This window comes from Kribbella sp. NBC_01505 (assembly GCF_045040285.1).
GTDB lineage: Bacteria > Actinomycetota > Actinomycetes > Propionibacteriales > Kribbellaceae > Kribbella.
In genome coordinates this window covers 9,226,271-9,283,563 of the sequence record NZ_CP109425.1, presented here as the reverse complement: position 1 = coordinate 9,283,563, position 57,293 = coordinate 9,226,271, and the positions used below count along the sequence as shown (strand labels likewise).

Sequence of the window (57,293 nt, the reverse complement as noted above, 5' to 3'; positions counted from 1 at the left end):
GCGACGTACGGGAGATGTTCGGCACCCAGCTCGGGGCACCCGCCGGTGACCGGGAGCCAGTCCGGGCCGAGCGTCTCGGTGAACTCGGTGACGAGCCGGGACTTGCCGATGCCGGCCTCACCGGCGATCAGGACCCGCGCCGAACCACCGGCCTCGACCTGCGCGGCCGCGGTTCGTAACGCCTCGAGTTCGTCGCGTCGCCCGACGTACGGGGAGCCGTCACCGGACATGGAAATACCGCATTCCACGGATTCGCCGGATGCGGTCTGCCAGCACGCTGTGATCGTAGACCGGCCGGGGGCTCGAGGCAGCCGGTATCACCAAGCTCATCAGGAGATGACAGTGAACACTCCGAACAGCGCGCCGCGGGATACTGCGGACGACAGCATCCGGCCGTTGCGGATCGAAGTTCCCCAGTCACAGCTGGATGATCTCGCCGACCGGTTGCAGCGGGTCCGCTGGGCCAACGAGCTGCCGCGCGACCAGGTCACCGACGGGGTCCAGCGTGGTCCGGTCGTGCCGGGCTGGGAGTACGGCGTACCGCTGGAGTATGTGAAGCGGCTCGTCGAGACCTGGCGGGACAGCTACGACTGGCGCAAGTGGGAGGCGCGGCTGAACGAGTACCCGAACTTCACCACTGAGATCGACGGGCAGAACATCCACTTCCTGCACGTCCGTTCGCCCGAGCCGGACGCCACGCCGCTGATCCTCACGCACGGTTGGCCGAACAGCGTGGTCGAGTTCCTGGACGTGATCGGCCCGCTGACCGATCCGCGCGCGTACGGCGGTGATCCGGCGGATGCGTTCCATGTCGTGGTGCCGTCGCTGCCGGGCTTCGGGTTCTCCGGGCCGACGTACGAGAAGGGCTGGAACCGGCACCGGACGGCGCGCGCCTGGGCCGAGCTGATGCGCCGGCTGGGATACTCGAAGTTCGGTGCTCATGGCAACGATGTCGGATCGTTCGTGTCGCCCGAGCTGGGCCGGATCGCGCCGGATCAGGTGATCGGCGTACATGTCACCCAGCTCTTCTCGTTCCCGTCGGGGGACCCGGCCGAGTTCGAGGGGATGAGCGAGAAGGACATCGAGTACCTCGGGTTCCTGCAGACGTTCAACGAGGAGATGTCGGCGTACGCGAAACTGCAGGAGACCGCGCCGCAGAACCTCGCTCACGCGCTCGCCGACTCGCCGAGCGGGCAGCTCGCCTGGATCGCGCAGCTGCTTTCGGCCTGCGAGGACGAGCACGTGCTGACGAACGCGACGATCTACTGGCTGACCAACACGGCCGCGTCCTCGGCCCGGTTCTACTACGAGGACCACCACGCGGAGCACCCGACCGAGGCGACCAAGACGCCGACCGGGCTGGCCAGTTTCGCGAACGACTTCACGCCGCTGCGCCGGTTCGCCGAGCGCGACCACGCGAACATCGTGAGCTGGAACGAGTACGACCGCGGCGGCCACTGGGCCACCCAGGACGCCCCCGACCTCCTCGTCGAAGACATCCGGAAGTTCTTCCGCACCTTCCAGTAGGCATCGGGAACCCAGTTGGCTCAGCGGCCGTCAGATGTGGCGCTGGACGGTCTTTTGCAGAAGGCCGTCCAGCGTTGCCTTAGTTTGGCGTCGCGGAATGGTGTGCGGTGGCGATCGAGATGCGGCGCATGGTGATCGCGAACGACTGCCAGTCGGGCTCGCTGTAGCCGGTGCCGATCGGGAACCACAGGGCGCTGTCCCGACCGATCGCCTTTGCGGCACCCGCGGCGATCGCCTTCGCGGCTCCGGGCCCCATCGCCGCACGTCCCTCGGCGCCGAGCACCAGCGCGATCGGGTCCGGTACGCCGGTGAAGCGGGGAACCGTACAGGTGTCGGCCGCCGCGCCGCTGCCGAGCACGAACAGCGACACCAGCTCGAACTTGTCCGCCAGTGCAGCGATCGCCGGAAAGATTGCCTCCGGCAACGGTGCGTCCAGACCCGGTTGACCGATCGCGAGCGTGACCGTCTCCTCGAGGCCGGCCGGGCGGACGCCGATCTCGACGATTCCGTTGGCCGGACGGGTCGTCGTACCGGGTGCCGGACCGGTCACGGTGAGCATGGTCCGGCGCGGGGACCAGCGGCGGCAGAAGCGGGTGAGCTCTCGGGGATTCCAGTGCTGGGTGACCGGCTCCTCGGTACCCCAACCGGCCGGCGGGCCGCCCGCGAGATCGCGCAGCAGGAATTCGGTCGCGCGGCCGACGACGGTCGATTCGGCTGCTGGGTAGCGCACCCGGGCGACGAGCTGGAGGGACGCGTGGATCGCGTCGGGCCTGGTGAGCCACGCGCGGGTGGGCCTCGGGTTGTCCGGGTCCCCGGCGGAGACGAACTGCTCGCCGTTCCACGTCAGCGGTTCGCCGTTCAGGCCGTCGTACGGCTGGTCGTCGTCGGAGATCACCCAGCGGGCGACCGCGCCGGGCGCGAGGAGTTGGGTGCGGAGCGCGTGCGTGACGCGGGTGGTCGGCGGGGTGACGAGTTGCAGTTGGCGGTCGGTTCGTTCGGCGGCGAGTGCTGCGTCGATCACCCAGCTCGACAGGCCGAGGACCTCGCGGTCCTGCATCATCACCAGCGCCTCGGCGGTGGTCTGGTCCGCGCCGGCGACTTCGATCATCGGAGGTCCTCCGGTGCTGCGTGGGTCCGATCGGCCCGGGCGGCCGCGATGGCCTCGTCCAGGCTGAGGTGGCTGGGCGGGAACGGGAAGACGGTGCCATCGGCAACCAGGTAGATCTGGTTCGCGTAGCCGGGTGGGACGATCACGATCCATTCGTCGACCGTCGACGTCTGCCAGGTGTCCAGGACCTCCGGCGTCCATGACGCGGGATCGATCGAGTGCTGCGCGAGCCAGCCCGCCAGGTGGGCGCGGGCTGCGAGCTCGTTCGGTGTCGGCATCAGTTGGTTCCTCTTCCGGTCGGCACGGCTACCACCTGGACTCCGGCTCGGCCGGCGAGCCGCCTTCCCAGTCGCCGTTCGGTTCGCGGACGGTGAACTCGAGGCGTTTGAGCTGCGACTTGTACGGATGCGGCCAGGGCGCGTCGATCCCCTTCGGCGACGGCTGCGGGTCGAGATGCCTGATGTTGCCGTGGGCATCGACGTACGCCGAGAACCAGTGCCCGCCGGCGCCCGCCCACTCGACGCAGATCGCGGCGACCGTGCCCGGCGGACGGCCGCGCAGTCCGGCCTCGACCTCTTGGTACGCCTTGCTGGTAAAGGCTTTCTGGTGGGCGGCCGGGTCCGGGTGATTCGGCGGGACGTGATGGTCGAGCCGGAAGCCGGGGCTGCGGACGCCCATCCACTCGTACGAGTCGTCGTAGTCACCGGGCGCGGGGCCGCGGTGCAGATCCTTGTTGAAGTCACCGTCGGCGAGACGCACCCGACGGCCCTGGATCGCGTCGACCGTGGCGCGCATGACCGCGGAGCAGTTCATCTTGAACTCGACGCCGAGGGCGAAGTTCGGGTTGAGGAGGTTGAGCCAGTTCCGGACGGTCAGCAGCGGATTCTTGCCGGCGGCAACTTCCAGCCGGTGCTGGCCGACGCCGCCGGGGTCGACCGGGTTGTAGCGCACCGGCGCGCGATCGCCGCGCGGAGTGCCAGGCTCGCCGTACGGCGGAGGTTCGGTGAGCCCGAGTTCGTCCGCGGCCTGGTACTCGCGCGGACCGAACTCGTCGAACAACCGATCACCCGGCTGCACCCGAACATGCGGCGGCCGCCCCCGCTCCTGCGGAACGTGCCAACTGACGTTCTGCGGATCGTGCAGGTCCTTCCAGTCCGGCGAGTTCCTTCCTACGTTGTGCGGGTCGGGCGCCTGACTCTGCCGGGCCGTCGGACGCACCGGCACGGCTCCAGTCCCGTCGACCTCGCCGGCATGCTTGGCGTAGATATCCGCAAGCCGCTCGTTCCAAGCATCCACACCCCCTTGGTCCCCAGCCCTCCACCGCCCAGCCTGCCCCGCCTGCTGAGCCGGCCGCCCACTGTGCCCAGGCTGTCCACTGTGCCCAGGCTGAGGCTGACCCGGCTGTCCGCCGTGCCCAGGACGCTCGGTGTCGGCGCGATGCTGCGCCCCACCGTCGCCGTGCGTCCGGTCGACGCGGATCCGCTCCGTACGATCCGACCCCGCATCATGCCAACGAGCCCCATCGTCCGACCCATCGACATCCTCCCGACGTACGGGCTGCGTGCTGTCCGAGTCGGGGTCGTGGCGTACCGGGTCTGTGTCACCGGATGTGTTGTGGGGCTGGGGTTCGGGGAGGCGGTGGGTGGGGTTGGGGGGTGCGAGGGTGCTGAGGGTTTCGGGGGAGAGGGAGTTGGGGGAGTTGGGGGTGTGGTGGTTTGGGAGCGTCGGGAGGTCGTCCACGTCGACGAGGTGGATGACTGTCTCGATTGCTTGGCGGGGTTTGCCGTCGGAGGTGTGGTAGCGGGTGTCGAAGGTGACGTTGTGGGTGACGCCGACGACGCGGTAGCGCTCGTTGCGGGGCTGGACGAGTTCGGCTTCGGAATCCTCGAGGCCGCTGAGCTTGCCGACCGGTGCGCCCTTGCGGGTCTTGATCTCGAGGACCACGCCGGTGCGCTTGTACGCATGGGCGAAGCCGGAGGCGACCGCCGGGTTCCGCGAGGTGTGCTGGAACGCCTTGAAGTCGACGTCCTCGCCGACCTTGAACGCCTCCTGCGCCCACTTCTGTACGTCGCCGTGCGGAAGATGCGCGGGCATCCGAACCCCGCGATACACCATCCGCGGCACCGGCGCCTTCGGAGCGTTGCGGACCACCTGATCGAGTTCGTGGGCGGCGCGGATCGAGCGATCGGTAAGACCGCTGCCGCCGTCGATCTCCATCAGCCGGCGGAAGTCCTTCAGATCGTGCCCGGCGTACAACGCCCGGTTGATCGCACCGAACGTGCTCTGCGTGATCAACCTGACCGACTCGTGGAACTCCGGCGGTACCTGCCGAGCGAACTCCTCCGCCTCCCGCGCAGTCCGAGCCAACACCTCCGCATCCGCAGTACGCCGTACCGCCGCCGACTCAAACCCATGCTCAGCCGCCGTCCGCGGCACCCCGTCGTCGTCCCCCGCATGGTTCCGATAAAGCTCCGCCAACCGATCATCCGAAGCACCCGCGTGATCATCCGATGCACCTGCGCGGTCGTCGGAGGTCGGTCGTGCGCCGTCGTCGTCGCCTGGGTGGTTGCGGTAGAGATCGGCCAGCTTGTCGTCGGAGCCGCGCGGGCTGTCCGCGTGGGTGGCTGGGTCGTGGGGGTTCGAGGGTTCGTGGTGGGCGGCGGGTTCGCGGGGTGGGGTGGGGTCGGCGGGGCGGGTCCTGGTGGGCTGATCGAGGCCGGGGCGGGTGAGACCTTCGCCTTCCAGACGGCGGCTGTCGATGCGGTCGCCGCCTACGCGATCTCCTTCGACGCGGCGGCCGCTGACGCGGTTCGGGTCGAGACGGTCGGCGATCGAGCGGCCGCCAGCCGGTTGCCCGTCGTGCACGTGCGTGCCGGTCGGTTGCCCACCGGACGTGTGAGCGGCGGGCGGTAGGTGGGTGGGCAGGTACGGCGGCACCGCGGCGTCGGACTCGTGCCGAACCGGCTGCGGGTCGCCCGGCCGGCCGGCTTCCGGGCTGCCCGGGCGGTCGCCGGGTTGGCGGTGGTCCGGGTCGGTAGGTGTCCCCGGTCGCGCGGGATTGCCCGGCGTACCGGCCGGGTGGCTGGTCGGTGGGGAGGCAGGCGATGGCTGGTGGGTGCCTGCCGGATTGTGGGAGCTGGGTATTCCCGGGATGCCGGGGGTGCCAACGGGGTTGTTGTGGAACGGGGGAGTGAGGGGCGGGGTGACGGGGTCGCCGGGTGGGCGGTGGTCTGGGTCGGTGGGTGTTCCCGGCCGGGTGGGGTTGCTCGACGTACCGGGCGGTGAGGTGGGGCCGCCTGGAGTCGGCGGGTGTCCGGGTGCTGGCGGGACCGGGCCGCCGGTGATGGGGTGGGTGGGGTACGGCAGACCACCTGGACCATCTGGACCGGCGTGGCCACTGGTGATGGGGGCGGCGGGGGTGTGGGTTAGGGGAGTGCCGGGGGTTAGGCGGACTGATTCGCCGAGGATGGGGATTCGGGAGTAGCCCTTGAGGACGTCGCCTACCAGGGGGACTTTGAGGCCGCCTTCGAGCAAGCCGGTGCGGACGGTGGACTTGAAGTCCAGGAACTTGTCGGCGGCGCCGGCGGCTACGCGGATGGGGGCGATCTTGCCGGCCAGGCCTAGTTTGCCGGCTTTGGAGGCGGCGCCGGCGAGTTTGGTCGGGCCGACCGGGATCAGGCCGAGGACGCCCATGACCGAGGCGGCCTGGTTGCCTTTCGACCAGTCGTCGCCGATCTGGTGCACGGTGTCGTTCCAGCGCTTGTCCAGGTCGGCGCTCATGCCGTCGGGGAGGAGGCCGCCGACGCCGGGCACCTTGTTCGCCAGCATCAGCATGTCGGCGCCCATCTCGGCCCAGGCGTCGAACATCTGGTGCATGTCGGCCGGCGGGTGACCGAAGGCCCACTCGACGACGTTGTCGTCCCATTCCCAGCCGGTGGACTGGATCGCCCACTGGAGGCCGATCAGGCTGGTGAGGCCGTCGAGCGCGCCGAGGGCGACGTGGCCGAGGTCGACGATCCACGGGGCGTCGTACTCCTCCGGCGTACCCCACGGTGGTGGCGGTCCGCTCGAGGCGTCACCGGACTGCAGGACGCGACCGCCGATGTTGCCGGGGCCCTTGCGGGTAAAGCTCTCGCCCCACCACTCGCGGCCGCCGATCAGCTTCTCGATCTTGTTCGCGTAGGTGACCTGGATGTCCATCATCTGCTTCATCAGCTGACTGGTCTCGACGTGGTAGCTCATCTCCTCGTCGGTCCACTCCCGCCAGCTCTTCCAGTCGTCGCCGCGGGCCTCGGCCTGCTGGACCTTGCCGACGAACGCGCGGGCCCGGACGAGCATCTTCTGCAGCTTGTCGTGCGGGCCCTGCATCTCGTGGGCGAACTCCTCGATCGCCGACCCCATCGACTCGACGTCGCTGCCGAAGTCGTAGGCGAGCACGTACGCCGGGCGCAGCGACAGGATCAGCGTCTCCGCCTCGGGTGCGTGGTAGCACCCGGACAGACCTTCGAACGCGCTGTTGACGTCGTATCCGGTGGACCGGATCGCGGCGCCGACCTTCTGCAGTTCGGCGCCGGTGTAGGCGAGCACCTCGGGGCTGGTCCCCGGGAAGAAGTCGGGGACACCGTCAGGATTGAACATGGGCCGGCCTCACTCGACCCGGCCGTGCCCCTGGCGGGCGGCGTTGTCGTTGTAGGCCTTGGTCTCGGCCGCCCGGCGCTTGGCCGGGGCATCGACGGCGGCGCGCTGCGCGTTGAGGGCCATCTCGTCCTGGCCCTGGATGTAGGCCATGGTGGCGTTCTTGGCGCCGGTGAGCGAGGCGTTGGTCTGCTCGATGATGTCCTGCCACGCGTTCTGATAATGAGTGAGTACGTCGGCGACCGCCTGCCCGACCAGCGTGGCCTGGGCCTGCCGGACCGCCCGCTCGGCGTAGTCGGCGTAGTTCTTCCCGACCGTCTCGAACCCGGCTGCCTTCTCCGCGGTGGTCTGGAGCGTCTTCGCGACCTGGTCGACGTTGATGTCCCACTTCATGGCTGGATCCTAGGGAGCACCAGGTGCGCCGACCCTGTCACGAACCTGTCAAAGAGTTCTGGCACGCTCGGAGCATGATGGGTCGTCGGAGGTTTCTCAGGGCCGCGGGATTCGGGGCGGTGGCTGCTGTCGGGTTGAGCGGGTGTGGACCGGAGGCTCCGCCAGCTGTCAGGGACGGGTTCTTGTTGCCGGCCGAGGGTGCACCGCACGAGGTGACCTGGATGGCGTACGGCGCGACGCCGGGTGTCTGGGGCGAGGAGCCGAGTACGGCGTACGGGCGGGATCTGACCAATGCCCGGATCGTGGCGCGGCAGGATCTGGTCCGGCTGGCGGCGCGCTGCACGGCGTGAACCTGAACTTCAACGGGTGGGGCCAAGTCCCGGTCGCGACCGGGCTGGAGGGCTGGCGGAAGGATCCGCGGAAGGCGGCCAACGGCGTCGTCGACCAGCCGGTCGATCAGGACCGGACTGTCGCGGCTGCGATCGCCGCGGACTCCGACGTGCCGGTCGTGAAGACCTGGCTGACGATGGAGGGCGGCGGGATCGAGGTCAACGGGCACGGCCTCGGCGTGGCCACCGAGAGCTGCATCCTCAACCCGAACCGGAACCCGGGTAAACAGAAGGAAGAGATCGAGGTCGAGCTACGCCGCCTGTTCGGCATCGAGCGGATGCTGTGGATGCCGGGGCGACCTGGGCTCGAGGTGACCGACTGGCACGTCGACTTCCTCGCGCGCTTCACCGCGCCCGACCGGCTGCTCTACGCTTCGGCGGAGCACGGCGAGGCCGAGGACAAGCGTGATCGGAAGGCGCTGCTGCAGGCCGTCGACGAGATCAACGCGCTGCCCGCGGATCAACGCAGCCGGCTGCTCGGCGGCCAGAAGAAGTTGTCCACGGCAACGCTTCCCGAGCCTGACCCGGCCGCGGTCTACAAGACCTACAAGGCGCGCAACAAGGCGCTGCCGTTCACCGAGCGCAGCAGTGACGAGTTCGGTCAGGCGGCCGCGCCCGGCTACATCGGCTACTACGAGGCCAACGACTGCATCGTGCTCGGCCAGTACGGCGACAACGCGACCGACGCCGAGGCCTTCGACACGGTCGCCGATGCCTTCCCGGACAAGATCGTCGTACAGATCTCGACGGACGGGCTGTGTGCCGGTGGCGGGACGATTCATTGCGCCACTCAGCAGCAGCCTCGCAAGAGCTGACTGAAGGGTGCCGTAGTCTCGCAAGATGCAACTCCCGGCATCCGTTGCCAACCGCATCTTGTCCCTGACGCTCCGGCTCAACCACCAGCGGGGAGCGGCGGTCTGCCGATGGCTGATGGAACGTTCACCGGAGACCGCGGCCGATGCCGCCGGCCGGTTGGGCTGGCATCTGCGGGCGCTCGGCGATCTCACGGGCGCCCGGGAGGCGTACGAATATTCGATCCAGCACAGTACGGCGGACAGCAGCCCGTACGCGCGGTATGCGGAGCTAGGTGAGCTCAACGCGGAGCTGGGCGACAAGCCGGCCGCGCTGGAGGCTCATCGCGCGCAACTGCAGGTCTCCCGTGATCGCGGATGGTCCGATCGGGTGGAGGGCAAGCCGCTCGAACTGATGGAGCGGATCGCCGACCTGCTGGAGGAGCTCGACCAGCCGGAGAAGGCGGCGGTGGTCCGGAACCACGGCCGCAAGCTGGCCGACTTGCTGACGGGCGCAACGAGGGCCGACGGCGTGAGCGGCGATGAGCTGGCCGCGCAGCATCTGGACGTGGTGGAGCTTCTCAGCGAGACCGAGCTGGTCACCGATCTGGTGTGGGGGATCCAGCACGACCGTGAGTACGACTACGGCTTCCTGATCCTGACCACCGAGCGGTCGATCTTCGTTCCCGATCTGCTCAGCAGCCGGCCGGGGACGGTGCTGCAGGTGGTCCCGGTCGACCTGCGCCAGGTGGTGTCCTGCGTCGTCGAACCGGCCGAGCCGGAGCCGGTCGTCGTGCTGGCGCTCGGCACGGGGGAGCGGTTCGAGCTGCAGCCGCACCAGGACCGGACCGAGTACTGGGTGCGCTTCCTGAGTTCCTGAGCCACGCCGATGGTCGTCGTACGGGTCCTGAGATGACTAAGATCCGTCTGTGCGGCAGCTAGCGGTGGGGGTCGGTCAGTTGTTGGGCCGGCCGCCGCATTTCATGAACGCGTACCTCGTCGACGACGTACTGGTCGATGCCGGGACCCCGGCCGCGGCCGGGCGGATCCTGCGGCAACTGCAGGGTCACGAGGTGAACGCGCATGTGGTGACGCATGCGCACCCCGATCATTTTGGCTCCAGCCATGCGGTCTGCGAGAAGCTCGGTATCCCCTTGTGGGCAGGGGCCGGCGACGCCGAGGCGATCGAGACGGCCTCGCCGGTGCCCGCGCCTGGACGGATCCCGGCGCTGATGGCGCGCGGGAAGATGCCGTCGCCGCATCCGGTCAGCCGGCGGCTGGTCGAGGGCGATCAGGTGGGCAGCTTCACGGTGCTGGACGTGCCGGGCCACTCGCCCGGCCACATCGCGTTGTGGCGGGAATCGGATCGGACGCTGCTCTGCGGCGACGTCTTCTTCCGGCTGCCCAAGGTCTCCGCGCCCTGGAACTTCCTGACTTTCGATGTCGAACGCAACCATCAGGCGATGCGGCGGCTCGCCGCGCTGCGCCCGGCGCTCGTGCTCTTCGGCCACGGCAAACCGCTCCGCCAAATAACAAGTGACCAGCCCGACCTATTGGCTCGGGTTGCTGATGCACTGCCGGGTTCTGGATGAGCGGGGTGCTCGAGCGGCCGGACGAGCTCGGCCGGATCGCCGCGGCGCTGGATGCGGCCGGTCGGGGTGACGGCCAGGTGGTGGTGATCGAGGGCGAGGCCGGGATCGGCAAGTCGCGGCTGGTCGCCGAGGCCCGCGCGATGGCCAAGGAGCGCGGGTTCGTCCGGATGCAGTCGACCGGTGACGAGGTCGAGAGCGCGATGGCCTGGGGTGTCGTCCGGCAGCTGATCGAGCGCTCCATCGCCCGGTACGCCGGGGAGACCCGGGCCGCGATCATCGCCGGACCGACCGGTCGCGCGATCGAGGCGCTCGACAAGGCGGCCCCGGATGCCGGGGATGCCGAGGTGGTCCGGACCATGCACGCCTTGTGGTGGGTCGCCGTCGACCTGGCCGCACCGCGTCCGCTGCTGATCACCATCGACGATGCCCAGTGGGCCGATCCGCCGTCGCTGCGCTTCCTGTCCTATCTGTCCAAGCGGGTTGGCGATCTGCCGATCGCGCTGCTGGTCGCGACCAGGCCGCCGCCGGATCGGCTCGGTCCGCTCGCCGAGCTGACGGTCGCCCGCCACGTCGAGCGGTTGCTGCCGCGACCGTTGAGTCGCGACGGCATCGCCGTACTGATTGCGGAGCGCAGCCGGAGCGAGGCCGCGGACGAGGTCGTGGATGCGGTCCTGGCGGCGAGTGGCGGGAACCCGTTCCTGGCCGAGTCGTTGCTGGATGAGCTGACGGTTCTGGACCGGTCGACGACCGATGCGGCGACTGCGGCGACCGTTCGCGGACTTGGTGCGAGTGCGGTGAGCCGGACGCTGTTGTCCAGGTTGTCGCCGACCGCGCTCGCGTTGGCGAAGACCGTGGCTGTGCTCGGGGCCCGCACCGATATCTGGGCCGCCGGTGCGGTCGCCCAGCTGCCGGAGTCCGCTCTGGCGGCGGCCGTGGACGAGCTCGTTGCCGCGCACGTCGTCACCGTCGAGTCCGCGCAGACTCCACACGCGCCTGCGCTGCTGAGTTTCGTGCATCCGGTGATCCGCGACTCGGTGGCGTCGACCTTGGGTCCGGTCGATCAGGCCACGCTCCACGGGCGAGCTGCCGAGGCTCTCTGGGCCGCGCGAGCGGCGGCCGATCGGATTGCCGCACACCTGGTGCAAGCACCGGCCGGGACTCTGGAGGCAGCCGTCGCGATCTTCACCGAGGCCGCGAACCTGTGCGCGACCGCCGGCGATGTCGAGAAGGCGATCGACTACCTGAATCGGGCCGTCGAGGTCGAGCCGGCGAACGCCGAACTCCAAGGCCTGCTGGGGAAACTGCTGTTGCGTAACGGCGATCCACTAACCGCCCGCCGCTATCTGCTGGCCGCCGCGTCAGGGAGCACCGGCCGCGAGCGTGCCGCACTACTCGGTACGGCGGCCTCCGCCACCTCAGTGGTCGACGGGCCGGTCGCTGCCGCGGCCGAGCTGATGCACGCGCTCGACGACTGGGCCGACGATGACAGGCCGGCGCGGTTGGCGTTGGATGCGCGGCTCGGGATCATCCGCTCGTACCTGCCCTCGGAACGCAAGCGCGCCTCGGAGCACCTGCGCGGGTTCGCCGATCTGCCCGGTGATAGTGCCGACGAGCGGATCCTGCTCGCCCTGCTGGCCCAATGCGGCCGGTACGAGGTCAGTCCGTCGGCCGATGTACGGCGTACCGCGGAGCGCGCGTTGCGCCGGGGTGCACTGCTCAAGGACTCGGTCGGGCAGGCGGATCCGCTGGTCGGCTGGCTGCTCGCGATGATGTCGCTGATCGCGGCCGACGGGGTCGGACCGGCCCGGGACGAGATCGCGGGCGCTCAGGACTGGGTCCGGCGGCACGGCTCGCCGATCGAGTTCGCGATGGTCGCCAACGTCTCGGACTTCCTGGCCTGGCGTTGCGGTGACCTGCCTGCGGTCGAGGCCGACGCGGACGGCGTGCTGGCGGCGATCGCTTCGGAGGACCTGACCCCGCAGGTGGTGGCGATCCGGGCGACCGCGGTCACGTTCGCGGCGTACGCGGCGCTGGAGCGGGGTGATCTGGCCGGGGCGGAGGCGATGCTGGCCGAGTACGACGAGTCGAGCCGGAACGCCCCGCGAGTGATCGCGGCGATGTGGCTGGAGGCGACCCGGGCCCGGATCGCGCTGGAGCAGGACGATCCGATGGCCGCGCTCGACCATGCGTACCGGTTGCGGGACGACATGGTGGCGGCGGATCTGGATCCGCCGGCGGTGCCGTGGCGGACTCCGGCGGCGTTGGCCCAGTTGCGGTTGGGCGATGAAGCAGCGGCGCGTGAGCTGGCGAATGATCAGCTGGAGTTGAGCCGACGTTGGGGTGCAGCCTCCGATCTGGGGGCCGCGCTGCGCCTGTCGGCGAAGGTCGATGTCGGGCAAGGAGCACGCCGGGTCGAGACGCTGACCGAGGCGGTCGCCGTACTGGAGCGTTCGCCGGCCAGGTTGGAGTTGGCGCGGGCGTTGGTCGATCTCGGTGAGGCCTACCGGGTCGTCGGCCGCCGGACCGATGCCCGCGAGACCCTGAACCGCGGCGGCGAACTCGCGGCCGCATGCGGTGCCGTCGTACTGCGCACTCGAGTGGCGGAAGTCCTGCAGGCCTTGGGCGATCGGCCCCGAGCCCTGGTGGCTCCGGGCCAGGACTCCCTGACCGCCAGCGAACGCAGAGTCGCCGGCCTCGCAGTCACCGGCCGCAGCAACCGCGACATCGCGCAGGAGCTGTTCGTCTCCCCGAAGACGGTGGAGAACCACCTCGGCCGCATCTACATCAAGCTCGGCATCACCGGCCGCCGCGAACTCGGCCGGGCCCTGGCATGAACGAACGAGCGGCCCCCTCCCTCCAGGGGCCGCTCGTGTTACTGCGTTGGGATCAGCCGACCGGCGGTGCGGTCTCGAACCAGTTGAAGGCTTCGACGTACTGCAGGGTCGTGCCCGTGTAGTTCTCGCCGAACAGTCGCCAGTAGGTGTGCTGCTTGATGGTCTCGACGCCGGTGTCGGCGTCGACCGACTTGGTGCGGATGTTCACCCGGTAGAGGGTGACCTGCTCGTCGCGGATCTGCGACTGGGTGTCCTTGTAGCCGGGCGTCTTGTGGTCGTCGGAGCGGGCCGGGTCGTGCAGCGTCAGCTCGACCTTGCCGGAGCCGATGTCGCCCTTGGCCGCGACGACCGTGACAGCGTGGCCGCCGGTGCGGGTGTGGGTGTTGTCGGAGTTCAGGACGTACCGGCCGTACCACATCTGCACGGGTGCGTTCCGGAGCCGCTTCGCGATCTCCAGGCCGAACTCCGGCAGGCCGTCGGAGCCGGTGCCGCCGCGGTTGACCGTCCAGCCGCTCTGCTTGGCGCCGGCGGTGGCCGCGTCGAAGGCGGCGCGGTTGCCGCTCGCGCTGGAACCGCTCGGGTTCGGGCCCATGCCGGCCTTCGAACCCAGCCACCCGATCCACGCGGTCGCCTCGTCGTAGTCGGCCGGGTCGTGCGGGTCGTACTCGGTCATCAGCTGACCGTTCGGCACCACCCGCATCGGCAGGCCCTTGTGCTCACCGAGGTAGTACATCGCGTTGTAGAGCGAGGTCGGCCCGCAGTGGACGCTGCCCTCCTTGGCCAGGTGGGTGCGGAACTGGTCCGCGTCGGTCACGTCGCACAGGTTGACGGCGAACTGCGGTCCCGTGATGTCCTTCTGCTCCGTGCACGGGCTCTGCAGCGGCAGTCCGTCGGCTGCGGCGACTCCGGCCGGCAGCACGGTTCCGGCGAGCACAGCGGCCACTCCGGCCAGGACGGCGATCCCTTGACGCTTCATTTCCTTTACCCCCAGGTTGGTGGTTTGTGGTGGTTGACCTTCTGCCACCAATCTCCTGCCTGAGGCACCCCCCAGGCATGAGGGGCAATCCCTCATCTCTGCGCCTGGGGGTATGAGGGGTGTGTGGAGGTCTAGGGCACCTCGGTCTGGATGCTGAGCAGCCGGTGCAGCATGGTCAGCTTGATCGTGGACTCGAGCTGCGGCTGGAGCCGGGCCAGCACGAGACCGCCGCCGGCGGCCTGGGAGAGTTGGTGCAACCGGACGAGGGCGCCGAGGCCGCTCGAGTCGCAGAAGGTCACTTGATCCAGGTCGAGGATCAGCGCGCGACCGGCGTCGGCGAAGGGCTGGACCTGGTCGAGGAAGGCCGCGTTGGTACCGAAGTCGAGCTCGCCGGTGAGGGCGATCACGACATCCGGCCCGCGGTCCAGGATCTCGACGGCGAGCTCGTCACTCACCGTAGGAGCCCCGCAGCTTCCGCGTGTCGATCAGCTCTTGGGCCACGTCGCGCAGCTTGACGTTGTTCTGCTGCGAGTAGCGCTTGAGGATCTCGAAGGCTCTGGTCTCGTCGAGGTCGAAGCGCTCCATCAGGATGCCCATCGCCTGGCCGACCAGCTTGCGCGCGTCCACCGCGGCGCTCATCGTCTCGTCGTCGCGGGTGGACGCGACCGCGACCGAGGCGTGCCGGGCGAGGATGTGCGCGATCGCCTCGTCGTCCTCGCTGAAGGCGTTCGGCTCGGTGTTGTACAGCGAGAGCACACCGATCAGCTGGGCGTTCGCCCACATCGGCACGTGCAGGACCGAGCCGATCGGGAACTGCGTCATCTTGAGGGCCCAAGCCGGCCAGCGCGTCTCGGTCGCCGCGTCCGGGACGAGGACCGACACCCCTTCGGTGAGTGCGGTCAGCATCGGACCCTCGCCGAGGTCGAACTGGAGCTGATAGATCTCGGCGACCAGCGGATCGGTCACGGCCGCGATCTCCCGGCTGCCGCGCAGGACCAGGGCCACACCGGCATACGAGCACGCTTCGGCCTGCAGAGCGAACTGGACGACGGCCTCGACGGTCTCGTTCATCCCGTCGGCATCGTGCAGCTCGACCGCCAGATGAGCGAAGGCATCCGCGGTCACGACGTCGTCGTCCGACGGCCGGATCACCGGTGCTGTTGTGGGCTCGGAAGAGCGAGCCATCTGGTCCATGGGCATATCATGCACCGCGCTGTCGCCGAACCTGACCAGTACGGCGAATTCGGCTCAACGATTGTTAGCCGGGGGCCCGAACGCGAGCAGCGCGGTGTCGTCGGCCAGGCGAGGCCCGAAACCGGCCACGACTTCGGAGAGTGCCTGGACGAGGGCAGCCGGTGAGCCGCCGGCGTACTGACCTGCCAGCTTCTGGACGGCCTCCGGGCCGTAGAGCTCGCGGCCACGGCGGGCCTCGGTCAGTCCGTCGGTGTAGAGCAGCAGCAGGTCACCCGGAGCGAGCGTGACGTCGGTCAACGGGAACTTCGAGTCCGGCAGGATGCCGATCAGGGTGCCGTCGGGACTCAGCAGAAACTCCGAGCTGCCGTCGGCGCGGATCAGCAGCGGCGGCGGATGACCGCCGGATGCGAACCGTACGGCGACCTGGCCGGTCGCGGGGTCGTTTCGCAGGGTCCCGAAGACCGCGGTGCAGTAGCGCGGGTCCCCTTCGGCGTACCGCTCGTGCAGCAGGACGTTGAGCGTGCTCAGAGCAGCGGCCGGATCGTGGAGGGCTGCCGCCCGCAGCGAGTAGCGCGCCAGCGAGGTGACAGCAGCCGCCTCGGGGCCCTTGCCGGAGACATCGCCGAGGAAGAAGCCCCACCGTTCGTCGTCGATCGCGAAGACGTCGTAGAAGTCGCCGCCGAGGTCGTCGGGGGAGGCGGTGTGGTAGTCGGCCGCGACGGCGATCCCTGGTACGGCCGGCAAAGTTGCCGGAAGCAACGACTGTTGGAGCACCGCCAGCGCGTCCTGCAACCGGGCTCTGGCCGCCTCGGCCGCCTGACGTTCCCGGAGCAGCTCCTCCTCGTAGGCGCGTCGCAGTTGGGCGTCGAAGATCGTCGTGCGGACCAGCTGCGGTTCGCCGGCGTCGTCGTACTGGACTGTCGACGACACCAGGATCGGCATCCGGCTGCCGTCGGCGCGCTTGAGTTCGAGGGCGACACCGCTGACCTCGCCCTGTAGACGGAGCAGAGGAGCGAAGTGCGTCTCGTGGTAGAGCTTGCCGCCGACAGTGAGCAGGTCGGCGAACCGCAGTGCGCCCACCACCTCCTCACGCGGTCGGCCGAGCCAGGTGAGGAGCGTGCGGTTGGCCAGCAGGATCCGGCCGTCCGGCGCGGTCGTCAGCTGACCACTCGGAGCGCCGTCGTACGCAGCGCCGGCCGTGTCTGTCACGGCAGCGTCGCGAGGAAGGTCGTGAGCGCCTGGTTGGTGGCTTCGGGCGCGGACAGGTGTGGGCAGTGGCCGGTGGCGTCGAGGGTGACGAGAGTCGATCCGGCGACGGCATCGTGCACGTAGGCGCCGACCTGGCGGGGCGCGATGACGTCCTCCGTGGATTCCAGGATCAGCGTCGGGACCCGCACGCTCGCGAGGTCTGCGCGGGAGTCGGACAGGAACGTCGTCCGGGCGAACACCCGGGCGATCGCGGGGTCAGTGGCGCAGAAGCTCTGCGTCAGCTCGTCGCCGAGCTCCGGGCGATCCGGCGTACCCATGATGACCGGAGCCATCGCAGTCGACCAGCCGAGGTAGTTGGCCTCGAGCGACGCGAGCAGCTCGTCGATGTCCTCGGCGCTGAAGCCGCCGTGGTAGTCGCCGTCATCAACGTATCGGGGCGACGGTCCGACCATCACCAAGGCGCCGAACCGCTCCGGCGCCTTCTGAGCGGCCAGTACGCCGATCATCGCACTGACCGAATGTCCGACGAACACCGCATCGGTCAGGTCGAGCGCATCCGCGACCTCGACCACGTCTTCGGCGTACCCGTCGAGTGATGCATACCGGGACTCGTCGAACGCGGACAGGTCCGACTGCCCCGAACCCACGTAGTCGAACAGGACCACGCGGTGCTCGGGAGCCAAGGCGGGAACAGTCAGTCGCCACATGTTCTGGTCACAGCCGAAGCCGTGGGCCAGGACGACCGTCCGGCCGTCCGGATTGCCCGTGACGACCACGTTGTTTCGCTGCAGGATGTCCACGGGGGACATCTTGACAGGAACCTACGACGTAGCGGGGGATCGCAGCTGCCGGCCGACCTCGTGCATGTGGCGCAGCCCCTGGGCGTAGGACTCGATGATGTTGGTCGACAGGTAGGGGACGCCGACGCGCTCGCAGTAGGCGCGGACCGCACCCTGGGCGCGGCGCAGGTTGGCGCGCGGCATGTTCGGGAAGAGGTGGTGCTCGATCTGGTAGTTCAGACCGCCCATGAGCCAGTCGGTGACCAGGTTGCCGTGGACGTTGCGCGACGTCCGGACCTGCTTCTCGAGGTGACCCCACTTGGACGCGGCGTCGCAGTCGGGCATCTCCATGCCCTTGTGGTTCGGCGCGAAGACGCTGCCGAGGTGCAGGCCGAACAGCACGTGGTGCAGGACGGCGAAGACGAGCGCCTTCTGCGGCGACATGATCAGCAGCAGACCACCGAAGTACACGGTCAGGTGCGCGACGATCAGGCCGAGCTCCAGGACGGACTCGCGGCGCGGCCGGTGCGTGAGCAGGTACGTGATCCCGGAGACCTTCAGGCTGAAGCCTTCGAGGCTGAGCAACGGGAAGAAGATGCGCGCCTGGTTGCGGCTCAGCCAGCCGTACAGGCCCTGGCGGCCCTCGGCCTGGGCGAGCGTCCAGACCAGGACACCCGCGGCGACGTCCGGGTCCTTGTCGGTGTGGTTCGGGTTCGCGTGGTGTTTGTTGTGCTTGTCGTTCCACCAGCCGTAGCTCATGCCGAGCAGGAAGTTGGCGTGCAGCTGACCGATCGCGTCGTGCAGCCGGCGCGAGCTGCCGATCTGCTGGTGCCCCGCGTCGTGGCCGAAGAACGCCGCCCGCGTGCTGAAGATGCCGGCCGGGATCGTCAGCAGCAGCACGAGCCACGAGTTGCCGAGCAGGATGAGCCCGGCGACCACCGCGCCCAGGCAGAGCAGGTTGATCACGATCGCCAGCACATACTCACCGGTACGGCGTTCGAGCAGCCCGGCGGCCTTGATCTCCCGGAGCAACGGCGCGAAGTCGCTGCCCTTCGGCGTGGTGGTCGGCTGTTTTTGGGTAGCGGTCAGCATCGTGCCGGCGGATGGCATGAGGTCCTCACATCGTGATGGCTGCGGAGCCAATTGGGCAGGAAATCTGCTCAGTCCGCGTAGACACATCCGCCGCGATCTTCAGCTGCGGCCGGTCACGACAACGAGAACCTTGAAGAGGTTGTTCTGGTGCCCACCCTACGGCACCTGCGAAACCGCCACGCCGTTCGAAAGGACGAGGTGGCCGGAGCCGATCAGGCTCCGGCCGTTACTCGTCAGTCGCCGTGGGCCGCCCGGATCTCGCGGGCTGCGCCGACCAGGTTCTGCAGCGAGTCGCGGACCTCGGGCCAGCCGCGAGTCTTCAGGCCGCAGTCCGGGTTGACCCAGAGGCGTGCGGCCGGGATCGCGTCCAGCCCCTTGTGCAGCAAAGACACCACTTCCGGCGTACTGGGGACCCGGGGTGAGTGGATATCGTAGACGCCCGGACCGACGCCGCGCGGGTAGCCGGCCGCGCCGAGTTCGTGCGCGACCTGCATGTGCGAGCGGGCCGCCTCCAGGCTGGCGACATCGGCATCCATCTCGTCGAGTGCGTTGAGGATGTCGCCGAACTCGACGTAACACATATGCGTATGGATCTGCGTATCCGCACGTACCCCGCTGGTTGTCAGCCGGAAGACTTCCGTGCCCCAGTTCAGGTAGGCGGCGCGATCCGCCTGCCGCAACGGCAACGTCTCGCGGAGGGCGGGTTCGTCCACCTGAATGACTGCGGCGCCTGCGGTCTCCAGGTCGACGACCTCGTCGCGGAGGGCGAGCGCGACCTGCCGAGCAGTTTCACTGCGCGGTTGATCGTCGCGGACGAACGACCAGGCCAGCATCGTGACCGGTCCCGTGAGCATGCCTTTCACCGGCCGGTCAGTCTGCGACTGGGCGTACTTCCACCAGCGGACCGTCATCGGTTCCGGACGGGAAATGTCTCCGACGAGGACAGGCGGCCGCACATACCGGGTGCCGTACGACTGGACCCAGCCGTGCTGCGTGGCGACGTACCCGTCGAGCTGCTCGGCGAAGTACTGCACCATGTCGTTGCGCTCAGGCTCACCGTGCACCAGGACGTCGAGCCCGGCCTTCTCCTGGAAGGTCAGCACCTCCCGGATCTCGGCCGCGATGCGCTCGTCGTACTGCGCCTCGTCGATCCGGCCCGCACGCAGATCCGCCCGCGCAGTCCGCAGCTCGGTGGTCTGCGGGAACGAGCCGACCGTGGTCGTCGGCAGCAACGGCAGCTCGAGCCGCTTCTGCTGCGCCGCGCTTCGCTCCCCGTACGACGCCACCCGGCGGCTGTCATCGGCGGTGACTGCTGCAACTCGCGCCCGCACGACCGGGTTGTTGGTCAACGCCGAACCGGCCCGTGACCCCAGCGCCGCGCGGTTGGCCTCCAGCTCGGCCTCGATCGCCTCAGTGCCTTCGGTGATCCCGCGGGCCAGCGTCACGATCTCAGCCGTCTTCTGCCGGGCGAACGCGAGCCAGCCGGCGACCTCCGGATCAAGGTCGGTGTCAGCCGCCACGTCGAGCGGCACATGCAGAAGTGAACACGACGAGCTGACGTCGACCTGGTCGGCCAAGCCGAGCAGAACGGCCAGCGTGGACAGCGACTTGGGCAGATCGTTCAGCCAGATGTTCCGGCCGTTGACGACGCCCGCGACGAGTCGCTTCTGGCGAATCTCCGGTACGGCGGCCAGGTCGTCGAGGTTTGCCGCGGCCGGACCGGTGAAGTCGATGGCCAGTCCCTCGATCGGCGACTTGGCCAGCACCGGCAGCGCCTCGCCGAGCCGGTCGAAGTACGACGCGACCAGGAGCTTCGGGCGATCGAGCAGACCACCGAGTTCGGCGTACGCGCGAGTGGTCGCGGCCAACTCGTCCGCGGTCCGGTCCTGGACCAGAGCCGGCTCATCCAGCTGCACCCACTCGGCACCGGCCGCGCGCAGGTCGCCGAGGATCTCGGCGTACACGGGAAGGATTTGGGGCAGCAGCGACAGCGGTTCGAAGTCCTCGGCCACGCCGGGCGCCGGCTTGGCGAGCAGGAGGTAGGTGATCGGTCCGACCAGGACCGGGCGGGCCTTGAGGCCGAGCGCGAGAGCCTCGCGCAGTTCGGCGACCTGCTTGGTGGAGTCGGCGGCGAACGTGGTGTCCGGGCCGAGCTCGGGGACCAGGTAGTGGTAGTTCGTGTCGAACCACTTGGTCATCTCCAGCGGAGCGACCTCCTGGGTACCGCGTGCCATGGCGAAGTAGCCGTCCAGCGCGTCCGCCGCGACCGCGGTGCGGTGGCGCTCCGGGATCGCGCCGAGCAGGACGGAGGTGTCCAGCACATGGTCGTAGTACGAGAAGTCACCGGTCGGGACCTCGTCGATCCCGGCGTCGGCGAGCTGCTGCCAGTTGGACCGGCGGAGCTCGGCGGCGGTCTGCCGGAGGGCGTCGGCGGTGACTGAACCCTTCCAGTAGCCCTCGATCGCCTTCTTCAGCTCCCGGTTCGGGCCTTGCCTGGGGTAGCCGTGCACGGTGGTCAAGCGTCTCTCCTTAGCGAGCCAGTCTTGAAGGACCAGAGGCACGCAGGGAGGCAGGCAGACGCAATGGCACGCCCGGCCCTCCCACGAGGCCTCGTGATCACCGCGGTACGTCGGGCGCACCGCGGGTGGCTGGCAGGTCTTCGGACTCGTGGGCACGTCCGGCGGGCCGGACACCTACTGACCGTCGCTTCCCAGACCTCTCGGTCCAGTGCGTATGACGGTGGTCGTTCCCACTTACCGCTGCGGGGCAGTCCCGGATTCACACCGGGTTCCCTCTTGCGACGTCCTGACCGGCTGCCAGGACGAACCAGCTACCCGATCAGCCTACGCAATCGGGCCGGGTTCCGCGGTTGTGATCCACGCCCTAGGAAAGTACTAGGACGTCCAGCTAATTTGTCGCACGTCCTAGTAATTAGGGCGTGTCTCTTAACTCCCCGCCTACGGCGCGGACTTAAGAGACACGCCCTGGTCAGGTTGCCCTCAAGGGAGCGAGACGTTGGTCAACGAGCTGAGTCACTTCGTCGCAGGTCGGCACATCGAGGGGACGTCCGGCCGCTTCGCGGACGTGTTCGACCCCAACCAGGGCACCGTGCAGTCGCGGGTCCCGTTGGCGAGCAAGGCCGAGGTGGTCGCGGCGATCGACAACGCCGAGCAGGCCCAGCGCGAGTGGGCCGCCTGGAACCCGCAGCGCCGCGCGCGCGTGCTGCTGCGCTTCCTCGACCTGGTCAACAAGGACATGGAGTCGCTGGCGCGGCTGCTGTCGAGCGAACACGGCAAGACGGTCGCGGACGCCAAGGGCGACATCCAGCGCGGTCTCGAGGTGATCGAGTTCGCCGCGGGTGGTCCGCACCTGCTCAAGGGCGAGTTCAGCGCCGGTGCCGGGACCGGCATCGACGTCTACTCGCTGCGTCAGCCGCTCGGCGTCGTCGCGGGCATCACGCCGTTCAACTTCCCGGCGATGATCCCGCTCTGGAAGGCCGGCCCCGCGCTGTCCGCCGGCAACTCGTTCATCCTGAAGCCGTCCGAGCGTGACCCCTCGGTGCCGCTGCGGATCGCCGAACTGTTCCTCGAGGCCGGGCTGCCGGCCGGTGTGTTCAACGTGGTGAACGGCGACAAGGAGGCGGTCGACACGCTCCTGGAGGACCCGCGGGTCCGGGCCGTCGGCTTCGTCGGTTCCACGCCGATCGCGCAGTACATCTATGAGAGCGCGGCCGCCAACGGCAAGCGCGCACAGTGTTTCGGTGGCGCCAAGAACCACATGATCATCATGCCGGACGCGGACCTGGACGACGCCGCCGATGCGCTCGTCGGCGCCGGGTACGGTTCCGCGGGTGAACGGTGCATGGCGATCTCGGTCGCCGTACCGGTCGGGCAGGAGACCGCGGATGCGCTGGTCGCCAAGCTGCGGGAACGCATCGCCAATCTGAATGTCGGCCACAGCCTGGACGAGAAGTCGGACTACGGACCGCTCGTCACGGCCGAGGCGCGGCAGCGGGTGCTCGACTACATCGCGATCGGCATCGAGGAAGGCGCCGAGCTGCTGGTCGACGGCCGCGACTTCAGCCTCGCCGGTCACGAGTCCGGCTTCTTCCTGGGCCCGACGCTGTTCGACCGGGTCACCCCGGGCATGCGGATCTACGACGAGGAGATCTTCGGGCCGGTGCTGGTGATCGCCCGCGCCGAGAACTACGAGGACGCGCTGCGGCTGCCGACAGAGCATGCCTACGGCAACGGTGTCTCGATCTACACCCGCGACGGCGACACCGCGCGCGACTTCACGTCCCGCGTCGATGTCGGCATGGTCGGAGTGAACGTGCCGATCCCGGTGCCGATCGCCTACCACACCTTCGGTGGCTGGAAGCGGTCCGGATTCGGCGACCTGAACCAGCACGGTCCCGACTCGTTCCGCTTCTACACCAAGACCAAGACCGTCACCCAGCGCTGGCCCTCAGGTGCCAAAGAGGGCGCCAGCTTCGTCATCCCGACGATGAGCTGATCGATGACTGAGGAACTGCAAGCCATTGCGGCGTCGGTGCGGAAGTTCGCCGAGAGCGAGCTCGCGCCGTACGCCGTCCAGTGGGATCAGGACAAGCACTTCCCGGTCGACGTGCTGCGCCGGGCCGGTGACCTCGGCCTCGGTGGTATCTGCGTCGCCGAGGACGTCGGCGGGTCCGGTCTCGGCCGGCGCGAGGCGGTGACCATCTTCGAGGAGCTGTCCCGCGGCGACACCTCGATCGCTGCCTACGTGTCGATCCACAACATGGTCACCTCGATGATCGACAAGGCCGGCACGGCCGGGCAGCGCGAGCGCTGGGTCCCGGGCATGACCGCGATGGAGGACCTCGGCAGCTACTGCCTGACCGAGCCCGAGGCCGGTTCGGACGCCGGTGCGCTACGCACCACCGCGCGCCGCGACGGCGATGCCTACGTGCTCGACGGGGTCAAGCAGTTCATCTCCGGCGCCGGATCCTCCAGCGTCTACGTCGTGATGGCGCGAACCGGCGTACCGGGCCCGCGCGGGATCACGGCCTTCATCGTTCCGGGGGATGCGCCGGGCCTGTCGTTCGGTGCGAACGAACGCAAGATGGGCTGGAACGCTCAGCCCACCCGGCAGGTCATCCTCGAAGGAGTCCGCGTCCCGCTGGATCAGCGGCTCGGCGAAGAGGGCGACGGGTTCGGGATCGCGATGCGCGGTCTGAACGGCGGCCGGCTCAACATCGCCGCATGTTCGCTGGGCGGTGCGCAGTGGGCGCTCGAGCAAGCGACCCGCTATCTGCAGACGCGGTCGGCGTTCGGTGCGCCGCTCGTATCCCAGCAGGCGTTGCTGTTCCAGCTCGCGGATATGGACACCGAGCTGAGTGCCGCCCGCTGCCTCCTGTACCACGCGGCGGGTGTGCTCGACAGCCAAGCTGCCGACGCGGCGAAGGTGTGCGCGATGGCGAAACGGTTCGTCACCGACACGGCGTTCACAGTCGCGAACTCGGCGCTGCAACTCCACGGCGGCTACGGCTACCTGAGTGAATACGGTATCGAGAAGGTCGTGCGTGACCTGCGCGTGCACCAGATCCTGGAAGGAACCAACGAGATCATGCGACTGATCATCGGGCGGGCCCTCGTCGAGGAGGCCGCGTGACCACCACAGAGGAATCCCCGGTACTGACTTACATCGACGGTCACGCCGGTCACCTGGTGCTGAACCGGCCGAAGTCCATCAACGCCCTCACGCACGAGATGGTCACGATCATCCGCCGGGTTCTCGACGAGTGGGCCGCTGACCCCGCCGTACAGACCGTTGTCCTGACCGGCAGTGGTGAGCGTGGGTTGTGTGCGGGTGGGGACATCGTCTCGATCTACCACGACGGGATCGCCGGCGGTACGGCGTCGACCGAGTTCTGGGCCGACGAATACCGGCTGGACGCGGAGATCGCGGAGTACCCGAAGCCGTTCGTCGCGGTGATGGACGGCATCGTGCTCGGCGGCGGGATCGGACTGTCCGCGCACGCGAGCATCCGGGTCGTCACCGAGCGGTCGAAGATCGGCATGCCGGAGACCGGGATCGGCTTCTTCCCCGATGTCGGCGGCACCTATCTGCTGTCGCGCGCGCCGGGGGAGCTGGGCACACACCTGGCGCTGACGGCCGGATCGGTACGGGCGGGGGACGCGATCGCGGTCGGTCTCGCTGACTCGTACGTGCCGAGTGACCGGTTGCCGGATCTCCTTGCAGCACTGGCGAATCAGGACGCTGCGGCCGTCGTCGCCGAGTTCGCCGAGCCGGCGCCGGAGTCCGGGCTGGTCGGCGATCGGGAATGGATCGACCTGGCGTACGAAGGCGATGACCTGATCAAGATCCACAGCCGGCTGGCGGATTCCGACGTACCGGCGGCTCGGGAGACCGCGGCTGCGCTGCTGACGAAGTCGCCGACCTCGCTCAAGGTGACGCTGCGCGCGCTCCGGTCCGCGGCGGATCTGCCGTCGTTGCCGGCGGCTCTTGAGCAGGAGTATCGGCTGTCGGTGCGCTTCCACGGTTCGCACGACTTCATCGAGGGCGTGCGGGCGCAGGTGATCGACAAGGACCGCGATCCGCAGTGGTCCCCGGCGACTCTCGACGGTGTCACCGACGACTCCGTCGCCGCCTACTTCGCCGGTCTCGGCGATGACGAGCTCCGCCTGACTGAGGAGAGTGCCCCGTGACTGTCGTTGCCTTCATCGGCCTTGGAAACATGGGCGGTCCGATGGCCGCCAACCTCGTCAAGGCCGGCTACCGGGTCACCGGCTTCGACCCGGTCCCCGCCGCGCGCGCGACGGCTTCGGAGGCCGGAATCGAGGTGGCTGAGTCGGCCGCCGCGGCGGTGGCGGAGGCTCAGGTCGTGCTCACGATGCTGCCAAGTGGCAAGCATGTGCTCGACGTCTACCAGGGCGAAGACGGTCTGCTGGCTGCGACGCCGTCCGGCGCGCTGTTCGTCGACTGTTCGACGATCGCGGTGGCGGATGCACGGGCTGCCGCCGAGCTGGTCGTCGCCTCTGGGCACCGGGCTCTCGACGCGCCGGTCTCTGGCGGAGTGGTCGGCGCGACTGCCGGGACGCTGACGCTGATGGTTGGCGCTCGGCCTGAGGACCTGGAGGCGGTTCGGGAGGTTCTCGAGCCGATGGCCGGGCGGATCGTGCACTGTGGCGACCCGGGCGCCGGGCAGGCCGCGAAGATCTGCAACAACCTGATCCTGGGCATCTCGATGATCGGGGTCAGCGAGGCGTTCGTGCTGGGGGAGAAGCTGGGGCTGACCCACCAGGCACTCTTCGATGTGACGTCGACGGCGTCCGGTCAGTGCTGGGCACTGACCACGAACTGCCCGGTTCCGGGCCCGGTCCCCACCAGCCCCGCGAACCGCGAGTACCAGCCGGGCTTCGCTGCACCGCTGATGGCCAAGGACCTCGGGCTCGCGATGGAGGCGGCCGAAGGAACCGGTACGGCGGCCGCGCTCGGAGCGCTCGCTGCTGGACTGTTCCGGGAATTTGCCGATGGCAACGGTTCGGCGCTGGACTTCTCGGCCATCATCAACGAGATCCGGGAGGCCTCATGACCGACTACGAGACGATCCTGGTCACCCGTGACGGGCGGACGGCGACGATCACGCTGAACCGGCCGAAGGCGCTGAACGCGCTGAACGCCGTACTGATGAACGAGGTCGTGGACGCGGCGACCGAGCTCGATCGGGACCAGGGCGTCGGCGCGATCGTGATCACCGGCTCCGAGCGGGCGTTCGCGGCCGGGGCCGACATCAAGGAGATGCAGGCCCAGTCGTACCAGGACATGTTCCTGTCGGACTGGTTCACCGCCTGGGACCGGCTGGCCGCAGTCCGTACGCCGTTGATCGCGGCCGTGAGCGGTTACGCGCTGGGCGGTGGATGCGAGCTGGCGATGATGTGCGACCTGTTGATCGCCGCCGACAACGCCAAATTCGGTCAGCCGGAGATCACCCTCGGAGTGATCCCCGGCATCGGCGGTTCGCAACGGCTCACCCGGGCGATCGGCAAGGCCAAGGCGATGGACCTCATCCTCACCGGCCGCACCATCGACGCCGAAGAAGCAGAACGCGCCGGCCTGGTCTCCCGCGTCGTACCGGCGGACACCTTGCTGGAAGAAGCAGCAGCTGTCGCCTCGAAGATCGCCGAAATGTCGCTACCCGCCCTCTACGTGGCGAAGGAAGCGGTGAACCGAGCCTTCGAAACAACCCTCACCGAAGGCTTGCTGTTCGAACGCCGCACCTTCCACGCCACCTTCGCTTTCGACGACCGCACCGAAGGAATGACCGCCTTCGTCGAGAAGCGCCCAGCAAAGTTCACCCACCGCTGATCAGCCGGCAAGGGTTGGGACCTTGCGTTGCTCGACGCCGACGTAGCTGCTGAGGGGGCGGATGAGGGCGTTCGACTCGAGTTGCTCCATGATGTGCGCGGTCCAGCCGGTGATTCGGCTCATCACGAACAGCGGGGTGAAGATCGGGATGTCGAAGCCCATCAGGTGGTAGACGGGTCCGGTCGGGTAGTCGAGGTTCGGGTGGATGTTCTTGTCCCGCAACATGGCGGCCGCCAACGCGTCGTACGTTGCCAGCAGGTCGGCGGACTTACCGTCATTGGTGAGTTCGCGGAGCTCTGCGGTCATGGTCGGGACGCGGGAGTCGCCGTTCTTGTAGACGCGGTGCCCGAAGCCCATGATCTTGCGCTTGTCTGCGAAGGCCTGCTTCAGCCAGGGCTCGACGTTCTCCGCGTCGCCGATCTCGGCGAGCAGGTGCATGACGGCCTCGTTCGCGCCGCCGTGCAGCGGGCCCTTGAGGGCGCCGATCGCCGCGGTGACCGCGCTGTAGATGTCGGACAGCGTCGAGGTGACGACACGAGCGGTGAAGGTCGACGCGTTGAAGCTGTGTTCGGCGTACAGGATCATCGAGACCTCGAACGCGCGCACCTGCTCGGCCGGCGGGATCTCGCCGAAGCACATGTGCAGGAAGTTCTCGGCGTACCCGAGGTTCGCGTCCGGCAGGATCGGGTCCAGGCCGCGGCGGCGACGCTGCTCGTACGCGACGATCGTCGGCAGCTTGGCGAACATGTCGATCGACTTCGCCAGGTTGTGGTCGCGGTCGTCCAGGCCCTCGGTCGGGTCGTCGGCGCCGAGGTAGCTGATCGCAGTGCGCAGGACGTCCATCGGGTGGCAGTCCTGGGGGAGCCGGGACAGCGCGCCGGTGACGTTGCGGCCGAGGGTACGGCGGTTGCGCTCGATCAGCTTGAATCCCGCGAGCTGGTTGGCGGTCGGCAGCTCGCCGTGCCACAACAGCCACGCGACCTCCTCGAAACTGCAGGACTCACACAGCTCCTGGACCGGGTACCCGCGATACGTGAGCGAGTTCGTCTCCTGGTTCACCATCGAGATCGTGGTGGTGTCGACGACGACCCCGGCCAGGCCTCTGAAGATGTCAGTCATGAGTTCTCCTGCGGGATGTCGAAGTTGAAGATGTCCGAGTCGAAGCGGCTGTACTCGGCGTACCGCAGCACTTCGTAGAGCCGGGTGCGGGTCTGCATGTCCGGCACGAGCTTGGCCTGGGTTCCGTCGGCTGCGATCGAGTCGAGCGCGCCCTCGATCGCGCCGAGCGCGACCCGCATCAGCGTCACTGGGTAGATGACGATGCTGACGCCGGCGTCGGCCAGTTCGGTGGCGGTGAAGAGCTTGCTCTTGCCGAACTCGGTCATGTTCGCCAGCACCGGTACGCCGACCGCGGCGCGGAAGGTCTCGAACTCCTGCACGGTCTCGAGTGCCTCGGGGAAGATCAGATCGGCACCGGCGTCGACGTACGCCTTGGCCCGCTCGATCGCCGCCTCGAGCCCTTCGAGTGAGCGCGCATCGGTGCGGGCGCCGATCACGAAGTTCGGATCAGTCCGTGCCTCGACCGCGGCCCGGACCCGACGGATCATCTCGGCCGGCTCGACCACGGACTTGCCGTCGAGGTGACCGCAGCGCTTGGGGTTGACCTGGTCCTCGAGATGGCACCCGGACAAACCGGCGGCCTCGAGGCTCTGGATGGTGCGGGCGACATTCATCGGTTCGCCGAAGCCGGTGTCGGCGTCGATCAGCGTCGGCAGCGTCGTGGCCGAGGTGATGTTCCGGCCGTCCTCGGCCACCTCGGTCAGGGTGGTCAGCCCGATGTCAGGCAGCCCGCGCTGGGCAGCCAGCACGGCACCGGAGATGTAGACACCATCGAAGCCGCGCTCCTCGATCAGCCGGGCGGTGATCGGCGTGAACGCTCCCGGGAAACGGAGCAGGTTCCCCGATGCCAGACCGGAGCGCAGCAGCGCCCGTCGTTCGGCCGCTGTCATCAGAAGAGTCCTTCCGGTGCGTCGGCGAGCTTGACCTCGTCGGCGGTGATGGTGAGGTCGCGGACCTCGGCGGCGGTCAGCTCGGGCAGGCGCTGGACGAGGTCGGTGAACCGGCGCCGCTCGGGCTCGGACACCACCCCGGTCGCGAGCCGGCGGAACTTGGTGAGGTAGTTGCTCCGGGCAAACGGTCGCGCGCCGCGCGGGTGCGCATCAGCGACACCGAGTTCGTCGGCGACCACCGTGCCGTCCTTCAGCGTGATCTCGACCCGACCGCCGAACTCGGGTTCAGCCGCGTGGTAGCGCTCGGTCCAGGTCGGGTCCTCGACCGTGCGGACGCGATGCCACAGGTCGATGGTGTCCGGGCGGTTCGCACGCTCGGCGGCGTACGAATCGACGTGGTGCCAGCTGCCGTCCTGGAGCGCGACGGCGAAGATGTACATGATCGAGTGGTCGAGCGTCTCGCGGCTCGCCTTCGGGTCGAGCTTCTGCGGGTCGTTCGCGCCGGTGCCGATCACGTAGTGGGTGTGGTGGCTGGTCCGGATCAGGATCGACTCGATCTGGTTCAGGTCGGCGATCCGTCCGCGCATCCGGCGGGCGAGGTCGATCAGCGCCTGGCTCTGGTACTCCGCGGAGTGCTCCTTGGTGTAGGTCCGCAGGATCGCGGCCTTCGCCTCACCGGGCGCGGGCAACGGCACCGTGTACGACGCTCCCGGGCCGCTCAGCAGCCACGCGATGAAGCCGTCCTCGCCCTCGTAGATCGGGGTCGGCGCGCCTTCGCCGCGGAGCGCGCGGTCCATCGCCTCGATCGCGGCCTTCCCGGCGAAGGCCGGCGCGTACGCCTTCCAGCTGGAGATCTCGCCCTTGCGCGACTGCCGCGTGGCTGTCGTCGTGTGCAGCGCCTGCCCGATCGCCTGGAAAGTGATCTCCGGCGATGTCCCGAGCAGCGTCCCGAGCCCGGCCGCGACCGACGGCCCGAGGTGCGCGACGTGGTCGATCTTGTGTTCATGCAGGCAGATCCCGGTCACGAGAGCGACCTGCACCTCGTACGCCGTCGCGATCGCCCGGAGCAACTGCTTGCCGTCGGCCCCTACGTGCTGGGCGACCGCGAGCAGCGGCGGAATATTGTCACCGGGATGCGAGTAGTCCGCCGCGAGGAACGTGTCGTGGTAGTCGAGCTCCCGGACGGCGGCCCCGTTGGCCCACGCTGCCCACTCCGGCGAGACCCGTACGTCGGCCGCCGTACCGATCACGGCCGCGCCGCGAGCGTGCGGGTGTGCGAGCGCCTGGCCGCGGGCCGCGACCACCGGCTGCCGGTTCACCGAGGCGACGGCCACGGAGGCGTTGTCGATGATCCGGTTGATCACCATGTCGGCCACGTCCGCCGTCACCTCGACCGGATCGGCGGCGACCTCCGCGAGCTTCCAGGCGAGCTGGTCCGTCCGGGCCAGACGGTCACTGCTGGGGTGGACGCGGACGTCGTGCTCGATCACTGGTGGATCCCTTCAGCCGGTGCGAATGCACTGAGATTCGCACCGAGGCAGAAGGTTGTGAAAGAGAGCCAATTTGCGAAGTTGTGAAAGCCAAGATTCGCAACAGCACAGGGGTCAGGTACGACGTTCCGGCACCGACAGCGGATAGGGGACGAAGGTGCTGCGGTCCTCGTCGACGTTCAGCGTGCGCCCGATCGGCGGCGCGGCCCGCTGCGGGCAGCGTGGTCGTTCACACGTCCGGCACCCCGGCCCGATCGGCATCGCCGAGCTGCGGTCCTCGAGGTTCAGGCCGTCGGCGTACACGAGCCGGCCGGCTTGGCGAACTTCGCAGCCGAGCCCGATCGCGAAGGTCTTCGCAGGTTGCCCATAGCCGCCACGACTACGGGTCAACGCCCGCGCAACCCACAGATACCGTTGCCCGTCCGGCATCTCCGCGACCTGGGTGATCACCCGGCCGGGAGCGGCGAACGATTCGTACACGTTCCACAGCGGGCAGGTGCCGCCGCTACGGGAGAAGTGGAAGCTGGTCGCGGACTGGCGTTTGGAGATGTTCCCGGCCCGGTCGACCCGGACGAAGATGAACGGTACGCCGCGCAGGCTGGGCCGCTGCAGAGTGCTCAGCCGGTGCGCGATCGTCTCGTAGCTCACCCCGAAGTGATCGGCAAGCAGCTCGACGTCGTACCGGAAGCGTTCGGCTGCTTGGAAGAACGGCGTGTACGGAAGGATGAACGCACCCGCGAAATGATTCGCCAGGCCGATCCGGGCCAGCTGACGGGTCTTCTCATCGGGCCACGGTTCGGTCTCCAGCACCTCGTCGATCAGCGGTTGGGCCTCGAGGAACGCGAGCTGGGTCGCCATCCGGAATGCCTGCTGACCGGCCTGCAGGTGTGAGGAGAAGTACAGCGTCCGCTCGGCCCGGGCATAGTGGTGCAGATCATTCGTGTCGGCGGGATCGTCCATGGAGCGTTGCGCGATCCGGATGCCGTGCTTCTCGCTCAGGTGGTCGCGCAGCCGACGCCGTACTTCGCCGCGCCGGGTGCCGATCTCCTTCGCTGACGCCTCGGCCGCACGGTCGAGGGTGTCGAAGTAGTTCTGGTGCCGGTAGAAGAAGTCGCGGACCAGCTCATGTGGGCTGGCGTCGGTCGGTGACGCCGTCCGGCTGTCGGTGAGCGTCTCCAGGTGCTCCTCGAGCCCGCGATGCCGCCGGTACAACGCGATCACGGCCTCGGCGACCTCCGGCATCGAACCGGCCAGCTCCTGCAGATCCGCCGCCGGAACCGGTGCTCCGCCGGGACGGCTGGGGAGCGCCTCGCGCAGCTCAGCGAGCTGGCGGGCGGAGTCCTGCGGCGCGAAGAAGGTCGCGTCGATCCCGAAGACCTCGGTCAGCCGGACCAGCACGGTGACGGTCAGCGGCCGGCTGTCGTGCTCGATCTGGTTCAGGTAGCTGGCAGAGATCGCCAGGACCCGGGCCAGGTCGACCTGGCTCATGCCGCGGTCCTGCCGCAACCGCTTCAGCCGCCCGCCGGCAAACACCCTGTCCACTACGCCAAGTTACCCCGTTCTTGCGAAGACTGGCATTGGCAAAGTTAGCAAATAGGCCCTTCTTGGTTGTCGGAACTTCGCAGGTTCGGCGCACTCCGTGAGACGTTGCCGCCTTTCATCACGGAGTACGCCTACCGGCGGTACCTGGTGAGCTTCAGCTAGGGCAGTGCAGCGTGGCCGCGGTCGGCGCGGAGCCGGCCGCGGTCCGCTTCAGCGCGATGATGCCGAGCGGTTGAACGTCCCCCTCCGGGACAGGCGGGCTCATCTCCGCATGCGACACGGTCGCGGGTCAACCGTTTGTCGGCACCGCCACACCCGCGACCCGGAGCAGATACTCGTACGGCGCTGTCGTGGTCTCGCCGGCGCCGTTGTGACCGGTCGCGACCGTCTCGACCTCGAGGCCAAGTGCTGTCACGGCGTCGACCAGCTGAACGGCGAGCCGGCCGCGGTACGAGTAGGGCTCGGGCATTGTCGGAGTGGCGCTCCAGAGGTCCGAGACGAACAGCACCTTCGGCCCGCTCGCATAAGCGATCAGCGTGTCCTCGGAGTGATCGGTGACGATGCGGTGGATCTCCAGGTTGCCGCCGTCGGCCATCGGCAGCACGAGTTTGTCCTCGACACCCCGGACGTCGATCGGCACCGGCGACTGCTGCAGCCGATCGGGTGTGATCGTGTGATCCGTGCGCAGGATCTGCTCGAAGAACCCGACGCTCCGGGTGCCCGAGACCACCGTGACGTTGCCCTCCGCAACGAATTCGCGGATTCCGCCGATGTGGTCGTAGTGGAAGTGGGTCGCGACCGCGTACCGCAACGCCTTGCCAGGGAAGGCGTTCCGGACCGCGTCGAGCGCCGCGCTGGTGTAGCGCGAGTACATCGGCGCATCCACGGTGGCGATGTGATCGGGCAGCTCCACGACGAGAATGTTGTGGCTCGGACCGACGACCACCTTCACGCCGGGAGCGACGTCGAGGGTCCGCACCGGCGCGGTCTGCAGGTCGAAGTAGAACCGGACCCCGGACAGCACGTAGGTCATGATCCACTCGGTCGAGCGCCGGGCGAAGGCCAGTTGCTCGGCGTCCGCCTGCGCACCGGGTTCCTTGATCGCGTACGTCGCTTCCGCGTCGTCGACGGTCATCCGGAACCGCGTCTCCTCGTGCACGGTGACACCGTCGACCGTGATCTCCATCCGGTACGGCAAGCGCAGCCGGCCGACCGCGCCGTACCGGCTGAAGTGGATCTCGACGGTCGAGTCACCCTTGGGGGAGTGGTCCTCGATCACGCTGACCGTGGCGATCGTGCCGTCGTCGGCAAGGTGCAGCGTGATGCCGGATTCCTCGAGTACCAGTACGCCGTCCGCGGGCGACGTGACCGGACCGGCGATCGCCTGCCGGGCGAGCCGCAGTACCGACGTGAGGTCGAGGTGCCGTTGCCGGGCGGCGACCCGCCAGGCGGGGATGGCGCGATCCACCGGGCGCGGGTCGAACATGAAGTCGACGCCGGTCAGCCAACCCGTCGTACCGTCGCTGGTCTCGGTGTAGGACAGCTCGACCGGGACGAGGTGGGTCGGGCCGGTCAGCGTCAGTTCGTACCGGGGGTCAGTGAGATCCTCGGTCAGGTCGAACTGGAATTCAGCCACGAGTTCCGGCTGCTCGGGCGTCGCGCCCCAGCCGGGATGCAGCCGCCGGCCGGTCGCCGTGGTGCGTTGGGTGCGGGCCGCGAGGACGGCGTCGCGGCCGCCGAGTCCGTCGAGAAGTCGTTCCACTGAGTTGTTCACCATTTGAGTGTTCAACCGCCCAGGGAATGAGTCCAACGACTGGTTGGTATCAGTAGCATGCATGGTGTGCATACCAGTGAGCTGGACCTGAATCTGCTGATTCCGCTGGAAGCCCTGCTCGAGGAGCGGCACGTCTCCCGGGCGGCTGCGCGGGTGCAGCTGACCCAGTCGGCGATGAGTCGCGCGCTGGCCAGGCTGCGCCGGGCGCTGGGGGATGAGCTCCTGGTGCGCACCGCCAACACCTATGAGCTGACTCCGCGCGCACGGATCGTCAAGCGGGAGCTTGAGTACCTGATGCCACGGATCCACGCGCTGGGCCGGCCGCCGTTCGACGCGGCCGCCGCGACCGACCTCGTCCGGCTGAGCTGCAGCGACTACGTCACCCTCCTGTACGGCGAGGCGCTGTTCGGCGCGATCTTCCAGGAGGCGCCCAGCCTGTCGCTGGCCATGGAGGCGTTGTCGCCGAACACCGTCGCCGATGTCGAGCACGGGCGGGTGGACACGGCCTTCGTTCCCTTCCGGCCGGCTGCCAATCTGAGCTGGTTGCGGCTGCTCGACGAGGACTTCGTCTGCCTTCTGGCGGCTGATCATCCAGTGCGGCGCGTCACGCTGGACGACCTGGCGACGTACCCGCAGGCCGGCGCGGTCTTCCTCGCCGAGGAGGCGATGATTCTCGAACGGCGGTTGGCCGAGCTCGGCGTCCAGCCGCCCTCGGCCCTCCGGGTCCCTTATTTCAGTGCGGTCGCCGCTGCGCTCCCCGGCTCCCGCTTCATCGCCACCCTGCCGCGCCGCCTCGCTGTCCGGTACGCCGACGACCAGCGGCTGCGGCTCGCCGAGGCGCCGGCCGAGCTGAACGGTTTCAGCTACGGCCTGATCTGGCATCCGCGCCTCGATCAGGACCCGCTGCACCACTGGCTGCGCGCCAAGATTACATTGTTAACTGGTTGACGATCGGTTACGTTATTGTCATGGTGATGACCGGGACCGATGCCGTGGGGGTACGGCGGCCGATCGTGCTGATCGGCATTCTGAGTTCGCTGACGGCGGTGGCGCCGTTCGCGATCGACATGAATGTGCCGGGGTTCCCCGAGCTGGGGCGCGAGCTGGGTGCGAAGTCGTCGGTCGTCCAGTTGTCGATGAGCGTGTTCCTGTTCGGGCTGGTGGTCGGCCAGCTGGTGATCGGGCCGATCAGTGACCGGCTCGGCCGGCGCCGCCTGCTGATCCCCGGTACGGCGCTCTTCGCCGTACTGTCGGCCGTCTGCGCTCTCGTCCCCTCGATGCCGCTGCTGCTCGCGGGAAGGTTCCTGCAGGGATGCGCCGGAGCCGCCGGGACGGTCCTCGCGCGGGCGATCCTGACCGATCGCTTCGCCGGTCCGCGGTTGCCGTTCTACTTCTCGATCCAGTCGATGATCCTCGGGGTCGCGCCGGTCCTCGGCCCGATGCTCGGTGGGCTGATCGTCACGGCCGGCGGTTGGCGCGCGGTCTTCTGGGTGCTCGCCGTACTCGGAGTCGCGTTGTGCACCGTGGTTCTGCTCCAGGTGCCGGAGTCCTTGCCGCCCGAGCGGCGGGCCACGACCGGGATCGCGTCCACCTTCACCACGATGGGTTCCCTGCTTCGCGGCCGCCCGTTCGCCGGTTACGTCCTGACGCTGGCCTTCGCCGCGGGGGCGATGTTCATGTACATCGGCAGCTCGACGTTCGTCTTCCAGGACACGTTCGGTCTGTCGGCGGCGCAGTACGGGCTGGTGTTCGCCTCGAACGCCGGCGTGATGCTGATCGCGAACATCGCCTTCGGAATCACCTCGAGGCGGGTCCCGACGCCGCGGCTGCTGGCCGGCTATATCGGCATCGCAGTACTGGGCGCACTCGCGCTGGCGATCCAGGCCACCACCGCACCGACCCTGGCCGGAACCTGGATCTGTCTCGCCGTCGTGCTGTTCGGTATCGGCGGCACCTTCCCCTCGGTCTCGACCATCGCTCAAACCATCGGCCGCTCCCGCGCGGGCGCTGCCGCCGCGTTGTCGGGGACCGGGTCATATTTGTTCGGAGCGCTGACGAGTCCGCTCGGCGGTGGCACAGTCGGCACCATGTCCGTCTTGATGCTTGCCGCGCTGGTGCTCGCCGCGGTCGCGTTGCTCTTCGCCCGGCCGTGGCGACCCATCGTCGAAAGGACGCTGGCATGAACCTCACCCTGCTGCTGCTCACCAAGCTCGCGAAGCTCCGCCTGTCCAGCGTCGCCGCGCCCGACCACGACCCGGACAGCATCGTGATCGACCCGGACCCCGCCGTACAGGTCCGCCCGAGCCGGACCGCGCGCTCCACCAAGGGCATCAGGTACGCAGGCAAGCTCCGGATGGATCTCCTGGTTCCGCCGGGCCCCGGCCCGCATCCGGTCGTGCTCTACCTACCCGGTGGCGGCTTCGTCGCCGCGCGTCGCCAGATGGCTGCGAAGCAGCGCGGGTATGTCGCCGAGGCCGGGTTCGCGGTTGCCAGCATCGACTACCGGACCACGTCCAACGGCGCGACCTATCGGGAGGGGCTCGCGGATGTCGCTGCCGCACTGGCCTTCCTGCGCGCTCAGGCGGCCGAGTACCACCTCGACCTGACGCGGCTCGCGGTCTGGGGTGAATCGGCCGGCGGCTACCTGGCGTCGATGGCCGCGACCGAGCCGGACCAGGAGTTCGCCGCCGCGGTCAGCCTCTTCGGAGCCTCCGACCTCAGCAAACTTTCCGACGGCTTCGACATCGAGGTCCCGGCCGCGATCCCGGCCTACGTTCCCGACTTCGCGCAGGGGAATCCGGCGACCCGCATCACCGCCCAGACCCCGCCGTTCCTGCTGCTGCACGGTGACGACGATCGGATGATCCCGCCGGCCCAGACCGCGATCTTGCACCAGGCATTGCTTGCCGCAGGCATCGAAAGCACCCGGTACGTCGTGCGCGGCGCCGGCCACGGCATGCTGTCCGAGCACCCGGCGGTCTGGACGAGCAAGGAGTTGCTGGTCCGCGTCGTCGACTTCCTGCGCGCGCACCTGTCCCAGAAGGTCAGCTAGCCATGGTCGCTCGCAACCGCCCGAATCGCTGCGGACAGCCGGGCGATCGGCTCCGGTAGTGGGCGGCGGGGGAGTCGCGCCAGCAGGATCCGGCGCTGCTCCTCCGGACCGCCTTGTACGGCGATGATCCGGACGCCGGGCGGGAGCGCGAACGTCAGTGCGGTCGGGGCGGTGGTGATGCCGAGACCGGCGGCGACGAGATGGAGTTTGGCCAGCCAGTCGCGGGCGGTGTGAACGATCTGCGGGCGCTCGTCGAGACCCGGCCAGACTCCCATGTACAGCTCGCCGCCCGGACCGGCGATCCACTGCTGACCACGGAGATCCGCGATGTCGACGACGTCCGCGTGAGCTAGCGGATGCGTGCTCGGGACCGCGATCCGGAGACTGCGTTCGGAGAGCGTCTGCACCTCCAATGCCGGCGTCTCCGTGTCGGGTGCGCGGAACGGCGGTGCCGAGGCCAGGATCGCGAGGTCGACGGTCCCGGCGCGGAGTGCCCGGATGAGTGCTGGCGTGCTGCCTTCGCGGCTGATCACCGTGATGCCTGGATGCGTCTCGCGGAGTGCGGCCAGGGCGCGCGGGACCAGCCAGACGCCCGCGGTCGCGAACCACCCGAGCCGGACGGTGCCTTGTTCTTCCGGAATCCCGGCCAGCTCGCGAGCGGCTGCGTCTACCTGATCGATCGCGGCGGCAGCCCGCCGTACGACGATGCGACCGGCCGGAGTCAGCCGTACGCCGTCGTGGCGGCGCTCGAGCAACGCCGTACCCGCGGCGCGTTCCAGGGAAGCGATCTGGCGGGAGACGGCGGACTGGGTGTAGCCGAGCGCGGTGGCCGCGGCGGTGAGCGTGCCGCGCTCGGCCACCTCGCGGAACACCCGCAGCGCGGTCAGCGACGCATCGGTGAAGGTCATGACGTTTACGCATACCATACTTGCGAGACTTTCGCTGGTGGCATGGCCTGGTGCGGCCTAGCTTGAAGGTATGAATCTCATTCAGACATCGTTCGGATTCAGCAGCACGGCGGCTGAAGTTGCCGCTGGCATCGATCTCTCCGGGCGTCGCGCAGTGGTCACCGGTGCCGCTTCCGGCCTCGGGGTCGAGACGGCGCGCGCCCTCGCGGCCACGGGTGCCGAGGTCACGCTGGCCGTTCGCGACCTCGAGGCTGGGGAGCGGGCTGCGAAGGACATCAGCGCGACCACCGGCAGTACGGCGTTGCGCGTCGTACCGCTCGATCTGACCGATCCCGCTTCGGTCGCCGCGTTCACCGCCGAGTGGGACGGTCCGCTGCACATCCTGGTGAACAACGCCGGGGTGATGGCGTCGCCCGAGACCTATACGCCGCAGGGGTGGGAGCTGCAGTTCGCCACCAATCACCTTGGTCACTTCGCTCTGGCCACAGGCCTGCATGATGCGCTGGCGGCCGATGGTGCGGCTCGGATTGTCGTCGTCAGCTCGTCCGGCCACCAGATCTCGCCGGTCGTCTTCGACGACGTGAACTTCGCGTTCCGGCCGTACGACCCGTGGCTGGCCTACGGGCAGTCCAAGACCGCAAACGTGCTGTTCGCGGTCGAAGCGACGCGGCGCTGGGCCGCCGACGGCATCACCGCGAACGCCCTGATGCCCGGCGGGATCTTCACCAACCTGCAGCGGCACACCAACGGGCGCGGCAGCGGTACCACTCCACCCGAGCTGATGAAGTCTGTCGAGCAAGGCGCGGCGACCTCGGTCCTGCTGGCCACGGCACCTCTGCTCGAAGGCATTGGCGGGCGCTACTTCGCCGACTGCAACGAGGCCGCGACCATCGACCGACGTGGCGACGCGCCGCCCCTGCAGGGAGTAGCTCGCTACGCCCTGGACCCGGCGAACGCCGTCCGGCTGTGGGACCTGTCCGAGAGTCTGGTGGCCTCATGACCATCGCACTCGTCACCGGCGCCACCCAGGGACTGGGGCTGGCGCTGGTCGAGGGGCTCGCCGCCCGCCTCGGCCCTGAGGACACCGTCTATCTGACCGGCCGCGACATCGACCGCGTCACCGCCGCCGTGGCGACCATGCCGAGCGGGGGTGCGCGGATCCGCGCCGAACTGCTGGATGTCGGCTCCCCGGGCGCCACCGAGAATCTCGCCGCCCAATTGAAGGAACGGCACGGTGGCGTCGACATCGTGTTCGGGAACGCCGTGATGCGGGTCGGCCCCGACGACGACTCGCGCGCGATCGTGGACGCTTACACGCAGGTGAACAACTTCGGCACTACCAGACTCCTACGCGCTTTTGCACCGCTTCTGCGGGACAACGGCCGGCTGCTGGTGGTGGCCAGTTCCCTCGGTACGCTGCACTACCTGGCACCCGTCCTCCATCACCACTTCGACAACCTCGCCGACCTGGATGAGGTCGACGACCAGGTGGCTGCCTGGCGGGACCTGGTCAAGGACGGAACCGCGCGCGCGACCGCGTGGCCGGGCTTCGTCAACATCCCGTCCAAGATCGCCCAGGTCGCCGCTGTCCGCACCTTGGCCACCCTCCGCCGGGACGAAGACGTTGCCCGCGGCATCCTCCTGGCCGCCGTCTGCCCCGGCATGATGAACACCCCCACTTCGGCCCTCTGGTGGGACGTGAGCACAGCGCCGACCCCGGCCGAGGCCGCCGTACCGCTGCTCGATCTGGCCCTCGACCCAGCCGACCCGGATCACTACGGCCAGCTCCTCCGCCATGGCAAGGTGCTGCCCTGGGCTTGACTCTTGTTCACTGACCAAGTATTACTGGAACCAGAACTTGGTCAGTGAACAAGTAAGGAGTGGATCATGAAGGTTTGGCTGATCACCGGTGCGTCGAAGGGCTTCGGCCGCGAGTGGACCGAGGCCGCGCTCGAGCGGGGTGACCGGGTGGCTGCGCTCAGCCGGACGGCGGGCGCGTTCGACGAGCTGGTCAGCAAGTACGACGACGCTGTCCTGCCGCTGCAGATCGACGTCACCGACCGCGCGGCCGTGAATGCGGCGGTCGCGCAGGTCATCGAGCACTTCGGGCGGATCGATGTCGTGGTGAACAACGCCGGGTACGGCCTGTTCGGCATGGTCGAGGAGGTGAGCGAGCAGGAGGCGCGCGACCAGCTCGAGGTGAACCTGTTCGGCGCGTTGTGGGTGACCCAGGCGGTGCTGCCGCAGTTGCGGGCCCAGGGCAACGGTCACATCGTGCAGGTGTCGTCGATCGCCGGCGTGTTCTCGCTGCCCGGCCTCGGCCTCTACAACGCGTCGAAGTTCGCGCTCGAGGGCTTCACCGCCAGTCTGGCCGCCGAGGTGAAGGCGTTCGGGATCAAGGTGACGCTGGTCGAGCCGGCCGGGTATGCCACCGACTGGGCCGGTCCGTCCGCGGTCCACGCCGACCAGTTGGCGGCGTACGAAGAGGTCCGGGCCGGGATGCAGCGCCCGGCCGGCAAGCGCGGCGACCCGAGCGCGACCCGCGGGGCGATTCTGAAGGTCGTCGACGCGGAGGAGCCGCCGCTGCGGATCTTCTTCGGTCCGGGGCCGCTGCCGGTGATCAAGAACGAGTACGCCGCTCGCCTGGCCGAGTGGGAAGCCTGGGATGATGTCTCCCAAGCAGCCTTCGGAGTCTGAACGGAGCAGAATGCGTCTGAACCTGGACGATGTGATCGCGGCCGCGTTCGCCACGCTGGAGGACGAGGGCCTGGAGCGGCTCTCCCTGCGCGCGGTGGCGCGGAAGCTGGACGTGCACCTCAACTCGGTGAGCTGGCAGGTCAAGACCAAACAGGCCCTGATCGACACGATGGCGGACACGATCATCGGCGAGGTCCGGATCGACAACCTGCCGGCCGATCCGGTCGAGCGGGTGCGGCTGGTCGCCAACCGGTACCGCGCCGCGATGCTGCGGCACCGCGACGGCGGCCGCCTGGTCGCGGGCACCTTCACCGGCACCGGCAAGACCCTGCGGGTCGCCGAGGTGATCGTCGGCGGTCTCCTGGCCGCCGGCTACTCAGAGGCCGACGCGGCCCGGCTGTGCTGGTCGATCGTCTACCTGACGCTCGGCCTGACCCAGGAGGAGCAGACGCCGACGGACAATCCGCACGGCGATCTGCCCGAGCTTCTCGAAACCGGTGACTACCCGGCCTTGGCCAAGCTCGGTGTCGCCACGCTGCTCGACGACACCTTCGACGCCCGCTTCGACTACGGAATCAGCCGCCTGCTCGACCGATGAGCCCTACTGTCCTTCGTGGGGTGCCTTGTACGTCTTGGCCAGCTCGGACTCGAAGAGCGGCTGGACGTACTTCGTGCCACCGGGCGCCGCTGCGTCGGGCTGAGCGACGTACACCTGACGGGTTGCCGGGGCGCCGGGGGTGCCGAAGTTGAGGGCGGCAACCAGATCGCCGGTGTCGGCGGAGGTGGTCTGCTGCATGGCCTTGTGGATGCCGTCGCGGGTCAGGTCCTTGTTGTCACAGGCCTTCTTGAGCACGGTTCCCCACACCGCACCGACCGCGTAGCCGTACGGCGTACCGGCGTTCGGCGGCTCCTTGTAGCCCGCGGCCGTGTACTTCTGGGCGATCTCCTTGGCCTTCGGGATGTCCGCGGCGAACGGCACCGTGCTCGCGACGATGTAGAGCTTGTCCAGCGCGCTCGCCGCCGGGCTCTTCAGCAACACCGGGTCGAAGGCCGGGTTGTTGCTGAGGATCGGCACGTTCAGCCCGAGCGCCTTGTTCGCGGCGGCGGCCGAGCCGGTCTGCTTCGGCGTGGTGGTCAGCAGAATGACCTTCACACCCTGGCCCTTGAGCCCGGTGACGACGTTGGTCAGGTCGGTGTCGGTCGAGGTGATCTTGACGTCGTGCAGCTTCAGCTTGTGCTGCTCGGCGTAGTACTTGGAGCCGCGCAGCCCGTTCGCGCCGTACTCGCCGTCGACGTAGATGTGCCCGACCGAGTCGCCGTCGGCGAGCATCCCCTTCTCCTGCAGGTAGCTCATCCCGTCGATCATCTCGATGTCGTACGTGGTGCCGACGATCATCGCGTACGGGTTGCCGAGCAGCTCCGACGACCAGGACGCCGGGGTCGTGGTGACCTTGTCGGTCTCGATGTCCTTGCCGAGCGCGGCCATCACCGGTGAACCGGTGAGCTGGACGAAGCCGAGCACCTTCGGCTCGATCTGCGGGTACAGCGTCTTGGCGGTGTCCGCCTTGTAGCCGTGGTCGACGGTCTCGAGCTTGATCTGCCGCCCGCAGACCCCACCGGCGGCGTTGACATCCTTGGCCCACAACTCGTTGCCCTGGGTGATTGCCGTCGACAAGCTCTTGAACGGGCCGCTCAGGTCGGCCATCACGCCGAGCGTGATGTCCTTGTCGGTGACCCCGGTCCCGGCCTGGACACCGCCGGCCGAGGTCGAGTTCGTCTCGGCGCCGCCCTTGGTGCTGCAGGCGGCCAGTGGCAGCACCAGTGCCACGACCGCGGCTTTGACCAGCAGACGTTTCATGATCTCAACTCCTTGATTCTGCGGCCGATCGCGGCCAGACCGCCGGGTTCGAAAAGGACGACGAGGACGATCGCCGCGCCGTACACGAAGGAACTGACCAGGACTGGGGTCACCGATCCGGTGAACCAGCCGAGGTCGGTGGAGTACAACGTGAGGAGCTGCGGCAGCCCGTACACGACCAGCGCGCCCACCACCGCGCCGGGGATCGAGCCGAGGCCGCCGATGATGGCCATGGCCAGAAACGCGATCGAGGTGTTGATGCCGTAGGTGCCGAATTCGTTCTCGTCCGGTTTCAGGATGTCGAACCACAACACGGTCATGACACCTGCCAGCCCGGCGTACGCCGACGAGACCGCGAAGACGCTGGCCTTGGTACGACGGACGTCCACACCCATGGCGGCGGCCGCGGCCTCGTTGTCGCGGACCGCGCGCCACGACCGACCGACCCGGCTGCCGACCGCGCCCTTGGCCAGCCAGTACGCCAACGCCAGCAGGACGAGGAAGAGGTACCAGAGCCGTTCGGTCCCGCGCAGCGGCACACCGGCGATCACCAGGGTGCCCTCGTTGGAGAACGAGAACCCGAAGAGTTCGAAGGTCGCCGGCGCACGGCCGGTCGACGTACCGCCTGTCAGTGATTCAGCCGCTTGGCCGAGGTACAGCCCGAGGAACACCAACGCGAGTGAGGCGACGCCCAGATAGATGCCGCGGACGCGGCCCGCGACCGGTGCGAACGCGACGCCCGCCAGCGCGCTGATCGCGACGGCTCCTATCAACGCCAGCAGCGGGTTGAGCCCGAGGCCGACGAGATCGTCGTCCGTCCCGGAAAGCACCGTGTACGACGTGGCGCCGACCAGCAGGAAGAATCCGTGCGCGAGGGAGAGCTGGCCGGCCTGCCCGCTGAGCAGCGTCAGCCCGATGGCGCCGACCGCGCCGATCATCATGTACTGACCGGCTTTGAGCCACGAAGCGTCGAGGTAGAGCGGCAACGCCAGCAGCACCACAGCCAGTGGGATCCACAGGAGTTTAGACACGGGTTGTCTCCCGGGTGCCGAACAGCCCGGCCGGACGGACGACGAGTACGACGAGCATCACCAGGAACACGGCGCCTTTCGCGAAGGCGAACGAGATGTACTCCGTGGAAAGCGCGTCGACGAGTCCGACCGCGAGCCCGCCGACGATCGCGCCGGCGGTGGAGTCGAGTCCGCCGATGATCGCGGCCGGGAACGCGGCGAGCGCGATCGAGTGCGTTCCGCGCGACAGACCGGCGCCGGAGAAGTCCTGCGTGGCGATGAAGAGGACGGCGACTCCGGCGAGGAGACCGGCCAGCAGCCAGGCCGACGCGGTGACCCGCGAGCTGCGGATCCCCACCAGGGCAGCGGCCTCGGGGTTCTCGGCCTGCGCCCGGAGAGCGATTCCCCAGGTCGTGTAGCGGAACGCGAGGAAGAACGCGGTGATCAGAACTGTCGCGACCAGAAGCGCCACCAGGTGCGTCCGGAAGAGCGTGACGCCGCCGAACTGCAACGGCTTCGCATCCCAGGCGTCGCCGATGAACGGCAACGAGACGCCAAGCCTGCGAACGACTTCCTCAGTGATGATCACGTCCACACCGATGGTCAGCAGCGCCAGGCTGAACGGATCCGCATGTCTGGACCGGGCCAGCAGCAACCGCTCCACCGCCAGCGCCAGCAGCCCCGCGCTGACGATCCCGATCACGGCCGCGGCTGCCCAACCGACGTGATCCTTGGTGACGAGGACCAGGTAGCCGCCGAAGAGCACCAGCGATCCGTGCGCGAAGTTCACCACCTCGGTCGCTTTGAAGATCACCACGAAGCCCAGTGCGAGCAGGGCGAACACCGCACCTTTGCCCAGTCCGTTGAGCAGGAGTTGGATGAACGTCGTCATGTCGTCGCTCCGAGATAGGCCTTGATCACGTCGGGATCGGTCTGTACGTCGGCCGGCGTACCGTCGGCGATCACCCGGCCGAAGTCGAGCACCGTGACCTGGTCCGCGATCCCCATCACCAGGTCCATGTCGTGTTCGACGAGCAGGATCGCGATCCCGAGGTCGGTCCGGATCTGGCCGATGGTCGCGGCCAGTTCGGCGGTCTCCGCGGTGTTCAGTCCGGCGGCCGGTTCGTCGAGCAGTAACAGCTTCGGCTCGACTGCGAGCGCGCGGGCGATATCGACCTTCTTGGTCACGCCGTACGGGAGAGCGCCGAGCGGCTGATCCACCGCCGCGCCGATTCCGAGGAAGTCGCAGATCTCCCGGGCGCGTTGCGCATGCCTTCGTTCCTCTTTGCGGGTCAGGCGCAAGGAGCAGGCGACGAAGCCGCCGCGGGTGAGCGTGTGCCGGCCGAGCAGCACGTTGTCGAGCACGGTGGAGTGCGTGGAGAGCGCGGTGTTCTGGAACGCGCGCCCGATGCCGAGCCCGGCGAGGCGGTGCGGCCGGAGGTCGAGCAGGCTCTGTTCGCCCAGCCGGACCGTTCCCGAGGTGGGCCGGTAGAGGCCGCTGATCACGTTGAAGCAGCTGGACTTTCCGGCGCCGTTCGGTCCGATCAAGGCGTGCAGTGAGCCCGGCGACACCGTGAACGAGATCTCGTCCAGCGCGACGAGTCCGCCGAACCGGAGCGTGACCCGGTCGAGGACCAACATCAGGACCACCTCGCCAGTGAACGGCGTTCCTGCGCAGGGGAACCCAGATAGTGCTGGTGAACGCTCGCTGCGATCTCCGAGGCCGGCCCTTGGAGCGCAACCGAGCCAACGTTCAGTACGACGGCCTGGTGCGCGACTGTGAGTGCCATCGACGCGTTCTGCTCAACCAGTACGACGGCTGTGCCTTGCGCGTGGATCTCGCGGATGGCCTCGCCGATTCGCTCGACCAGCTTGGGTGCAAGGCCGAGTGACGGCTCATCGAGGAGCAGCAGTTTCGGGACCGCCATCAACGCACGGCCGATCGCGAGCATCTGCTGCTCGCCGCCGGACAACAGCCCGGCTCGCTGGTCCGCACGCTCGTCCAGCAACGGGAAGAGAGCGCCTACTCGTTTCCGGGCTTCGGTTCTCGCGGCGGCCTTGGTCGCTATTCCGCCTGCTCTCAGGTTCTCGGCCACGGTCATCCGGGTGAAGATCTGCCGACCCTCAGGTACGCCGACCACCCCCTGCCGGACCACCTGCGCCGCATCGAGCCGGTCGATCCGCAGACCGCCGTACTGGATGGTTCCTGCGGTCACCGTGCCGCGATGCAGCCGAAGCGTCCCGGAGATGGCACGCAGCAGCGTGGACTTCCCCGCGCCGTTGGCACCGAGCACGGCGAGCACACCGTCGTCGGGGACGTCGAGATCCACACCGTGCAAGGCGATCATCGACCGGCCGTAGCGCACGCGCAGATTCCGGATGCTGAGCACTGGCGGCCCTCCGCTTCTCCGACCGGCTTCTGGACGGGCCGGTGGCGGACAGTCTGCGAAGAACCGCGCCCCGCCTCACACCCCCAAGTGGAGACCTCGCGATAACAACCTGGCCTCACTTCCTTGGTCCGCTAGGTCCGCGCCTGTGCCTACACGGTTGCGTGGCCTGTATCGGTGTGAGGTTTCCCCTTGTGGATAAGGGGTTGTGGCTGTCAGCTGATTTGCATTGACTCTCCGCGATGCATAGAATCGAACACATGTTCGATGAAGATCTGACGCTGCTTTCGACGGCCGACCTGCTGGAGTCGGCCGCCGATCACCGCGCGTTCGCCAACCGGGCGGACGCGCGAGGTCTCGAACATGCCCTGGTCTATGCCGATCGTTTCCATCCCGACGCCGGTGCCTCGCGTCCTGGCCGGCGTTCGTTCGAGGGTCGCGAACGTCCCGTGGTTCTTGGCGGGGAGGGCTGCCCGGAGATCATGGAGTTCGCGATCTCGGAGTATGCGGTCGTGCTCGGTGTCTCGCACGGGATCGGCGCCAAGATCATCGGTGACGCGCTGGCGTTGCGGCACCGGTTCCCCTTGACCTGGGCCCGGGTTCTGTCAGGTGACGCAACGCCGTGGAAGGCCTGCCGGATCGTCCGCGAGTGCGTCGACCTGTCCGAAGAAGCCGCCCGGTTCGTCGACAGCCGTGTCGCCGCGCTGATCGACACCATCACTCCGTACCGCCTGGACAAGATCGTCAAGGCAGCCAAGATGCACGCCGACCCCGAAGCAGCCCACGCCGAGGCGGCCGCCAAGGTCCGCGAACGCGGCGTGTTCGTCGGCCGCTCCAACGAACACGGCACCAAGACCATCTACATCCGCACGTCGATTGGCGCGGCCGCCCGCTTCGACGCCGCCATCGACGCCCTCGGCGACGCACAGCAATCCATCGGCGATACCCGCTCCACCCAGCTCCGCCGCGCCGAAGCGGTAGGCATCATCGCCGACCCAGTCTTCGCCCAAGAACTCCTGAACCAAGCCCACCAACACCCCCACACCCCCAACCCAGACACCGCCCCAAACACTCCAGCCGAAGCAGCCCCCACCACAGACGCGGACCCAAGCCCGTCAGCCGGAGCAACCTCCACCACGGATGCCGCAAACACGCCAGCTGCTGCAGCCTCCACCACAGGCGCCGGCTCATGCACGTCTGCCGGAGCAGTCTCCGGCATGGATGTCGCGAGCACGTCAGCTGCAGGAGCTTCCACCGCAGGCGCCGGCCCAAGCGCTCCAGCTGCAGCGACGTCCACTACAGGTGCCGCTGCAGGCGCTGCGGCGACAGCAACCTCGGCTTCGACTGCCGGAACCTTGCCCGCTCCCACCTCAAGCACTCCTGCCTCGCCCACCTCCGCAACGCCGACCTCTGCTCCGGGTGCCTACGCTCCCAAGGCACCGGCATCCGGGCCCGCCGGGCCCACTTCGACCACGAGCTCCTCGGTGCCAACTGCTCGGGATACCTCCGCTCCACAGGGCCCCGGCCCGCATGCCGTCACCTCGACCCCGAACGTCTCAACCGGCAACGTCTCAACGCCGAGCGCGTACGCCCCGTGCGCCGCCACTCCGGGTTCACTCACCCCGGCGGATGTTGACGAGCCGGGTCCGGACGACGAAGCGGACCGGGACGCGCCGCACCCGAGCAGCAGCAACCTGCCCGACCCGATGGACCGTCCAGATCGCCCGCCCTACCGACTAATGGAACCGTTCGATCCTGCCTCGTGCCGCCTACCCGACGACGGCCAACCCATGGACGCCGCCACACAACGCGCACTCGCGAGCCGGCTCGCACAAATCAAACACGACGCCTACGCCCGGCTCGCCTCCGCCGCGACCACCCAAGACGCCGCGACTCCCGACGACCCCGCGATCCCCAAGGCTCCCGCGAGCCCAGGTGAGTCCGCGGCCCGAGGTAGTACCGCACGCTCGGGTAGCGCCGCACGCCCGGGTAGTGCCGCACGTCCAAGTAGGGCCGAGCTCCGTCCAGGCAAAACCGTCATCTACGTACACCTCACCGACAGCACCCTCACGGCCGCCGCAGAGGCCGCAGCCGCAGGCCAGGACTGTGACGGTGTACTGCGAGTCGAAGGCAACGGCCCACTCCTGGCCACGCAGCTCGGCGAGCTCATCGGCTACGGCCCCTACATCGTCAAGCCCGTCATCGACCTCAACGACGCCGTCTCGGTCAACTGCTACGAGGCCACCGCCCCGATCCGGGAACGCGTCAAACTCACCCACCCCGTCGAACTCTTCCCGTACGGCACCCGCGAAACCAGCGGCGCCCTCGACCTGGACCACCTCAAGCCCTACGACCCACTCGGACCGCCAGGCCAAACCAGCACCACCAACCTCATCCCGCTCAGCCGCCGCGCTCACCGACTGAAGACCCACGCACGCGGCTGGAAGATCCACCGACTCAACGCCACCACCCTCGAATGGACCACACCCCACGGCTTCGTCTTCCACGTCGACCGCACCGGAACCCACCGCATCATCAAGCCCGAGATCGACCCCCAGGCTGAGGTTTAGTGGCCCTTGAGGGGCTGTAGACCGTTCGGGGTAACCCGCAAACCACGGTTCCCGCGCGCCGCGATGCGGCCGGGCCGGTCGGCGGTGGCTGGTCGCCCTGCGGCCGATGAACTGAACGATGGCTGGCTGGCTGGCTGGCTGGCTGGCTGGGCTTGCTTGCGGCTGGCCGGATGGTGCGGCCGGTGACCGAGGTGCGCCTTGCCTGGGGCTGACGGGCTATGGCTGAGCTGAGTGAAGTGCCGTCAGCGACCCAGGTGCACGTAGCGGCTGGATCAGGTGCTGGCCGCGGCTGAGCCTGCGGCCGGGCGCTGGTTCCCGGCGTTGCTGGTGGTGCCGCGCTGTGGCTCAGGTCAGTGGACTAGAGGTCGCTGGGCAGCCGGTGGGTCTCGCGCCACCAGTGGTGGCGCGAGACACCGTGTGACGGCTGGAGACCTGTTGTCATAGGTCTCCGGCCCCGGCTTCTAGTCTCCGGCCGCCACGGGTGGCGCGGGCAGCACGGTCCGGGGGATCGCTCCTTGTGAGTGGCGTCACCGTGCAAACAGCACTCGAGTGTGGGGGCCGGCCGCCGGATATCGATTTCCGGCAGCACGGTACTCACACTCGGCGGCGCAGTCCTCACATTCGATGACGCCGAAGGTCAGGCGGGACCTCAGACGCCCGACTGCGCCAGCAACCACCGCGACGGGTCAGCTACCAGGCCTCGTCACCCACACCTCAGCCATAGCCCGTCAGCCGTCGGCAACGTGCCACCTCGGTCACTGACCTCGCCATCCGGCCCCGCCACAGATCACCACAACCGCCCTGCTCCAGTAAACCGGCCGCAGCGGCGACCAGCCACCGCCTACCTCACCGGCCGGATCACCAACCGGCCCGACCGCGAACACCCCACTGGGGACCGCGAAAGACCCCTGACCAGAAGTCCCGACCTCCACTGGACCGGCTTCTGAGCCATGCAACGGTTCTGGGGTGTTTGCCCTGTGGTGACTTACAGTCCCAGGGGTTGCCCACCGCTGTAGGGGGTTGCCCCTTGGTACGTCGAGTGGGCAACCCCCCAGCTCGGTGGGCAACCCCTGAGGTGGGGGGTTGCCTTTCGGAAGGTGGGGGTTGCCTGCCGGTATAGGGGGTTGCCCCTTGGTAGGTCGAGTGGGCAACCCCTCAGGTCGGTGGGCATCCCTTGGGGTGGGGGGTTGCCTTTCGGAAGGTGGGGGTTGCCCACCGCTGTAGGGGGTTGCCCCTTGGTAGGTCGAGTGGGCAACCCCTCGGGTCGGTGGGCAACCCATGGGGTGGTGGGCGCGCTTGCAGCAGTCGAGGCGCCGCCCTCGCATCGAGTGCCCAGCTACTGCTGGCGGCACTGTGCAGACTGCCTCGGTTCGTCGGCCGCAACCCACGCCCGTTGGCTACGGGCCGACGGACACCTGGGCGCCGACGGCGCCATTCCCCTCAGTCACGCACCCGGCCGGCCACCCGGCACTGTGAATCGGCCGCTGCGGCGGGTGCCCGGCACCGACGAAACCGGCCGCAGACCAGCGAACCTCAGCCACACCGCCGTACCGACAGCGCCCCACCCACGCGGTGTACGACGGCCAGTCAGGACAGGCCCAGCCTTGATGGTCGGACAGGAGGGTGGCCGTACGTGCTCAGCAGGGACTGACGTAATAGATCGGGTTCGCCGAAACGTTCTGCCGGATCTTCCCGTTGTTGAGGACGCCGATGTGGTTCATGTTCTGGTCGTACCACACGGCAAATCCCCGGCCGCCGACCTGGTTGTTGAAGACTTGCTCGATGTTTCCGGTCCAGCCGCTCACCGGGAAGACTCCGCACCTGAAGAACTCGATGTGCTTGTCAGAATTCCAGTCGAAGCAGAGGCGGCCGCTGAAACAAGTCCAGTAGTCCTCCTTGTTAGGGCTCTTCTCGTGTACGACGTACCCAGGGGATGCGGTGTCCGGGGAGGGCTCGGGTTGCGCGAACGCCGTGCCACCGCTGGTAACTGCGCCGATGGCGAGCAGGGCTGCGGCAACAGGCAAGGAGTATCGCTTCTTTTTCATGTGGCGAACCTTTCTGAGGGGGAGGGCGGGCCCGATGGGCAAGCTTGAGCGAAGCCGGGACAGTGGCTGAGGTGGGACTGGCTGCCCCTCCTGAGATCGCCCTTCTGCGGTTACGGGCTGTGCACGCAGCATGACCTGAGGCGATGAAATTTGGCTGACATCCCCAGTCATCCCTCGTCACGCTGCAGTGGTGCGAGGCGCTGATCGTTACGCCGGGTCCGGGGGCGGGCCGTGGATCTCTCCCTTGCCTGTCCGGATGAGGTGCGCGATCTGCTGGAGTGTTTCGAGTGGGCTGAGGGTGGAGTTGTCGACCGGTGCGGACCATGGAGAACGCTTGGCTCGCAGGAGGTGGAGGTCATTGATGAGGTGGGCCGGTGAGCGGTCCGGGTCGTCGGCCGTGCGGTGGAGAACTGCTTCTTCGGAGGGATCCAGGGAGATGTGGAAGACCTGGCCGAGTTTCAGTAGGTCCGGGATGACGGGGTTCAGGTCGATCGCGTCGTGGATGGCGTTGCCTGCGATGAGGACGTTGTCGTAGCCCGCGCCGATGAACGATTCCGTGAGCCGCGCGGATTGGCGGAGCACGAGCGCCGTCCGCGCGTCGTCGTACGGGAGGTCCCAGTGCGGATCCACCATCAGAAATAGCTGGTCGGTGTCGATCGCGGCGGTCCGGCCCCAGGTGGTGAGCTTCAGGTCGTGGCTCAGGCGGAGGATGGTCGTTTTGCCGGAGCCGGCTGGGCCGGAGAGGAAGACGGTTCTAGGCATCGGTGGCCAGGGGGATTTCGTCGAGGACCTCTCGGGCCAGGCGGGTGGCTTCGGGGCGGATCTCTTCGTCGAGGCGACGGAAGAGTTGCTCGGCGCGGATGGCGGGCCAGTCCGCGGGGAGGTGTTCGGCGGGGAGGTGGGGGTCTTGGCGGATCGCCTGGAGCCAATCCGTGTGCAGGAGGAGGCGGCGCGCTAGGTCGTCGGGGGCGGTCGAGAGTGGGCGCGGAGTGTCCCAGCGGTCGAGGAAGGCCTTGTACTGCGAGCAAACCGCGGCCGTGTCGAAGGCTCGGTGGATCAGGTCGGCTGTCTTCGTCGGTCCGACCGCGGCGGCGGTGAAGGCCGTGACGTGGTCGATGAGGCCGAGCGGTTCGATCAGGGCGGTGACGTCGCGCGTGCCGGGCGCTATCCACAAACCGTTCTGCAGCAGGCCGAATCCGGCCCAGACGAGCTGACTGCGGAGGTCGTGGCGATCGCTGCGTCGGCTGTCGGGCAGTGAGTAGCCGACGAGGGTCCAGGTGCCGTCCCAGTCCCGGTTGACCGCGCCGGTGTCCCAGATCCGGCGGGCTCCGTCCGCGAGGACTTCGGTGGCGCGGTCGGTGAGACCGAAGTACACGCGGCGGCCCTGACGCTGCCGGGAGAGCAGGCCGCGGCTGACCATCCTGGTCAGGGTCGACCGCACGGCCTCTTCCGAGACGTCCACGCGGGCGAAGACGTCGATCACGCTGCCCGAGTAGACCGCGGTGCCGCGGCCGAGGACGTACAGGCCCAGGAAGTTGAGCATCAGGGACTGCGGCCGGTGCGCGCCGGTGTCGTTGGCATCTGTCACCCCCACACCTTAGAACATTAAGTTGGGCAAGTCATTGACGGTCGTCAGAAAAGTGACGTACTTTGACGGTCCGACGAGCTGAGGAGAGGACGTCGCCATGGATGTGGTCGGCAAGGTCGCGGTGGTCACCGGAAGCGGTCGCGGGCTGGGGAGGGCGTACGCGGAGGCACTCGCCGCGGCCGGCGCCGCCGTCGTGGTCAATGACGTGGACGGCGAGGCAGCGCAGCAAGTGGTCGACGCCATCGCGAAAGAAGGCGGCCGAGCAGTCCCGGTCGTCGCGCCGGTCGGCGACAGCGAGGTGGCGGACCGGCTGGTTGCCACCGCTGTGAATGAGTTCGGCCGGCTGGACGTGATGCTCACCAATGCGGGGATTCTGCGCGACCGGGTGCTCTGGAAGATGTCGGACGAGGAGTTCGACGATGTCATTCGCGTCCACCTGCGCGGTACGTTCACCTGTGCCCGGGCAGCAGCCCAGCAAATGCGTGCACAGGGCGAAGGAGGCCGGCTGATCCTGGTGGCCTCGCCGGCCGGTCAGCGCGGGAACTTCGGCCAGACCAACTACGCGGCAGCGAAGGCCGGGATCGCGGCGATGGCCCGGACCTGGGCCATGGAGCTGGCGAAAGCCGACATCCTGGTGAACGCCGTCGTACCGGTGGCCGCGACCGAGATGACGCGGACCATTCCCGCGTTCGCGCCCGCGATCGAGGAGGCGGAGCGGACCGGCGCGCCGCTGCCGCACTGGCTCCGCCGCGACGAGGGGCTCGGTACGGTCGAGGACGTCGCATCGCTGATCGTTTTCCTGTCCTCGAATGCTTCCGCAGGTGTGACGGGACAGGCGATCGGCATCGGCGGCGACAGGCTCGCGCTGTGGTCGCACCCGGCCGAGAAGTCGGTGGCCTACAGCCAGGACGGCTGGACGGCCGAGGGGATCGCAGCCTCCTGGTACGACGGGATCGGCGCCGAGCCGGAGACCTACGGAATCCCTGCACCACAAGGCCGTTGACGTGGCCATCGACCTGGACGCGGTCGTTGCGATCGACGTTCACACTCATGCCGAGATTTCCAAGGATGGACACGGTTCACTGAGCCCGGAGCTGTTCGGAGCCTCGGCGAAGTACTTCAACGCGCACGATCATCGGCAACCGACCATTCCCGAGATGGCGGCCTACTACCGGGAACGCCGGATGGCGGCCGTGGTCTTCACGGTCGACGCCGAGCACGCCACCGGGCATCCGCGGATCGCAAACGAGGAGGTGGCCGCGAGCTGCGCTGAGCACGCCGACGTACTGATCCCGTTCGCGAGCGTCGACCCGTGGAAGGGCCGCGCCGGAGCGCGCGAGGCCCGGCGGCTGGTCGAGCAGCACGGCGTCCGCGGGTTCAAGTTCCACCCCAGTCTGCAGGGTTTCGCACCCGACGACCGGATGGCTTATCCGCTCTACGACGTCATCCAGGAGCTCGGCGTACCCGCGCTCTTCCACACCGGGCAGACCGGGATCGGCGCCGGGGTGCCGGGCGGTGGCGGGATCCGGTTGAAGTACTCGAATCCGATGCTGGTCGACGATGTCGCGGCCGACTTCCCCGAGCTGCGGATCATCCTGGCGCATCCGTCGTTCCCCTGGCAGGACGAGGCACTCGCGGTCGCCACCCACAAACCGTTCGTCTACATCGACCTGTCGGGCTGGTCGCCGAAGTACTTCCCGCCCCAGCTCGTGCGCTACGCCAACACGCTGCTGCAGGACAAGGTCCTGTTCGGCTCGGACTACCCGGTGATCACCCCGGATCGCTGGCTCGCGGACTTCGCCGAGCTGGAGATCAAGCCGGACGTCCGCACGAAGATCCTCAAAGACAACGCGGCCGGCCTGCTGGGCCTGGCCGCCAAGGAAGGTGTGCACGGATGAAGACCACAGCCAACGGCCTGGCCGAGATCACCGCACTCGCCGGCCGCAGCCTCGGCCACGGCGACTGGATCGAGGTGACGCAGGACCGGATCGACCGGTTCGCCGACGCCACCGACGACCACCAGTGGATCCATGTCGATCCTGAACGCGCCGCCAACGGGCCGTTCGGATCCACGATCGCGCATGGATACCTCACCTTGTCACTGGTCATCCCCTTGTTCACCGACCTGCTGGAGATCGGTGGCGTCCGGCTGAGCGTCAACTACGGCCTGGACAAGGTGCGGTTCCCCAGCCCGGTCCCGGTCGGCGGCAAGATCCGGCTCGCGGCCGTCGTCGCCGACGTGATCGCGATCGAGGGCGGCGTCCAGATGCTGCTCGATTTCACCGTCGAACTCCAGGGCGCGGACAAGCCCGCCTGCGTCGCCCGCGCCGTGTACCGCCACTACACCTGACCGACCAGGGGGCCCCGCCATGCCACACCAAACGACCCAGCTCCGCCGAGCAGTTGCCTCGAGCTACCTCGGCAGCCTGATCGAGTACTACGACTTCCTGCTCTACGCGACCGCCTCCGCGGTGGTGTTCAGCAAGGTCTTCTTCTCCGACCTCGACCCCGCGCTGGCGACCGTGGCCAGCTTCGGCACCTTCGCCACCGGCTACCTCGCGCGGCCGCTCGGCGGCATCCTGTTCGGGCACTTCGGTGACAAACTCGGCCGCAAGCGCATGCTCGTGCTCACCATGACGATGATGGGGCTGTCGAGCTTCCTGATCGGCGTCCTGCCGGGGTACGAGCAGATCGGCGCCGCCGCTCCGGTCGGGCTGATCCTGCTGCGTGTCCTGCAAGGGATTTCGGTCGGCGGCGAGTGGGGCGGCGCGGTGCTGATGTCGGCCGAGCATGCGACCTCGCGGCGCGGATTGTGGGCGAGCTTCACCAATGCGGGCGCGCCCAGCGGGATGGTCGTGTCCACGGTGGCGATGACGACCACCGCGGCGCTGACCGGGGATGCCGCGTTCCTCGAGTGGGGCTGGCGGATCCCGTTCCTGCTCAGCGTCGTACTGCTCGCGATCGGGCTGTTCGTTCGCTCGCGGGTCGAAGAGACGCCGGCGTTCCTCGCGGCCAAGGCTCAGGTCCAACGCCGCCGGATTCCACTGGTCGAGGTGCTGCGCAACCAGCCCCGCGTCCTCGCGCTCAGCGTCGGCGTCGGCCTTGCGGCCTTCGTCGTACAGGCCACCCTGACGACATTCATCCTCGCGTACGGCGTTCGCGTCGGCCACAGCAGGCAAGAAGTGCTGAACGGGCTCACGGTCTCGTCGGCTTGCGCGATCCTGGGGATTATCGGCTGGTCCGCGGTCTCCGACCGGTTCGGCCGGCGTCCGGTGGTGGTGATCGGCGCGGTGGCGACGGCGATCTACGCCTTTGCACTGTTCCCGCTGGTCGAATCCGGCAGTACGGCGCTCCTGGTGGTAGCGCTCGTCATCGGCCAAGGGATTCTGCATCCGATGATGTACGGGCCGCTCGCCGCGCTCTACACGGAACTGTTCGACACCGAGACCCGGTACACCGGCGCCTCCTTGGGCTACCAGCTGGCGGGCCTCGGCGCCGGGGTCGCCCCGGTCCTGTTCGCGGAGATCCAGCGCGCCTCCGGTGGGCCCGCGACAACAGCCATCGCCTGCACCATCGCGGCGTTCTGTCTGCTTTCGGTCGGGTGTGTCCTGGCGTTGCAGGAGACCAATCGGCGAAGCTTGGTCGAGCGTCGGACGGTTCAGCCGGTGAACGCCGAGTAGGGGAGCGGTCATGCACAACGAGGGAATCGGTGGCTGGCCGGCCCGGCGCGCGCTGATGTCACCGCACAGCACCGCGCTGCTGTTCGAGGACGAGCCGACGACGTACGCCGAGCTGGCCGAGCGGATCAGCAGACTCGCGGCGCGGCTGGTCGCAGCCGGGCTGGGCAAGGGGGACCGGGTCGCCTATCTGGGGCCGAACCACCCGGCCTTCGTCGAGACCATGTTCGCCACATTGACCGCGGGCGGCATCTTCGTCCCGCTCAACTTCCGGCTGACCGCGCCGGAGATCGCCCAGATCCTCGCCGACGCCGGACCGACCGTGCTCGTCTACGCACCCCAGTGCGCGAGCGTTGTGCAGGCCCTCGACGACACACCCCCGTACGTCGTCGCGCTGGGCGAGGCCGAGCCGGACGAGACGCCGTACGAGCCGGTCAGTGTGGCTGTGGCGGCGGATGACGTGGCGCTGATCCTCTACACGTCCGGGACGACCGGCCGGCCGAAGGGCGCGATGCTGACCCACGCCAACCTGACCTGGAACATCGTCAACCTGCTGATCGGGGTCGATGTCGGTGCCGATGAGGTCACGTTGATCTCGGCGCCGCTGTTCCACATCGCCGCGCTCGCGCAGACGCTGCTCCCCACGCTGATCAAGGGCGGCTGCGCGCTGATCACACCGGGCTGGGATGTCGACGGTGTCTACGAACTGATCGCGAAACACCGGGTGACCTGGATGTTCGGCGTCACCACCATGTACGCCGGTCTGGCCGCCGCGCCGCAGTGGGAGACCGCCGACCTGACGTCATTGCGCAGCCTGATGTGCGGTGGGGCGGCGGTCCCGGAGGAGCTGGTCCATACCTACCAGCGCCGCGGTCTGACCTTCTGTCAGGGCTATGGGATGACGGAGACGGCTCCCGGCGTGACATTCCTCGAGGCGCGGGAGAGCGCTGCCAAGGTGGGATCAGCCGGAGTTCCGGTGTTCTTCGCCGACGTCCGGATCGACCATCCTGGCGCCGGGCCGGGGGAGGTGCTGGTGCGCGGCCCGAACGTGACACCCGGCTACTGGCGTGACCCTGGCGCGACGGCTGCGGCCTTCACCGCGGACGGCTGGTTCCGCACCGGCGATCTGGCCGCTGTCGATCCGGACGGTCATTTCCGGATCGTCGGTCGGCAGAAGGACATGTACATCTCCGGTGGCGAGAACGTGTACCCGGCTGAGGTGGAGAGCACCCTGTTCGGGCACCCGGCGGTCGCTGAGGTGGCGGTGATCGGGGTGCCGGATTCCAAGTGGGGCGAGGTCGGCCGCGCGTTCGTCGTACCGGCGGCGCCTGTGACCGAGGGCGAGCTGCGCGAGTTCCTGCTGGGGCGGTTGGCGAAGTACAAGGTGCCGGTGCAGTTCGAGTTTGTCGAGCGGCTGCCGCGGACGGCGTCTGGGAAGGTGCGTAAGGCCGACCTCAGAGCAGGCCGGCCTCGCTCGCTTTGACGATGGCCTCGACGCGGTTCCGGGCGCCGAGTTTGTGCAGGGCGGACTGCAGGTATGTCTTGACGGTGTTGCGGGTCAGGCCGGTGGCCTCGGCGATCTCGGGGTTGGTCAGACCCTGAGCGGCGTACCGGAGCACTTCGTACTCGCGGCGGGTCAGACCGCTGCGAGCCAAGGCGTCGGAGCGCTGGGTGGGATGCGGAAGGATCCGCGGATCGACGACCTGCTCACCGCGCAGGACCTGTCGCAAGGCGGCCAGCAGGTCGGTGCCGGCCAGGTCTTTGATCAGCGCGGCATCGGCGCCGGCGTCGAGCGAT

General features: G+C 68.5%; 51 protein-coding genes and 1 riboswitch (2 of these 52 running past the window's edge). Of the genes, 24 read left to right on the top strand and 27 right to left on the bottom strand.

The genetic code is table 11. The features are described from left to right. Positions 1 to 230, bottom strand: partial view of a helix-turn-helix transcriptional regulator gene (locus tag OG474_RS43235; protein ID WP_405059496.1) — the beginning only. 2,614 nt of this gene lie to the left of the window's left edge; the window shows 230 of its 2,844 coding nt (coding positions 1–230); its start codon is at positions 228 to 230; its stop codon lies off the left edge, out of view. A 106-nt stretch (positions 231 to 336) separates the two neighbouring features. Here OG474_RS43235 and OG474_RS43230 point away from each other — a divergent pair, with 106 nt between their 5' ends. Continuing rightward, entirely contained in the window at positions 337 to 1,527 is a 1,191-nt protein-coding gene (locus tag OG474_RS43230) for an epoxide hydrolase family protein (RefSeq protein ID WP_405059495.1), read from the top strand. Positions 1,528 to 1,606: 79 nt separating this feature from the next. Here the strand turns inward: OG474_RS43230 and OG474_RS43225 are convergent, their stop codons facing one another. Genes OG474_RS43225 through OG474_RS43210 form a run of 4 tightly spaced genes read right to left on the bottom strand, consistent with a single transcriptional unit; the run spans position 1,607 to position 7,663 of the window. Continuing rightward, on the bottom strand, positions 1,607 to 2,635 hold the full coding sequence (locus OG474_RS43225; protein ID WP_405059494.1) for a DUF6177 family protein: 1,029 nt from the start codon (positions 2,633 to 2,635) through the stop codon (positions 1,607 to 1,609). Further along, a complete protein-coding gene (locus OG474_RS43220) occupies positions 2,632 to 2,913 on the bottom strand; it encodes a hypothetical protein (protein WP_405059493.1) in 282 nt (93 codons plus the stop codon). Before OG474_RS43220 ends, OG474_RS43225 begins: the two co-directional genes overlap by 4 nt. 28 nt (positions 2,914 to 2,941) lie before the next feature. Then, complete coding sequence (locus tag OG474_RS43215) at positions 2,942 to 7,273, bottom strand: toxin glutamine deamidase domain-containing protein (RefSeq protein ID WP_405059492.1); 4,332 nt, start codon at positions 7,271 to 7,273, stop codon at positions 2,942 to 2,944. Positions 7,274 to 7,282: 9 nt separating this feature from the next. Continuing rightward, complete coding sequence (locus OG474_RS43210; protein WP_405059491.1) at positions 7,283 to 7,663, bottom strand: DUF6507 family protein; 381 nt, start codon at positions 7,661 to 7,663, stop codon at positions 7,283 to 7,285. Between the two features lie 182 nt (positions 7,664 to 7,845). Here OG474_RS43210 and OG474_RS43205 point away from each other — a divergent pair, with 182 nt between their 5' ends. Genes OG474_RS43205 through OG474_RS43185 form a run of 5 tightly spaced genes read left to right on the top strand, consistent with a single transcriptional unit; the run spans position 7,846 to position 13,269 of the window. Further along, positions 7,846 to 8,013: a hypothetical protein gene (locus OG474_RS43205; RefSeq protein WP_405059490.1), complete on the top strand. Its 168-nt coding sequence runs from the start codon at positions 7,846 to 7,848 to the stop codon at positions 8,011 to 8,013. Then, positions 8,010 to 8,867 carry an agmatine/peptidylarginine deiminase gene (locus OG474_RS43200; RefSeq protein WP_405059488.1) on the top strand — a complete coding sequence of 286 codons (858 nt, stop codon included), beginning with the start codon at positions 8,010 to 8,012 and terminating at the stop codon, positions 8,865 to 8,867. The genes OG474_RS43205 and OG474_RS43200 overlap by 4 nt, the downstream gene beginning before the upstream one ends. Before the next feature lie 25 nt (positions 8,868 to 8,892). After that, a complete protein-coding gene (locus OG474_RS43195) occupies positions 8,893 to 9,723 on the top strand; it encodes a hypothetical protein (RefSeq protein ID WP_405059487.1) in 831 nt (276 codons plus the stop codon). Positions 9,724 to 9,772: 49 nt separating this feature from the next. Further along, positions 9,773 to 10,435, top strand: coding sequence for an MBL fold metallo-hydrolase (locus OG474_RS43190; protein ID WP_405059486.1), 663 nt, complete (start codon positions 9,773 to 9,775; stop codon positions 10,433 to 10,435). Continuing rightward, the gene (locus OG474_RS43185; protein ID WP_405059485.1) at positions 10,432 to 13,269 is read left to right on the top strand and encodes an AAA family ATPase; all 2,838 of its coding nucleotides are present in this window, start codon (positions 10,432 to 10,434) and stop codon (positions 13,267 to 13,269) included. Before OG474_RS43190 ends, OG474_RS43185 begins: the two co-directional genes overlap by 4 nt. Positions 13,270 to 13,321: 52 nt before the next feature. Here the strand turns inward: OG474_RS43185 and OG474_RS43180 are convergent, their stop codons facing one another. The 7 genes from OG474_RS43180 to metE all read right to left on the bottom strand — a co-directional run bounded on the left by OG474_RS43180 (position 13,322) and on the right by metE (position 21,029). Further along, positions 13,322 to 14,245: a hypothetical protein gene (locus OG474_RS43180; protein ID WP_405059484.1), complete on the bottom strand. Its 924-nt coding sequence runs from the start codon at positions 14,243 to 14,245 to the stop codon at positions 13,322 to 13,324. A 131-nt stretch (positions 14,246 to 14,376) separates the two neighbouring features. After that, positions 14,377 to 14,700 (bottom strand): STAS domain-containing protein, encoded by a 324-nt coding sequence (locus OG474_RS43175; protein ID WP_405059483.1) that lies wholly within the window; start codon positions 14,698 to 14,700, stop codon positions 14,377 to 14,379. Continuing rightward, positions 14,693 to 15,430, bottom strand: a complete 738-nt coding sequence (locus tag OG474_RS43170) for a GAF and ANTAR domain-containing protein (RefSeq protein ID WP_405064675.1) — start codon at positions 15,428 to 15,430, stop codon at positions 14,693 to 14,695. Before OG474_RS43170 ends, OG474_RS43175 begins: the two co-directional genes overlap by 8 nt. A gap of 63 nt (positions 15,431 to 15,493) precedes the next feature. Beyond that, complete coding sequence (locus OG474_RS43165; protein ID WP_405059482.1) at positions 15,494 to 16,648, bottom strand: PP2C family protein-serine/threonine phosphatase; 1,155 nt, start codon at positions 16,646 to 16,648, stop codon at positions 15,494 to 15,496. Further along, complete coding sequence (locus OG474_RS43160) at positions 16,645 to 17,457, bottom strand: alpha/beta fold hydrolase (protein WP_405059481.1); 813 nt, start codon at positions 17,455 to 17,457, stop codon at positions 16,645 to 16,647. Before OG474_RS43160 ends, OG474_RS43165 begins: the two co-directional genes overlap by 4 nt. 12 nt (positions 17,458 to 17,469) lie before the next feature. Next, positions 17,470 to 18,537: a fatty acid desaturase family protein gene (locus OG474_RS43155; RefSeq protein ID WP_405059480.1), complete on the bottom strand. Its 1,068-nt coding sequence runs from the start codon at positions 18,535 to 18,537 to the stop codon at positions 17,470 to 17,472. Positions 18,538 to 18,752: 215 nt separating this feature from the next. Further along, on the bottom strand, positions 18,753 to 21,029 hold the full coding sequence (gene metE, locus OG474_RS43150) for a 5-methyltetrahydropteroyltriglutamate--homocysteine S-methyltransferase (protein WP_405064674.1): 2,277 nt from the start codon (positions 21,027 to 21,029) through the stop codon (positions 18,753 to 18,755). Between the two features lie 122 nt (positions 21,030 to 21,151). Then, positions 21,152 to 21,365, bottom strand: a riboswitch (cobalamin riboswitch). 169 nt (positions 21,366 to 21,534) lie between these two features. Between metE and OG474_RS43145 the strand changes: the two genes are divergently transcribed. Genes OG474_RS43145 through OG474_RS43125 form a run of 5 tightly spaced genes read left to right on the top strand, consistent with a single transcriptional unit; the run spans position 21,535 to position 26,889 of the window. Further along, the gene (locus OG474_RS43145; protein ID WP_405059479.1) at positions 21,535 to 23,034 is read left to right on the top strand and encodes a CoA-acylating methylmalonate-semialdehyde dehydrogenase; all 1,500 of its coding nucleotides are present in this window, start codon (positions 21,535 to 21,537) and stop codon (positions 23,032 to 23,034) included. A gap of 3 nt (positions 23,035 to 23,037) precedes the next feature. Then, positions 23,038 to 24,171: an acyl-CoA dehydrogenase family protein gene (locus OG474_RS43140; protein WP_405059478.1), complete on the top strand. Its 1,134-nt coding sequence runs from the start codon at positions 23,038 to 23,040 to the stop codon at positions 24,169 to 24,171. Continuing rightward, positions 24,168 to 25,229 (top strand): enoyl-CoA hydratase/isomerase family protein, encoded by a 1,062-nt coding sequence (locus OG474_RS43135; protein WP_405059477.1) that lies wholly within the window; start codon positions 24,168 to 24,170, stop codon positions 25,227 to 25,229. Before OG474_RS43140 ends, OG474_RS43135 begins: the two co-directional genes overlap by 4 nt. Further along, positions 25,226 to 26,116, top strand: a complete 891-nt coding sequence (mmsB, locus tag OG474_RS43130; RefSeq protein ID WP_405059476.1) for a 3-hydroxyisobutyrate dehydrogenase — start codon at positions 25,226 to 25,228, stop codon at positions 26,114 to 26,116. Before OG474_RS43135 ends, mmsB begins: the two co-directional genes overlap by 4 nt. Further along, positions 26,113 to 26,889 carry an enoyl-CoA hydratase gene (locus OG474_RS43125; RefSeq protein WP_405059475.1) on the top strand — a complete coding sequence of 259 codons (777 nt, stop codon included), beginning with the start codon at positions 26,113 to 26,115 and terminating at the stop codon, positions 26,887 to 26,889. Before mmsB ends, OG474_RS43125 begins: the two co-directional genes overlap by 4 nt. Here OG474_RS43125 and OG474_RS43120 read toward each other — a convergent pair whose 3' ends face one another. The 5 genes from OG474_RS43120 to OG474_RS43100 form a co-directional block, all read right to left on the bottom strand. Then, positions 26,890 to 28,008 carry a bifunctional 2-methylcitrate synthase/citrate synthase gene (locus OG474_RS43120; protein ID WP_405059474.1) on the bottom strand — a complete coding sequence of 373 codons (1,119 nt, stop codon included), beginning with the start codon at positions 28,006 to 28,008 and terminating at the stop codon, positions 26,890 to 26,892. After that, positions 28,005 to 28,898, bottom strand: a complete 894-nt coding sequence (prpB, locus tag OG474_RS43115; protein WP_405059473.1) for a methylisocitrate lyase — start codon at positions 28,896 to 28,898, stop codon at positions 28,005 to 28,007. The genes OG474_RS43120 and prpB overlap by 4 nt, the downstream gene beginning before the upstream one ends. Then, on the bottom strand, positions 28,898 to 30,388 hold the full coding sequence (locus OG474_RS43110; RefSeq protein ID WP_405059472.1) for an MmgE/PrpD family protein: 1,491 nt from the start codon (positions 30,386 to 30,388) through the stop codon (positions 28,898 to 28,900). Before OG474_RS43110 ends, prpB begins: the two co-directional genes overlap by 1 nt. A 114-nt stretch (positions 30,389 to 30,502) precedes the next feature. Beyond that, positions 30,503 to 31,930: a short-chain fatty acyl-CoA regulator family protein gene (locus tag OG474_RS43105; protein ID WP_405059471.1), complete on the bottom strand. Its 1,428-nt coding sequence runs from the start codon at positions 31,928 to 31,930 to the stop codon at positions 30,503 to 30,505. A gap of 289 nt (positions 31,931 to 32,219) precedes the next feature. Beyond that, complete coding sequence (locus tag OG474_RS43100) at positions 32,220 to 33,704, bottom strand: MBL fold metallo-hydrolase (protein WP_405059470.1); 1,485 nt, start codon at positions 33,702 to 33,704, stop codon at positions 32,220 to 32,222. Positions 33,705 to 33,770: 66 nt separating this feature from the next. On the opposite strand from OG474_RS43100, the gene OG474_RS43095 reads away from it, so the two are divergent. The 3 genes from OG474_RS43095 to OG474_RS43085 are packed head-to-tail and all read left to right on the top strand — an operon-like array spanning position 33,771 to position 36,756. Further along, on the top strand, positions 33,771 to 34,652 hold the full coding sequence (locus OG474_RS43095; RefSeq protein WP_405059469.1) for a LysR family transcriptional regulator: 882 nt from the start codon (positions 33,771 to 33,773) through the stop codon (positions 34,650 to 34,652). A gap of 26 nt (positions 34,653 to 34,678) precedes the next feature. Then, positions 34,679 to 35,887, top strand: coding sequence for a multidrug effflux MFS transporter (locus OG474_RS43090; RefSeq protein WP_405059468.1), 1,209 nt, complete (start codon positions 34,679 to 34,681; stop codon positions 35,885 to 35,887). Beyond that, entirely contained in the window at positions 35,884 to 36,756 is an 873-nt protein-coding gene (locus OG474_RS43085) for a prolyl oligopeptidase family serine peptidase (protein WP_405059467.1), read from the top strand. Before OG474_RS43090 ends, OG474_RS43085 begins: the two co-directional genes overlap by 4 nt. Here OG474_RS43085 and OG474_RS43080 read toward each other — a convergent pair. Next, positions 36,753 to 37,664, bottom strand: coding sequence for a LysR family transcriptional regulator (locus tag OG474_RS43080; protein WP_405059466.1), 912 nt, complete (start codon positions 37,662 to 37,664; stop codon positions 36,753 to 36,755). The two genes, OG474_RS43085 and OG474_RS43080, sit on opposite strands and share 4 nt — an antisense overlap. A gap of 70 nt (positions 37,665 to 37,734) precedes the next feature. Here OG474_RS43080 and OG474_RS43075 point away from each other — a divergent pair, with 70 nt between their 5' ends. The 4 genes from OG474_RS43075 to OG474_RS43060 all read left to right on the top strand — a co-directional run bounded on the left by OG474_RS43075 (position 37,735) and on the right by OG474_RS43060 (position 40,959). Continuing rightward, on the top strand, positions 37,735 to 38,664 hold the full coding sequence (locus OG474_RS43075) for an SDR family NAD(P)-dependent oxidoreductase (protein WP_405059465.1): 930 nt from the start codon (positions 37,735 to 37,737) through the stop codon (positions 38,662 to 38,664). Further along, positions 38,661 to 39,485, top strand: a complete 825-nt coding sequence (locus OG474_RS43070) for an SDR family NAD(P)-dependent oxidoreductase (protein ID WP_405059464.1) — start codon at positions 38,661 to 38,663, stop codon at positions 39,483 to 39,485. Before OG474_RS43075 ends, OG474_RS43070 begins: the two co-directional genes overlap by 4 nt. 66 nt (positions 39,486 to 39,551) lie before the next feature. Then, positions 39,552 to 40,361 carry an SDR family NAD(P)-dependent oxidoreductase gene (locus OG474_RS43065; RefSeq protein WP_405059463.1) on the top strand — a complete coding sequence of 270 codons (810 nt, stop codon included), beginning with the start codon at positions 39,552 to 39,554 and terminating at the stop codon, positions 40,359 to 40,361. A gap of 10 nt (positions 40,362 to 40,371) precedes the next feature. Continuing rightward, positions 40,372 to 40,959, top strand: a complete 588-nt coding sequence (locus OG474_RS43060) for a TetR/AcrR family transcriptional regulator C-terminal domain-containing protein (protein ID WP_405059462.1) — start codon at positions 40,372 to 40,374, stop codon at positions 40,957 to 40,959. Between the two features lie 3 nt (positions 40,960 to 40,962). On the opposite strand, the gene OG474_RS43055 is transcribed toward OG474_RS43060, so the two are convergent. Genes OG474_RS43055 through OG474_RS43035 form a run of 5 tightly spaced genes read right to left on the bottom strand, consistent with a single transcriptional unit; the run spans position 40,963 to position 45,619 of the window. Next, positions 40,963 to 42,219 carry an ABC transporter substrate-binding protein gene (locus tag OG474_RS43055; protein WP_405059461.1) on the bottom strand — a complete coding sequence of 419 codons (1,257 nt, stop codon included), beginning with the start codon at positions 42,217 to 42,219 and terminating at the stop codon, positions 40,963 to 40,965. Beyond that, positions 42,216 to 43,250, bottom strand: coding sequence for a branched-chain amino acid ABC transporter permease (locus tag OG474_RS43050; RefSeq protein WP_405059460.1), 1,035 nt, complete (start codon positions 43,248 to 43,250; stop codon positions 42,216 to 42,218). The genes OG474_RS43055 and OG474_RS43050 overlap by 4 nt, the downstream gene beginning before the upstream one ends. Continuing rightward, entirely contained in the window at positions 43,243 to 44,121 is an 879-nt protein-coding gene (locus OG474_RS43045) for a branched-chain amino acid ABC transporter permease (RefSeq protein WP_405059459.1), read from the bottom strand. Before OG474_RS43045 ends, OG474_RS43050 begins: the two co-directional genes overlap by 8 nt. After that, the gene (locus OG474_RS43040) at positions 44,118 to 44,870 is read right to left on the bottom strand and encodes an ABC transporter ATP-binding protein (RefSeq protein ID WP_405059458.1); all 753 of its coding nucleotides are present in this window, start codon (positions 44,868 to 44,870) and stop codon (positions 44,118 to 44,120) included. Before OG474_RS43040 ends, OG474_RS43045 begins: the two co-directional genes overlap by 4 nt. Continuing rightward, positions 44,870 to 45,619, bottom strand: coding sequence for an ABC transporter ATP-binding protein (locus tag OG474_RS43035; protein ID WP_405059457.1), 750 nt, complete (start codon positions 45,617 to 45,619; stop codon positions 44,870 to 44,872). Before OG474_RS43035 ends, OG474_RS43040 begins: the two co-directional genes overlap by 1 nt. A 257-nt stretch (positions 45,620 to 45,876) precedes the next feature. On the opposite strand from OG474_RS43035, the gene OG474_RS43030 reads away from it, so the two are divergent. After that, positions 45,877 to 48,186, top strand: a complete 2,310-nt coding sequence (locus OG474_RS43030) for a hypothetical protein (protein ID WP_405059456.1) — start codon at positions 45,877 to 45,879, stop codon at positions 48,184 to 48,186. A 1,637-nt stretch (positions 48,187 to 49,823) separates the two neighbouring features. On the opposite strand, the gene OG474_RS43025 is transcribed toward OG474_RS43030, so the two are convergent. From OG474_RS43025 to OG474_RS43015, 3 genes are all read right to left on the bottom strand, one after another. Next, positions 49,824 to 50,231 carry a hypothetical protein gene (locus OG474_RS43025; protein ID WP_405059455.1) on the bottom strand — a complete coding sequence of 136 codons (408 nt, stop codon included), beginning with the start codon at positions 50,229 to 50,231 and terminating at the stop codon, positions 49,824 to 49,826. A gap of 207 nt (positions 50,232 to 50,438) precedes the next feature. Then, on the bottom strand, positions 50,439 to 50,993 hold the full coding sequence (locus OG474_RS43020) for a hypothetical protein (RefSeq protein WP_405059454.1): 555 nt from the start codon (positions 50,991 to 50,993) through the stop codon (positions 50,439 to 50,441). Then, entirely contained in the window at positions 50,986 to 51,819 is an 834-nt protein-coding gene (locus tag OG474_RS43015) for a PaaX family transcriptional regulator C-terminal domain-containing protein (protein WP_405059453.1), read from the bottom strand. Before OG474_RS43015 ends, OG474_RS43020 begins: the two co-directional genes overlap by 8 nt. 97 nt (positions 51,820 to 51,916) lie before the next feature. Between OG474_RS43015 and OG474_RS43010 the strand changes: the two genes are divergently transcribed. From OG474_RS43010 to OG474_RS42990, 5 genes are read left to right on the top strand one after another with little or no spacing between them, the layout of a single operon-like run. Further along, a complete protein-coding gene (locus OG474_RS43010) occupies positions 51,917 to 52,822 on the top strand; it encodes an SDR family oxidoreductase (RefSeq protein ID WP_405059452.1) in 906 nt (301 codons plus the stop codon). Between the two features lie 7 nt (positions 52,823 to 52,829). Further along, entirely contained in the window at positions 52,830 to 53,717 is an 888-nt protein-coding gene (locus tag OG474_RS43005) for an amidohydrolase family protein (RefSeq protein WP_405064673.1), read from the top strand. Next, on the top strand, positions 53,714 to 54,169 hold the full coding sequence (locus tag OG474_RS43000) for a MaoC family dehydratase (protein WP_405059451.1): 456 nt from the start codon (positions 53,714 to 53,716) through the stop codon (positions 54,167 to 54,169). Before OG474_RS43005 ends, OG474_RS43000 begins: the two co-directional genes overlap by 4 nt. A gap of 19 nt (positions 54,170 to 54,188) precedes the next feature. Next, positions 54,189 to 55,499, top strand: a complete 1,311-nt coding sequence (locus OG474_RS42995) for an MFS transporter (protein WP_405059450.1) — start codon at positions 54,189 to 54,191, stop codon at positions 55,497 to 55,499. 10 nt (positions 55,500 to 55,509) lie between these two features. Continuing rightward, entirely contained in the window at positions 55,510 to 56,979 is a 1,470-nt protein-coding gene (locus tag OG474_RS42990) for an acyl-CoA synthetase (RefSeq protein ID WP_405059449.1), read from the top strand. On the opposite strand, the gene OG474_RS42985 is transcribed toward OG474_RS42990, so the two are convergent. After that, on the bottom strand, positions 56,951 to 57,293 hold the 3' portion of the coding sequence (locus tag OG474_RS42985) for a response regulator (RefSeq protein WP_405059448.1). It continues 278 nt past the right edge of the window; the window shows 343 of its 621 coding nt (coding positions 279–621); its start codon lies off the right edge, out of view; it ends in the stop codon at positions 56,951 to 56,953. The two genes, OG474_RS42990 and OG474_RS42985, sit on opposite strands and share 29 nt — an antisense overlap.

Coding starts and splice junctions, on each gene's coding strand:
- OG474_RS43230 (WP_405059495.1), top strand. CDS start 337: ATGACAGTGAACACTCCGAACAGCGCGCCGCGGGATACTGCGGACGAC.
- OG474_RS43225 (WP_405059494.1), bottom strand. CDS start 2,635: ATGATCGAAGTCGCCGGCGCGGACCAGACCACCGCCGAGGCGCTGGTG.
- OG474_RS43220 (WP_405059493.1), bottom strand. CDS start 2,913: ATGCCGACACCGAACGAGCTCGCAGCCCGCGCCCACCTGGCGGGCTGG.
- OG474_RS43215 (WP_405059492.1), bottom strand. CDS start 7,273: ATGTTCAATCCTGACGGTGTCCCCGACTTCTTCCCGGGGACCAGCCCC.
- OG474_RS43210 (WP_405059491.1), bottom strand. CDS start 7,663: ATGAAGTGGGACATCAACGTCGACCAGGTCGCGAAGACGCTCCAGACC.
- OG474_RS43195 (WP_405059487.1), top strand. CDS start 8,893: ATGCAACTCCCGGCATCCGTTGCCAACCGCATCTTGTCCCTGACGCTC.
- OG474_RS43185 (WP_405059485.1), top strand. CDS start 10,432: ATGAGCGGGGTGCTCGAGCGGCCGGACGAGCTCGGCCGGATCGCCGCG.
- OG474_RS43180 (WP_405059484.1), bottom strand. CDS start 14,245: ATGAAGCGTCAAGGGATCGCCGTCCTGGCCGGAGTGGCCGCTGTGCTC.
- OG474_RS43170 (WP_405064675.1), bottom strand. CDS start 15,430: ATGGCTCGCTCTTCCGAGCCCACAACAGCACCGGTGATCCGGCCGTCG.
- OG474_RS43160 (WP_405059481.1), bottom strand. CDS start 17,457: ATGTCCCCCGTGGACATCCTGCAGCGAAACAACGTGGTCGTCACGGGC.
- OG474_RS43155 (WP_405059480.1), bottom strand. CDS start 18,537: ATGCCATCCGCCGGCACGATGCTGACCGCTACCCAAAAACAGCCGACC.
- OG474_RS43140 (WP_405059478.1), top strand. CDS start 23,038: ATGACTGAGGAACTGCAAGCCATTGCGGCGTCGGTGCGGAAGTTCGCC.
- OG474_RS43125 (WP_405059475.1), top strand. CDS start 26,113: ATGACCGACTACGAGACGATCCTGGTCACCCGTGACGGGCGGACGGCG.
- OG474_RS43120 (WP_405059474.1), bottom strand. CDS start 28,008: ATGACTGACATCTTCAGAGGCCTGGCCGGGGTCGTCGTCGACACCACC.
- prpB (WP_405059473.1), bottom strand. CDS start 28,898: ATGACAGCGGCCGAACGACGGGCGCTGCTGCGCTCCGGTCTGGCATCG.
- OG474_RS43090 (WP_405059468.1), top strand. CDS start 34,679: ATGACCGGGACCGATGCCGTGGGGGTACGGCGGCCGATCGTGCTGATC.
- OG474_RS43085 (WP_405059467.1), top strand. CDS start 35,884: ATGAACCTCACCCTGCTGCTGCTCACCAAGCTCGCGAAGCTCCGCCTG.
- OG474_RS43080 (WP_405059466.1), bottom strand. CDS start 37,664: ATGACCTTCACCGATGCGTCGCTGACCGCGCTGCGGGTGTTCCGCGAG.
- OG474_RS43075 (WP_405059465.1), top strand. CDS start 37,735: ATGAATCTCATTCAGACATCGTTCGGATTCAGCAGCACGGCGGCTGAA.
- OG474_RS43070 (WP_405059464.1), top strand. CDS start 38,661: ATGACCATCGCACTCGTCACCGGCGCCACCCAGGGACTGGGGCTGGCG.
- OG474_RS43065 (WP_405059463.1), top strand. CDS start 39,552: ATGAAGGTTTGGCTGATCACCGGTGCGTCGAAGGGCTTCGGCCGCGAG.
- OG474_RS43060 (WP_405059462.1), top strand. CDS start 40,372: ATGCGTCTGAACCTGGACGATGTGATCGCGGCCGCGTTCGCCACGCTG.
- OG474_RS43055 (WP_405059461.1), bottom strand. CDS start 42,219: ATGAAACGTCTGCTGGTCAAAGCCGCGGTCGTGGCACTGGTGCTGCCA.
- OG474_RS43045 (WP_405059459.1), bottom strand. CDS start 44,121: ATGACGACGTTCATCCAACTCCTGCTCAACGGACTGGGCAAAGGTGCG.
- OG474_RS43040 (WP_405059458.1), bottom strand. CDS start 44,870: ATGTTGGTCCTCGACCGGGTCACGCTCCGGTTCGGCGGACTCGTCGCG.
- OG474_RS43030 (WP_405059456.1), top strand. CDS start 45,877: ATGTTCGATGAAGATCTGACGCTGCTTTCGACGGCCGACCTGCTGGAG.
- OG474_RS43025 (WP_405059455.1), bottom strand. CDS start 50,231: ATGAAAAAGAAGCGATACTCCTTGCCTGTTGCCGCAGCCCTGCTCGCC.
- OG474_RS43020 (WP_405059454.1), bottom strand. CDS start 50,993: ATGCCTAGAACCGTCTTCCTCTCCGGCCCAGCCGGCTCCGGCAAAACG.
- OG474_RS43010 (WP_405059452.1), top strand. CDS start 51,917: ATGGATGTGGTCGGCAAGGTCGCGGTGGTCACCGGAAGCGGTCGCGGG.
- OG474_RS43000 (WP_405059451.1), top strand. CDS start 53,714: ATGAAGACCACAGCCAACGGCCTGGCCGAGATCACCGCACTCGCCGGC.
- OG474_RS42995 (WP_405059450.1), top strand. CDS start 54,189: ATGCCACACCAAACGACCCAGCTCCGCCGAGCAGTTGCCTCGAGCTAC.
- OG474_RS42990 (WP_405059449.1), top strand. CDS start 55,510: ATGCACAACGAGGGAATCGGTGGCTGGCCGGCCCGGCGCGCGCTGATG.